Source organism: Corynebacterium riegelii (assembly GCF_016728505.1).
Taxonomy (GTDB): domain Bacteria; phylum Actinomycetota; class Actinomycetes; order Mycobacteriales; family Mycobacteriaceae; genus Corynebacterium; species Corynebacterium riegelii.
Genome location: NZ_CP068159.1, coordinates 1,033,472 through 1,088,916 on the forward strand (window position 1 = coordinate 1,033,472; position 55,445 = coordinate 1,088,916).

Consider the following 55,445-nt stretch of genomic DNA (forward strand, 5'->3'; position numbering starts at 1 on the left):
TCTCTTGCCCGGACAACATCGCCTTTGACTCCCATGGCAACCTGTGGATCTCTACCGACGGCAACGCGTTGGGCTCCAACGATGGCCTCTACGCCATTGGCCTGGAGGGTGAGAACCGTGGCCAGACCAAGTGCTTCCTCACGGTCCCGTACGCAGCTGAGACCTGTGGCCCGATTGTGACGGACCAGCTGGTGCTGGTGAACGTGCAGCACCCGGGTGAGGAAGATGACGCTACCTTTGAAAACCCGGCTTCTCACTGGCCGGATGGTGGCACGTCTGTTCCGCGCCCGGCTGTGGCGCAGGTGTTCCGCCCGGACGGCCAAATGATTGGTATGGAAAAGGCGTAACATCACGGGCCGTAAGGCTCACGGCTAACGTTCAGCAACCCCGCAGGAGATCTAGAGAGGTCCGCTGTGGGGTTTGCGGCTTTTTGCCTTTAAAATTTTGAACTATGTGTGGAATCGTTGGGTATGTCGGCGCTGCGAACAACAGTGAACGCGACGCAAAAACTGTCATTATTGAAGGCCTTCGCAGGCTGGAGTACCGTGGCTACGACTCGGCTGGTGTTGCTGTTGCCGCAGGTGGGCGCATTGAATGCCGCAAGAAGGCTGGCAAGGTTGCTGACTTGGAGGCAGCGATTGCTGCCGCACCCCTTGACGCTTCCCACCTAGGTATTGGGCACACTCGTTGGGCTACGCACGGCGGCCCGACCGACGCGAATGCACACCCGCATGTGGTTGGCAATGGTGCGCTGGCGGTGGTGCACAACGGCATCATCGAGAACTTCGCGCAGCTGAAAGCAGAGCTTGCAGAAAAGGGCTACACCTTTGTCTCTGACACGGACACCGAGGTTGCTGGCACGCTGCTGCTGGAGATCTACAACACCGAGGCAAACGGGGACCTTACGCGTGCGATGCAGCTGACCGCGCAGCGCCTAGAGGGTGCGTTTACCCTGCTGGCTATCCACGCGGATCACCCGGACCGGATTGTGGCTGCGCGTTGGAACTCCCCGCTGGTGATCGGCGTGGGCGAGGGCGAGAACTTCTTGAGCTCTGACGTGTCGGGCTTCATCGAATTCACCCGCGACGCGGTGGAGATGGACAACGGCCAGATTGTCACGCTGACTGCTGATGGTTATGAGATCACTGACTTTGACGGTGCAGTGGCCCAGGGCAAACCGTTCCGCGTGGAATGGGACATCACCGCCGCTGAGAAGGGTGGCTACAACTCCTTTATGGAAAAGGAGATCCACGATCAGCCCGCGGCGATCCGTGACACGCTCTATGGGCGTTTCAATGAGGACGGCCAGCTGACGTTGGATGAGCTGCGCATTGATGAGTCGCTGTTGCGCTCTATTAACAAGATCATCATCGTGGCGTGCGGTACCGCGGCGTATGCCGGGCAGGTGGCGCGCTATGCCATTGAGCACTGGTGCCGCATCCCTACGGAGGTGGAGCTGGCGCATGAGTTCCGCTACCGCGACCCGATTGTGAATGAGCAGACGCTGGTGGTTGCCGTGTCCCAATCGGGTGAGACCATGGACACGCTGATGGCGGTGCGCCACGCCCGTGAACAGGGTGCGAAGGTCATTGCGATCTGTAACACGGTGGGTGCTTCCATTCCGAGGGAGTCGGACGCGGTGCTCTACACCTACGCTGGCCCGGAGATCGCCGTGGCGTCTACCAAGGCGTTTATCTCCCAGATTGTGGCTGCCTACCTGCTTGCGCTGTACCTGGCGCAGGTGCGTGGCAATAAGTACGCCGATGAGATCCGCCAGATCATTGATCATCTGGAGGAGATGCCGGAGAAGCTGCAGAACGTGCTGGACAATGAGGACCAGGTCAAGCAGCTGGGCAAGGAGTTAGCGCAGTCCAAGTCGGTGCTGTTCCTGGGCCGCCACGTGGGCTTCCCCGTGGCGCTGGAGGGTGCGCTGAAGCTGAAAGAGGTTGCGTACCTGCACTCTGAGGGCTTTGCTGCGGGCGAGCTGAAGCACGGTCCGATCGCGCTGGTGGAGGAAGGGCAGCCGGTGTTTATCATCGTGCCGTCCAAGGGGTCGCGTCATAACCTGCACGCCAAGGTGGTCTCCAACATCCAGGAGGTCCGCGCGCGTGGTGCGGTGACCATAGTGATTGCAGAAGATGGTGATGAGGACGTGGTGCAGTTTGCTAACCACGTGATCCGCATCCCTGAGTCGGCTGGGCTGTTGCAGCCGCTTCTGGCTACGGTGCCGCTGCAGATATTCGCGTGTGCTGTGGCGGAAGCTCGCGGTTTGAATGTGGATCAGCCTCGCAACTTGGCCAAGTCTGTGACGGTGGAATAGCAACCCGGTAGCGCTCGAATATTAATGGGGTTATTTGCTAACCTAACTTCGTGAAAAATCGGAGAGTAACCCTCGGCGCTGCTGTGGTGGCAGCGTTTACAGCTTTGACACTCGCGGCGTGCGGCGGTGGCGCTGCCTCTGTTCCTGATACAGACACAGTGGTGCTTGCGCCGAAGGACGTGGTGGCCAAGGTTTCGGCTGCCGCGGACATTGGTTCGCAGGAGGTGGTGGCGCTGACCACCACGCTGACCGGGCCGGTGACCGAGGTGGATGTGCGCATTGGCCAGCCGGTACAGGAGGGCCAGATTGTGGCGCGGGTGGACACGTCTGGTGCGCAGCGTCAGTTGGATGCGCAGCGTGCGCAGCAGATGTCGTCGGACGTCGCAACGCAAAATGAGCTCCAGCGAGCCCAGCAGCAACTCTCCCAACAACAGGACGCGCTGAACCGGGGGCTCAACGGCCGGATCACTCAGGCTGAGGCGGCGCAGCGTGAGGCGCAGCTGCGTTACGACGACACGTTGGCCACCTTCAACCACCAAAAACAGCTCCACGAAGCCGGTTTGACACCGGAGGCCGTGCAGCAGGCAAACGCGGTGGACACCGCGCGCAGGAACGTGACCTTGGCGGGACTGGATTCCGTGCGCGCGAATGCGGCGAACTTCATCGCTGCCTTTACGCAGCAAGTTGATGGGATCAGCCCCGTGGTGGGGATTTTGGAGTCTGACCAGCGCTACACGGGCGCACAGCGCGATCTGGATGCGGCGCAGAAGGCCTACGATGCCTCGCTGCTGGGTGTGAACGCGGACTTGGAAGCGAAGCAGCGTGCGGTGGCTCAGGCGTTTCAGGCGAAAAACGACGCGGACATTGCGCTTGAGGTCACCCGCCTTGCGGTGCAGCAGGAAATCGATGCGAGCGCGGCGACCGTGGACCAGGCGCAGCGCAGTCTGAACGCCTCGCAGGCTGCCGCGGAGGTTGGCCAAAGCCAGCTGCGTGTGGATATTGCCTCCGGTGAGGTGCGTTCCCCAATCAACGGCGTGGTCACCGAGGTGCTTGCGCAGCGCGGCCAGCCGTCCTCGGGACATTTGGCTACGGTTGCGGACCCGAACCGGCTGATCCTGACCGCCAACGTCAACGAGGTTGACTCCGGCAAGGTGCAGGTGGGCAACGAGGTCACCTTCACCACCCCGAGTAGCGGTTTGAAGCAGTACAAGGGCAAGGTTGTAGATGTCTCCTCGGTGGCAGCACCCGCACCCGGCGGGGCAGAGGGCGCTGGCCAGGCGCCCGCGCGCCCGGAGTTCCCCGTGACCATCGAAGTCACCGGCGATACTGAGGGCCTGCGCATCGGCGGCACCGCCAAAGTCCAGATCACCACGGGTACCTCGAAGGCGGCGCTGACTGTGCCGCGTGAAGCCATCATTGATAAGGATGGCACCTACTCCGTACTCGTGCTTCGGCCTATCGACGGCAGCGACACCGAATTCGAAGTCGCCACCGCCGACGTCACGCTTGGCCTTGTCACCGACCTGGAAGCCGAAGTACGTGGCCTTGAAGAAGGCACCCGCGTAATCAAGACGCCGGGGGAGTACCGCGATCGCATTGGCCAGCGCGTAACGGTGGGTCCGGCGCTGGACGCGCCGGAGGAGGCGCCTGCGGAGACTGCGGAGGAGACGCCTGCGGAGACTGCAGTGGAGACTGCGGAGACGTCGGTGGAGGGGGCGCCGGAGGCGTCGGCAAGCGAGAGCCCCAAAGGCGAATAAGTGAACCTGCGTGAAGCGATCCGGCTGGCCGCGACCAGCCTGCGAGCCAACAAACTGCGCTCCGTGCTCACCCTGCTCGGCGTGATCATCGGCATCGCCGCCGTTGTAGCCATCATGAGCTTGGGCAAAGGCATGCAGCAGCAGCTCCAAAGCGATTTTGAGCAGTTTGGTCTTAATGACGTCAACGTCCAAGTCAAAACCCGCCACTCCGAGTCTGACCCCTGGATGTACGAGGACGTCCCCGACGCCTCCCTGATCACACCAGACATGGTGGAGCAACTGCGCGGATTCATCGGGCCGAAAGTGCAAGGTATTGCCCTGGAAGCGGGCGGCGAATCCGCTCGCGTGACGCGCGGGCTGAACGAGGGCACCGCCACCGTGGAATTTGTCAACGCCGATTACATTGAGATCCAACGCCACACGATTACCGCCGGCCGTATCTTTACCGAGGACGACATTGTTGGCGACCGCGCTGTGGCCGTGATCTCGCCCGAGGTAGTAGACACGTACTTCAACGGGGACCCGGCCTCTGCCATCGGTGCGAGCCTGGACCTTGACGTGTCGGGACGCTTCGCATCCTTCCAAGTAGTTGGCGCTTACGGGCGTGCTGAGACCTCCTCGCCGCTGGTAGGCACCTTTGAAGAGGCGTCCATCTACGTGCCATACACCGCACAATCCCGCCTGAGTGCGAACCCGACCCAGGGCTTCCGCATGTTGCAGATTCGCACCCTTTCGCCGGACCTGACTGCGGATGTGACCAGCGACGTCAACACCTGGGCCGAACAGGCCTACGCAGATGATGCGGACTACGTGGCGAAGGTGCTAGACACCAAGTCTGAAATCGACCAAGTGAACCAAACCATGGCCATGATCAGTCTGGTTATCTCCGCCATTGGCGGGATCTCGCTGCTGGTTGGTGGCATCGGTGTGATGAACATCATGCTGGTGTCTGTCACGGAACGCACCCGCGAAATCGGCGTGCGCATGGCGCTGGGGGCGACGCGCCGGGCAGTGCGCACCCAGTTTGTTATTGAGGCGATGATGATCTGCCTGCTCGGCGGTGCCTTGGGCGTGCTGCTTGGTGCGGCGCTTGGCATGGCGGGGACGGCCGCCATGGGGTCGGTGGCGCTGCCGCCGGTGGGCGCGGTTGTGATCGCGCTGCTGTTCTCGCTGGGGATCGGCCTGTTCTTCGGGTGGTACCCGGCGAATCGGGCGGCGCGCATGAAGCCGATTGAGGCGCTGCGCTACGAGTAGGGCGCTGGTTTTGTAGCGAAACTACAGCAGGCCTGCGAGACGGCGCAGCTGGTGGAAGTGGTTGACCGGGCCGTGGCCCTGTCCCACGTTGAGCTCATCGGCATGCGCGATGGCTTCGTGGAGCCAGTCGGATGCCCACGCCAAGGCCTCGGCGGGGGTGGGGTCAATAGCAACGCGGGTGGCAAACGCCGAGGACAGCGAGCAGCCGGTGCCGTGGGTGTTCTTCGTGTTCACGCGGGCGACCTCGGTAACCGTGGCGTCACCGTCTGGCGTGACCAGCGCGTTGGAGGCCATATCCCCAGTGAGGTGGCCGCCCTTAACCACGACGGTGACGTTGGCGTCGGCTGCAAAGCCGCGGCCCTGCTCGATGGCCTCCTCAAACGTCTGGGCAGGCTCCTTGCCCGTGAGCACAGCCAACTCCGGGATGTTCGGGGTGACAAAGCTGGCGTGGTCGCGCACGAATTGGCGTAGTGCTTCCTCGGCGTCCGCAGTAAGCAGGCGGTCGCCTGAGGTTGCCACCATCACGGGGTCTACCACCACGATGTCTACGCGGTTGTCCTTGAGGAAGGAGGAGACGGTGTGGGTCGTTGTGGCGTCGCCAAGCATGCCGATCTTGAGAGCATCAACCGTAACATCATCGAATACCGCGGCAAGCTGCGCGCGGAGGAACTCCTGTGGCGGGGTGTGGATCTCGCGCACGCCCTGGGTGTTCTGTGCGACCAGGGAAGTGACCACGCACATGCCGTAGCCGCCGGCGGCCGCGATGGACTTCAAATCCGCCTGGATGCCGGCGCCGCCAGTGGGGTCGGTGCCGGCGATGGAGAGAACGTTGGGGGTTTTGGTTGTCATGGTTTCCGACGGTACCGGAGGTGTGGATGCTTCGGGGTAGCCTACAAACCATGGTTTCGGTGAGGCCCACGGTCAAAGTGCTTAAGATTCTGTATTCGGGCGACAAACTGCCCGAATACACGGCCGCTGCGTATAACGATGCAAAACGAGCATCTGAACCGGAAGTTAAGATCGAGTATCTTCGTCAAGCCGTAGAGCATGCTCAAGCAGAGGTTACGCTGGTGACCTACATCCAAGCGAGGTTTGACCAGGGTATTTTCGAGCGTCTTCGAAGCGTTGACCACCGAGTTTTTGAGTCACGAGACGCGGAGGGCGCCGCATGGAGGGGCGCGGTAGTTCATGATGGCGGTGATACAGCTTGGCTAGTCCACGCTGATACGCATGATCATTTTCTTGCGCAAGCAAACAAGGTGCTTGGTGCGATGAAGCGGGACGGAACCTTGGGGCCAGCGGCATTAGATCTTCGAATTTTGGGAATGCAGGAGCGGCTGGATCGTGAGCGTGAATATGGCCGCTGTGCGATGGAGTCCACACTGGGTGCACTGAAAGATGCAACGGTTTCCCTCAAGCCGGTGAAACTCCAGGTTGGCGCTTTGTCTGTTGTCGTTGATGTGGAGACAGTCCCTTTTCAGGATTGGGAAGTAGATACCGCTCAAGATGAGGTTGAGATTGTATCTCTCCGTCTCGAAAACTGGCAGAAAAACTACCAAGAGTTACAGGCCTACTTGCGGTCGGTATTTTGTCTTTTTCAGACTGACGAGGAATCGGCTGAAACATTCGCTGATTTGGAGTTTGTGGTCCAGATTGCTCTTTCGCGTGCGGAACTTATTGCCTTGCTTGACATTCCGCAACAAGACCAACCGGTGGCATTGCGTAAGGTGACAGCGCCGCAATACTTGCATTACTCCACCAAGGGGGCGTTGGCGGAGGCCTTTATTACGGGCAAAGCCATCCGTGCAGTGTGTGGAAAGTGGTGGGTTCCAATTGGGGACGAACAAACCCATGCGCACCTCCCCATCTGTCCGGAGTGTGAACGTGGGGAACCGGTAGCGCAGGCTCTGCAGTCGTATCTACGGAAAACTACAGATCGTTGAGGTCGTTGATCTCGGAATCTGAGAAGGGGTGCGCTGCTGGAACCTCTGGGGTCTGAGGGGTGCCGTGCAGTGCATCTGCGAGAATCTCTGCACCAGCTTCTCGGGCCTGCATGAAAGCCGTGAGATCGGACACGCGAATGCGCTTGTGAGAACCAACCATGTGGAACGGCAGGTAACCATCGCGCATGAACTTGAGCAGGTGCGGGCGGCTCATCTTGAGAAGCTTGGCGGCTTCGTTGGGAGATAGTTCTGCATCGTCCGCAAGAACATTGACGGACTGGCCCTCCTCTAGCGCAAGGAGGATTGAGCGCAGCACCAAAGCGAGATTGGACCCAGTGTTTTCCTGGATAAAGTCACGAAGGCGCTCAGCGTCAGCATCGGTAAACTCAGTGCTTTTCAGCTGGCCAAGTACGGCGTTCGACATTGTCCCTCCAGTGCATGCAGTCACGTATCTGTATTAACTGTAACAACTGTAGCAAGTGTAAACCTTGTCGAGCTTGGAGGCAAACGCTACCCAGCGGCAACGGTGATGGTTTTGGCAAACCTGTCGTAGTCATCACGAATGCGCTGCAGTGGTTCCACCACCGCGGTCTGTGAGGCTGCCGCGACTTCCTTTGTCAGCGCTTGCTTGGTCTTGCGTTTCACGCGCGCGCCGATGATGCCGCCAAACACCGTGGTCAATAGCCCGATCAGGATGCCGGTGAGGAGACCTGCGAGGATGAGCAGGGTGGGGATAGGCCAGCCCTCAACCTCTGGGACAAGGTCGCCACCAAGGAGCGGCGTGAGCACACCCGGCACGAACGCCACCACCAGGTACCAAATCACTCCCACCAGCGCGGCGAGCAGGGCAAGCCACTGGAATACGGCGAGCACGTTCCAGCCTTTCGACGGTTGCGCGGGCAGCTTTGTCCGCGCCGCCGCCTGGTCCAGCTCCGAGGGCAGGTTCTGGGAGATCTCCTCCGTGCGGTCCGCGATGGCGCTTGCCCAGGCGTTGGGCACATCGCGCGCGGCGGCCACGGAGTAATCGCGCAGGCCCTTGTTGGCCACGGCTTTGGACGCTGCATCCAACTCCGGCAGGGAGGTGCGGTGCACGCCCACCGTGTCCGACTCTTCACGCAAACCCAGCCGCTTCAACGGGTCCGGCCTGAAGCGGGAAATCCAGCTGGTCAGCAGCCACCCGGTGCGCTGGTGGAGGCGCTTGCGGTAGGCGGCCGCGGTGGTCTCCGCGATGCGCTGGGCGCCTGCGGCCTGCGCCAGGGTTGCGTCCAGAGCTTGCTTCGCTTGCTTATCGACGCCACCGGCAACCTTCGCGGGCACCCACTTCCCAGTCGCCGCCTGAATATCTGCCGTGATGCGCGCAGATTGTGCGTTGTGCGCCTTGGCTACCTTCGCGATCGCCGCTTTGAGATCCTCAATTCCTTCCCCGGTGCGGGCTGCGGTGGTGATGACGGTGGTGTTCGTGAGGCCGTCGGCAAGCAAAAGCTCCTTGTAGGAATTGGCCACGGTTGGGCGATCATTCGGGTGCAGCAGATCGGCCTTGTTCAAAACAGCGAGAGTGACCTCCGCGTGTGCCGCGTGTGGGCGGATGAACTGGTCATGGATCACGCTGTCGGCGTACTTCTCCGGGTCAGAAACCCACACCAGCACATCCACCTGGCCGGCGAGACGCTCCGCGATCGCACGGTTGGAGGCCTCCACCGAGTCAAAATCCGGCAAGTCAAGCAGGATCAACGGGCCCGCGCCAGGGGCGAAATCGCCGTTGCGCTCGCGTCGGTCCTCAACGCCGAGCCAATCGAGCAGCTCCTCGGAATTCTCCGGGTGCCAGATCGCGGCCAGGGGAGAGGACGTGGTGGGGCGGCGCGCGGCGGCCTTGCCCAGGTCCTCACCAACCACGGCGTTGAACAGGCTGGTCTTGCCGGAACCGGTGGCGCCGAAAAAGCCCACCACGGTGTGCTCGGCGGAAAGCGCGCGGCGCTCAGAGCCCGCCTTCGCTACCTGCTTGAGGCGCTGCACCTCATCTGCGGGCAGGTAGGGTGCGGCGATGTCGGCGGCCTCGTTGAGCGCGGTCAGGCGGTCACCGAGCGAGGCTTTACGTTGGAAAATGCCCATTACTCTGCGCTCCCATCGTTGCGAGACTGCGGGCTGAACGTGCCGCGAAGCTGGTCAAACAGCCCGCGGAGTGTGCCGGCCTGGAAGCTTTCGTTGACGTCTTCTGTTGTGGCTGGCAGCGCGGGTGTGTTCGCTTGGGTTGGGGCCGGTGCAAGCGTGCCGGGGAAGCGCTGATCAATAGCAGTGCGAGCTTCTGCTGCGGCGTTGCGGATGGATTCTGCCGAGGCCCCCTCAAACAGCGGGTCCGTCAGCACGTGGTAGCGCTCGCGCTCCGCGCGCAGCAGGTGGTCCAGGCGCTGGTCCAGGTCGCGGCGGGCATCCGCAGCCATCCTGCGCACCGTGTCTTCGCCGAAGATAGTCTCCAGCAGCTTCTGGCCTACCACGGCAGAGCCGCCGGCGATGCCGATCTCCGCGCCGGTCAGCCCTGCCGTGGTGGAAAAGACCACCAACATCAGCGCGACGGTCAACATGTTCAAGCCAAGCGACATCACGCGGGCGCGCTGACGCTTCTCGCCAGCGGTGTTCTGGATGCGCTCCAGAATGCCGGACTGCCACTCGCGGATCAGCTTCGCCGCCTGCTCATTGATGTCCTGGCTTGCGCGCGCAAGCGCCGGGTCAGCGTTCTCCCGCAACTGCGGGGCCATCACGCCGATACGGGACCAGGAGCGGGAAGAGGCGGTATCGGCAGCGTCCACAATCACGGCGTGCAGGCCGGATTCCAGCTCAGTTTCCACTTCGCGCAAGGGGGCAGGCTGGCCGGAGAAGAAGCTACCCACCTTGTCTACGGTCTGGGAGAACCAACGCTCAAAGCCACGGAAGACATCGGAGGTGCCCACCACGTCCTGCCAGCGGTCCATCACCTCGGAGCGGAGCATCTGGCCGTCCGAGGTGGCGTCGATAATATGCCGGTGCGCGTCCTTATATATATCGAAGATGGTTGCATCCAGCTGGTTAGCAAAGTCTTCACGACGCTGCCTTGTCACCACCGCCGCATCCACCTTCGCCAACGCCCCCTCAACAGCGCCCGCGACCGTCTTGCCTGCAACCGCGCGCCGGGCTGCCGTATCTTGTGCAAGCTCGTGCAGGTAGGTGTTCAGCGGGGCGACCAGCTCTGCGGGCAGAAACTCGTCTGTGGCTTGGGTTTCCTGGTTGTTGCCAAGGTCGACCACGAACGGGACCGTGAACACCGTGGCATCTTCAAGCCCCGCCTCAGCCATCATGCGGCGAAGATCCTGCGGCACGGTCTCGGCAGAGGCTTCGTCGAGACGGTTGAGCACCACTACGACCTCGATGCCGCGCGCGGCCGCGTCGTGCAGGAAGTTCCACACCAGCTGATCGGCGTAGCGCGCCGGGGTGGTGACAAAGATCCACAGATCCGCCGCCGCCAGGAGTTGTGTTGCGAGGGCACGGTTGCGGTCATCGATTGAGTCGAAATCCGGGGCGTCTAGAAGCGAAAGGCCCTGCGGAAGGTTCGGGGTTTCCACAATGCGCAACGTGGTGGACTGCTCGTTGCCCGCGCCGTGGGAGCGGGTCAGGCCAGGCAAGACGCGCGGGGAGTTAAACCACTCAGCATCGCCCGGATTCGCCACCAACACCGGCTGGCGTGTGGTCGGGCGGATCACGCCCGGGTTGGAAACGCGCTCACGCAAAAGCGCGTTGACCAGCGTGGACTTGCCGGAGCCGGTGGAGCCGCCGATGACGGCAAGCAACGGGGCATCCAGGTTGGCCAGGCGGGGCAGGATGTAATCGTCAAACTGATTCACCACTGCGTGCGCTTCAGCGGCCGCCTCATCGGGCAGCGTCGTGGCGGCCAGCGCGTTGCGCAGGCGAGTGACCGCATCAATCGGGTCAAGCATGGGGGTATTCACCCGACCCATTGTTGCAGACGGCGGGAAGCCAGTCGTGGGGAACTAGTCTTTGTACTCCGTCTTGGTCAGGTTGAGCCAGCCATAGATGCCGCCCATGATGAGGCCACCGCCGATGAAGTTTCCAACCCAAACGATCGCCCAGTGCCGCAGAACGTTGTCCAGCGTGTAGCCGGGGATGGCGGCTGGGCCGAACTCAAAACCAGTCAGAGAAGTCAGCACGAAGTTGGCAATCGAGTGCTCATAGCTCATGGCTGCGAAAGCCGGGATGATCACGATCACGCCAAGCAGTTTGGCCGTGAAATCCTTCCCCGCCTGGGCTGAGAGCATAAACGCGATGTTGACCACGATGTTGGCCAAAATCGCTTCGATGAAGAGTTTGCCGCTCGGCTTTTCAAGCTTTGACACCATCAGCTGATAGATGAAGCTGTCCGTGGTCACCGCCTCACCGATCGTCGTCGTGGCAATCATGGAGGTAACCAGCACGCCACCGATGAGGTTGAAGAGGGTGACAAAACACACGAGGGCAAAACCCTTGCGCAACGTGTTCTTTTTGTGGACCGCCCCATACGTCATAAACATCATGTCGCCGGTGGCTAGCTCGCCTTGCAGCACCACAATGATGTACAGAGTGGACGCGAAGATTGAGGCGAACGCATAGCGCCCCATGCCGGGCGCGAGCGATTCAATCGTGGTCGCGGTGTTTGCCGCGAACGCCGTCATAATGCCCAGAAACACGCCAGCAAGCATTGCCCTCGTAGCGAAGCGGGCCGGCTCCTGGGTAAACAAATCGAGCTTCTTCTCGATGGACTTCGGTGCTGACACGTGGAAACTCATCGAGGTCAATCTACAAGAGATTCGCGCATAGCGACATTTCTCGGCGGCGCGATTTGGGGAAATAGGGCAGGACGTGGTTGAATACTCCAGTTGTCTGTTGCTGGTCGGATCCGTCCGAGACCCTTCGGCCAGACTGCGTTCTCCTCGTGTGCGAGGGACGAGCGCACGAGGTTCGTCGATAAGCAAGAGGCTCCAAAAAACATTGACCACGTGCGTACAGGACGGAAATCTGGCGCACATTGACCCAGGTCAGGAGACCAATAGTGATTCAGCAAGAATCGCGCCTGAAGGTCGCCGATAACACGGGTGCACGCGAAATCCTGTGCGTCCGCGTACTCGGCGGATCTGTCAAGCGCTTCGCCGGCATCGGCGATACGATCGTCGCCACCGTGAAGGAAGCAGCCCCTGGCGGCAACGTCAAGGAAGGCGAAATTGTGCGCGCCGTAGTCGTGCGTGCAAAGAAGGAAACCCGTCGCCCGGACGGCTCCTACATCTCCTTCGACGAGAACGCAGCAGTTCTGATCAAGAACGACACCGAGCCCCGCGGTACCCGTATCTTCGGCCCAGTGGCACGTGAGCTGCGCGACAAGAAGTTCATGAAGATTGTTTCTCTCGCTCCGGAGGTGATCTAACCCATGAAGATCAAGAAGGGCGATATGGTGCAGGTCATCGCCGGCAAGGACAAGGGTGCACAGGGCAAGGTTATTGAGGCCTACCCGCAGCGCGACAAGGTCCTTGTTGAGGGTGTCAACCGCATCAAGAAGCACGTGGCTAACTCCTACAACGAGCGCGGCGCAGAGTCCGGCGGCGTTGTATCCCAGGAGGCCCCGATTCACATTTCCAACGTGATGCTGCTCGACTCTGACGGCAAGCCGACCCGCGTTGGCTACCGCTTCGACGAGAACGGCGCCAAGGTCCGCGTGGCCAAGTCGAACGGGAAGGACATCTAGCATGAGCGAGAACTACACTCCGCGTCTGAAGACCCGCTACCAGGACGAGATCCGCACCAAGCTGAATGATGAGTTCTCCTACGAGAACGTCATGCAGATCCCGGGCCTGACCAAGATCGTGGTCAACATGGGTGTCGGTGACGCTGCACGTGACTCCAAGGTCATCAACGGCGCACTCGAGGACCTGACCGCAATCACCGGCCAGAAGCCGCAGCTGCGTCGCGCAAAGAAGTCCATCGCGAACTTCAAGCTCCGTGAAGGCATGCCGATCGGCGCAAAGGTCACCCTGCGCGGCGACCGTATGTGGGAGTTCCTGGACCGTCTGCTGACCGTGGCTCTGCCGCGTATTCGTGACTTCCGTGGCCTGAACGACAAGCAGTTCGACGGCAACGGTAACTACACCTTCGGCCTGTCCGAGCAGACCATGTTCTACGAGATCGACATTGACAAGATCGATCGCACCCGCGGCATGGACATCACTGTGGTGACCACCGCAACGAACGACGACGAAGGCCGCGCACTGCTGCGCCACCTCGGCTTCCCGTTCGTGGACAAGGACGGCAAGATGCAGCAGGCATAAGCCTGTCGCATGCTTTCCTTATAGCTTTGAGCCCCTCTGCTGAGGGGCTTTTTGCTTGCCGACGCTCGTGACGTAGTTTACGATCACGGCTAGATTGTTATCCCCGTCACCTTTAGAAGGTTATTTATGTCTTTCTTTTCCCGCAGCGCAATCATCGCGCCAAAGGAGTTTAATCGCTGGCTGATCCCGCCGGCAGCGCTGGCTATCCACCTGTCCATTGGCCAGGTCTACGCCTTCTCCGTGTTTAAGCGCCCAATGATGGAGCACTTCACCGTGGGTGAGGTTGCCGTCGGTTGGATCTTCTCCCTTGCCATTTTGATGCTCGGTATTTCTTCCGCCCTGTTTGGCACGTGGGTTGAGCGAGTCGGACCGCGCGCGTCCATGGCAGTCTCTGGCGCCTTGTGGGTGGTTGGCTTCTTCGTGGCCACCATCGGCATTATGACGGGCCAGCTCTGGCTTGTTTATGTGGGCTACGGATTCATTGGCGGTATCGGCTTGGGCATTGGCTATATCTCCCCGGTGTCCACGCTGATGAAGTGGTTCCCTGACCGCCCGGGCCTGGCAACTGGCCTGGCCATCATGGGCTTCGGCGGCGGCGCGCTGATTGCGTCGCCGGTGTCCAACCGCATGATGGAGTTCTTCGGTGGCGGCGCTGAGGTTGCAAACCGTGCCGCTGGTCTGCAACCGACGTTTTTGACCCTGGCCATTCTCTACCTGGTGGTTATCGCCCTGGGTGCGTACGCGATCCGCCTGCCGCACCCGGACTGGGCCCCGGCTGGCTTCGACCCGTCGAAGGTAAAGAAGTCCCCGCTGAAGACCGCGGGCAACGTCTCTGCTGCTAACGCAATCAAGACCCCGCAGTTCTGGTGCCTGTGGGTGATCCTGTTCTGCAACATCACCGCAGGCATTGGCATCCTGGAAAACGCTGCGCCGATGATCCAGGACTTCTTCCCGGCAATTACCGCAGGCGCTGCAGCTGGCTTCGTGGGTCTGCTTTCCCTGACCAACATGGGTGGCCGCTTCGTGTGGTCCACGCTGTCTGACATCATTGGCCGCAAGAACATCTACATGGTGTACCTGGGCCTGGGCCTGCTGCTCTATCTGGCACTGGCTACGGCAGGCGCAGCCAACCTGGCCATCTTCGTGATTTGTGCGCTGATCATCCTGTCCTTCTACGGCGGTGGCTTTGCAACGATCCCGGCGTACCTGCGCGACCTCTTCGGCGTCTACCAGGTCGGCGCTATCCATGGCCGCCTGCTCACTGCATGGTCCGCAGCGGGTGTGGCTGGCCCGCTGATTGTCAACATGGTTGTGGAGTCCCAGGCGGCACGCGGCAACGAGGGTCCGGAGCTCTACAGGCTGTCCCTGTTCATCATGTGTGGCCTGCTGGCTGTTGGTTTGATTGCAAACCTGCTTGTTCGCCCGGTTGCTGAGCGCTGGATGGAGGATCCGGAAGTGGTGAAGGCTAAGGCTGACGCTGACCGCCAGTCCGTTCTGGATGCGGAGACCGAGGCAGAGCGCGACGGTCACGCTAACGGTTACTCCGGTGGCGTCCATGCAACGGTGTCCATGGTGCTCGCGCTGTTCATCGGTGCGTCCCTGCTTTACGGCCTGTGGGAGACCATTGTGAAGGCGTCTGGCATGTTCATTGGCTAGGTAGCTTCTTCTGAGCGGTCCGCACGTTGGTGTGGGCCGCTTTTTCTTTGCTTTTAGATGTAACGAGAGTGGTCTGATGGGTCTGGTGGGGTTGTGTTTCGGCGCCTAAATGTGAGGTTGGTCACAGTAATTTTGATGGCGACCTGCGGCTTTGATAGTTTTTGGCCGAAAAATGGGGTTTGTGTGTGTGATCCGTCTTTAAGGTACTAAGCACAGTTCTTAACGACGCTTACAACGCACCAGCAAGAGTTCCGGAAAGGGGGCGAACATGGCATCAGAATTGACGCGTTTGGTAGAAACGCTCGGCGCTGCGATGCTGCAGATCCGCGACATGTTCGCCGATCCGGACCAGGTACAGTTTGTGGACGTGCACGAGGACATGGAGCGCCTCGAAGGGTTCATTGCGGCAAAGGGTTTGATTGATGCCTCGTTTGCCGCGATCTGTGAGCGCGATGAGGCCGGGCGTCTGGTTGGCGCAAAGCATGCCACTGCGTATTTGAAGGAGCGCCTCGGCTGCAGCCCGAAGGATGCGTATGACCGGCTCGCTAGGGGACGGGATTTGTTTGGGGAGCCGGTGGTTCCGGAGGGAGATGATCTCTTCGGTGGCGCTGAGGCTGAGGCTGAGGCTGGTGCTGATGCTGGCGCTGATGCTGGTGCTGATGAGGAGGCGCAGCGCCAGGCTCGCGAGGCTGAGCAGGAGCGGCAGCGCCAGGAAGAGCGTGAGCGCGCACGCAAGGCGCAGAAGGAGGCCCGCCGGCGTGCGGAGAAGATCAACGCCGCCAAACAGGAGGCGATTCGCCAGGAGCTCGACGAGCTTGTGAAAGAGGCGCTCGGGGAGCGCCTGCGCCTGCTCAATGACGCGCTGCGTGAGGCCGATTCTCGCGACGTCGTGGACCTGCGTCGCTTGGTCCGCGGGTGGGTTGATCGTGAGAACCGTCGTGCGCGCCGTGGCGGGCTGAACCCCAACGTGGGTATGGAGCACCGCGCAGTCACGTTTGGCCGGCAGCGCTCGGACGGTAACTATGACGTCCGCATGGTCCTGCCTGCAAGCGACATGGCGCTGTTCAAGGCCTACCTGGACCGAGGGTTGGCACCCAACTCGAATCTGCCGGAAGGGGTGGAAGACTACAGGACGCCGACGCAGCGTCGATACGACCAGTTCTCCCGGATGCTCAGGCACGTGGAACACTGCGACAAGCCTGCCACTGACCGTGGTTGCGCCTCAGTTGTGGTGTCGGTGACGCTTGACCAGCTTGCAAACGCTGACGCGCACACCAAGTTCCAAAGCAATACCGGCATCGAGCTTTCAGCCTTCGACCTAGTTCGGCTCGGCATGGGTGGCACCCCGGACTTTGTCCTTACTATCGACGCCGCAACGTCCATCCCCCTAAACCTCTACCGCACCCATCGCACGGCCTCGATCGAGCAACGCATTACCCTGCTCGCAGTCCATGGGGTGTGTGCCTGGGCGGGATGCAATGTGCCGCTGAGCGAAAGCGAAGCGCACCACATCACGTCCTGGATCAGAGGCGGAAACACCGACATAGGCAACCTAGCACCGCTGTGTAGACACCATCACCGGCGCAACAATGACCACCAAGACAACCGTTACAACACCAGTCACGTGGAATCGGAACCTGGAACCGGCAGGGTTGGGTTGCGGCGAGATGCTGGTAGTGCGCTTGAGTTCAACACCTCAGCCGGGGCAGAGCAGGCTGCGGCTACCAAGCTTCGGCGAAAGTACCGTGCCCGAAGCGACGTGAGTGGCAGTGGCAGTGGCAGTGGCAGTGGTGATTCGGGTGACGCTGCAGAACCACCCGGCTCACCAGGATTTAGGGGTGAGGAACAGGACTACGCCAGCTCGCCAGCGTAGAGATTGAAACGGTCACCGCGGGTGAACCCGGCAAGCGCCATGTTTGCCTCGCGCGCGAGTTCGACCGCAAGCGACGAAGCGGCAGAGACCGCCACCAAGGCAGGAAAGCCCGCCATGGCTGCCTTTTGCACGAGTTCGAAGGAGGCGCGTGAGCTCATGACAAGGATGAGGTTGTGGGCCGGGAGGGCGTCGTTAAGCAGCAAGTGCCCAATGACCTTATCGGCGGCGTTGTGGCGGCCGATGTCCTCGCGCACCACGATCAGGTTGCCCTCAAGATCGAAGGCACCTGCCGCATGGATGCCGCCGGTTTTGCGGAACTGCTGCTGGTGCTCAGCCAGGCGATCGGGCAGCGACATGACCAGCTCCGGGTCCAGCTTGATCGGCTGAATCGGTGCGTGCGTGCGGTGCAAAAGCTCCGAAATGGACTGGGTGCCGCACACCCCGCAGGCGCTGGTGGTGGGGGTCAGGCGGATAAAGTCCGGGGTCAGCGGCTTCGCGCTTGGCGCAAGGTCAATGTCGAGCAGGTTGTAGGTGTTCGTGCCCTCCGGGTTTTGTGAGCCGGCGCAGTAGCGTGCCGTGATCAGATCCTCGGCGCGCTTAATCAGGCCCTCCGCGTACAGCCATCCGTGGGCGAGCTCAATGTCGTGGCCGGGGGTGCGCATGGTGGTGTTGATGGTCTCCCCACCTGCGCGAAGCTCTAGCGGTTCCTCGACTGTCACGGTGTCGGCGCGGGTGTCGGTGACAAACCCGCATTCCGGCTTGCGGGTGACCTTGGTAACTGCGAAGCGGCGATTAATCCTGCTCATAGGCTATTTCTTGTAGTTGTCCACCATGGTTTCGACGCGCTCGATGAGGGAGTGAATCTCCTGCGCATCCGCACCCTTGGCGCCGGCCGCCAGGCCGACGATGAACGCCGTAGTCGGTGCCGCGGGGCGGGAAGGCCCGTTGTGAGCCACCGCGGCGGTCAGATCCAAAATGTCGCCGACAAGCTCCTGGACCAGTTGCGGGTTGGCGCCCAGCTCCTCAGCAACGGTGTGCAGCCAAACGTGGGTGGTGTGAAGCGATTCCTTTTCAGCCATGCGACCGACTCTAGACCCGTTTTCTCCCCCCGCAAGCCTCGACCGAGCCGACCAGCGCGAATGCTGGTTATCCACAGGGAAGGCCGGGCGGTATCCACAGGCTGCGCGCTTGGCCCCTTGGCCGTGTGGGGGCCGCCCTATATAACTAAAGCCACTGCGGCGAAACCGCAGCTGACAAAACACATAAAAGAGGGGGTAACCATGCAAAACATTGACAAGATCAAGGACAAGGTGCAGAAGCTGCTGAACCAGGCGGCAGACAGGGAGGGGACGCCGGAGGGGGACTCGTTCTACGCCAAAGCGTTTCGGCTCATGGCCACCTACGGCTTTGATGAGCGCGACTTGACGTCGCCCGATGAAGGGGACGAGGTGATCCACAAAATCTTCGTCATCTCTGGGCCGTACAGTGACATGCAGGCGCGCCTGCTGCTGGCCATCTCGGGGGCGCTGCACTGCGTCGGGTTCATGAGGTCAGTTCCCAACTCCACGCGTGCGGAAAACGTGACTGTCTTTGGTCTCAAGCGCCACATCGAGCGCGTTGGCATGCTCTACAGCCTGTTGGTGCCGGTGATGTTCGCCGGCGCGAAACGGCTCACCTCGCAGGAGGTCCGCGGCTCTGTCGTGGTGCGCCGCCGCTCGTTCATGACCGGCTTTGCAACAAAAATTGGGGAGCGCCTCGCTGAGGCGGAAGATACGGTGGCTGCCAAGGATGGGGGTTATGGGCTTGTGCTTATGGACGACCACCTGGCCGCCGAAGCCGCCCGCGATAGCTATGCCGAGGAGCATGGTTTGGTCTTTGGCAGCGGCCGCCGCACCCGCACTTATGACGCCAACGCTTACTATCGGGGGATGGATGCGGGCGCCTTGACCGACCTTGGGCAAACCCGTGTGCAGTCCCGCCCGGCGCTGCCGTTCTAGTTAGCTTTCAACTACTGCGAACAGCGGCTGGTGGGATTTGGTTTTGGGGGTCGGTGTCGGGTAAGTTGTTCCGACGGACTTATGTCCGGAAAGATTTTTGCACATCCAACTTTGTTGCAGGCCCCCCGCCGAAATGCGGACCGCGTGCAAGGGTGGCGGCGAGCGCCTCACGTTATTGAGCGTGGGGAGCGTCAAGTAGCCCCCGACAGATCACGCGGAAAACGCGATCACGCTTGCGTGGTCAGGTGGGTTAGGGAACCGCAACGAGAAAGGGAACCGGTCTCTTATGACCATGACTGATCCGATCGCGGACATGCTGTCCCGCGTGCGCAACGCCGCACATGCTCAGCATGACACCGTGGCTATGCCGTCCTCCAAGATCAAGGCAAGCATTGCTGAGATCTTGAAGCAGGAAGGCTACATCGAAGACTACAAGGTTGAGGATGAGAAGGTTGGCAAGAAGCTGACCCTTAACCTCAAGTACGGCCCGACCCGTGAGGCTGCCATCGCTGGCCTGCGTCGCGTGTCCAAGCCGGGTCTGCGCGTGTACGCAAAGTCCAACGACCTGCCGCAGGTGCTCGGTGGCCTGGGCGTGGCTATCATCTCCACGTCCCACGGTCTGCTGACTGACCGCCAGGCACAAGAGAAGGGTGTAGGCGGGGAAGTCCTCGCTTACGTCTGGTAAAGGGAGGTTGGAAGACTTATGTCGCGTGTAGGTAAAGAACCCATCGCTATCCCGAACGGCGTTGAGGCGAAGATTGACGGTCAGGCTGTTGAGGTGAAGGGCCCGAAGGGCACCCTGAGCCTGGAGCTGCCGGAGCCGATCACCGCTTCCGTCGAGGACAATCAGATTGTGGTATCCCGTCCGGATGACCACCGCACCAACCGTGCTCTGCACGGTCTGTCCCGCTCCCTGGTGAACAACCTGGTTGTTGGCGTGACCGAGGGCTACAAGATCAACATGGAGATCTTTGGCGTTGGCTACCGTGTGCAGCAGAAGGGTAAGGACCTTGAGTTCTCCCTCGGCTACTCGCACCCGATCCTGATCGAGGCTCCGGAAGGCGTCTCCTTCGCAGTGGACGGCAACACCAAGTTCTCCATCGAGGGCATTGACAAGCAGCAGGTTGGCCAGATCGCGGCGAACATCCGCCGCCTTCGCAAGGATGATCCTTACAAGGGTAAGGGCATCCGCTACGAGGGTGAGCAGGTCCGTCGCAAGGTCGGAAAGACGGGTAAGTAATCATGAGCAATACTGCAGAGAACACCAAGCGCACCCCGGTGGGCAAGGACATCTCGTCCCGCCGCCGCGAGGCCCGCGCACGTCGCCACTACCGCATCCGCAAGACCCTGCGCGGCACCCCGGAGACCCCGCGTCTCGTTGTGCACCGCTCGTCTCGCCACATCCACGTCCAGGTCATCGACGACCTTGCGGGCCACACCCTGGCTTCCGCATCCTCCATCGAGGCGGACGTGCGCAACCTGGAGGGCGACAAGAAGGACAAGGCTGCCAAGGTTGGCCAGCTCATCGCTGAGCGCGCCAAGGCTGCGGGCATCGAGACCATCGTCTTCGACCGTGGCGGCTACAAGTACCACGGCCGCGTTGCGGCTCTGGCTGAAGCAGCTCGTGAAGGTGGTCTGAAGTTCTAATGATCACTGCAATCATCACCATCAACGGAAGGATCGCGTAATGGCCGAACGTGAACGGCGTGACGGCGGGCGCTCCGCCGACAACCAGAACAACAACCGCGGAGAGCGTGGTGGCCGCGGCCGCCGCGATGACCGCCGCAACCAGAACGATGATCGCGACAAGTACATTGAGCGCGTCATCACCATCAACCGTGTGGCTAAGACCGTTAAGGGTGGCCGCAACATGTCCTTCACCGCGCTCGTGGTGGTAGGCGACGGCCAGGGCATGGTCGGCGTCGGCTACGGCAAGGCGAAGGAAGTTCCGGCTGCAATCCAGAAGGGTGCTGAGGAGGCTCGCAAGAACTTCTTCCGCGTCCCGATGATTGGCGGCACCATCCCGCACCCGGTCCAGGCAGAAGAAGCTGCTGGCATCGTGATGCTGCGCCCGGCTGCTCCGGGTACCGGTGTCATCGCCGGTGGCGCTGTCCGCCCGGTGCTGGAGTGCGCTGGTGTCCAGGACATCCTGGCGAAGTCCCTTGGTTCCGACAACGCTCTGAACGTTGTCCAGGCAACCGTTGCAGGCCTGAAGCAGCTCGTGCGCCCTGAAGAGGTTGCAGCGAAGCGCGGCAAGTCTGTCGAGGACGTCGCTCCGGCCCGTATGCTGCGCGCTCGCGCAGGTCAGGAGGCGTAAGAGCAATGGCACTGAGGATTACGTTGCACCACGGCAAGGTGGGCGAGAAGCCGGTTACCCGCAAGAACCTGGAGGCTCTGGGTCTGCGCAAGATCGGCCAGTCTGTTGTTAAGAAGGACAACGCTGCAACCCGCGGCCAGATCCTGAAGGTGCGCCACCTGGTCACCGTCGAAGAAGTAGCAGGGGAGTAGATAGCACATGGCTGACATCATTAAACTCCATGATCTGCGCCCAGCAAAGGGTGCAAACAAGCCGAAGCAGCGCGTCGGCCGTGGTGAAGCTGGCAAGGGCGGCAAGACCGCCGGCCGCGGCACCAAGGGCACCAAGGCACGCAACCAGGTTTCGGCAGCGTTTGAGGGTGGCCAGATGCCGCTTCACATGCGCCTGCCGAAGCTGAAGGGCTTCAAGAACCCGAACCGTGTCGAGTTCCAGGTTGTCAACGTTGCTGACCTGGCTAAGGCATTCCCGGAGGGCGGCCAGATCGCCATTGCAGACATCGTTGCTGCTGGCCTGGTTCGCGCGAAGGAGCCGGTGAAGGTTCTGGGCAACGGCGACATCAACGTCAAGTTGGACGTCACCGCAACCAAGTTCTCCAAGTCTGCGGTTGAGAAGATCGAGGCTGCTGGCGGCTCCGCCACCACCGAAGACTTCCGCCCGCGTTCCGCGGAGAAGAAGGCTGACTAATCCAGCTAGCCTAAAGGCATAGGCCCGGCTGCTGAAGCAATTGCTTTGGCTGGCCGGGCTTTTTGCTTACTTAACCCTATTTAGCTGCAGAAGGGGTGAAGCAGCAAAAACTACGCCACCGCGGCGCGCCGCACACCTCGCGTAAGACCGGGTAGTGCTTGATACACCGCAGTGCGGGCGTGTTCCGTGACACCGGCCAGCACCTGTTCAGCAAACCGAGCCGGGTGGTTGATGGCAAACTGGCGCAGCAGTGCTACGAGGCGCTCATACTCCCGCGCGTTGGGCGCCCCGGCAACAAGGGCTGCGACGTGCGCGATGCAGCGTAGCTCAAATCCAATGTGGTCAGGCGGCAGGTTCCCCAACTTGTTCCCCAACCCGCCAGTGCTCAAAGCAGGTTGGAAGCCAACGGTTGCGTAGAAAGCTTCGACTTGCGACGCCACCCCGTCCAGCACCAAACCGTCCAGCGAAAAGTAGGGCGATTCGTAGGGCTGAGCGAGCGGGGCTCCTGTGCCGATGAACAGATACAGGTGGTCGCGCTGCAGCTGTTCAACCGTATCCGGCTGGGCGGCGGATCGCTCAAGCATCGCTGTAGCCTCACGCGAGTCTGGGTCCTGCAGGGGCCAATCTTTGAGCAGATCCGGGTTGGTCAGTGCGGTGAGCATCTCTGGGGAGGGCTCATCCAGAAACAGTTGGCCAACAATAACTGCAGCAACGCTCAAGCGCCGGAACCGTTCCATGCCACGATCCATATCCGTATCCATTTCCACGCCAGATTCCCACCCTGTCCATCGCGCCGTAGAACATGCATCGTCCTGCCAGCTCAGCGACTACCATAAGCACGTAGGCGAGAATGATCCAGAACAACGCCGATGCGGTAGGGCGACCTCGCGTGCCGCTGAAGGCCAGCAGTAGGCCGACGATGAAGGCGCCGATGAGCAAAAGCGCGATGCGGATCCAGCGCAGGCAATCGTGAACTAATAGGGTCGGGGAGTCTGCGCGCAGATGGGAGGGAACTTAGTAATTAGGGGCCGAGCTGCTAGAGTGGTGGGGTCCAATATGTACGGGTGGGCCTTGGCTTGCGTTTCGGCAGGTGATTCGGCCCATTTGGAATACTGTCCATATTCTCTTGCTGCTAAACGTAGTAGGAGCCAGGAGGCTTTGTGTCCGCAATTGCTCAGGCGTTTAAAGATCCTGATCTGCGTAAAAAGATCTTGATCACGCTTGCCCTGATGTTTCTGTACCGTCTCGGTGCGCAGATCCCCACCCCGGGTGTTGATTACGCGCTGATCAATCAGCGTCTGCAGGACATCTCGCAGGGTGACCAAGCGTCGATGTTCTCCATCATCGGCTTGTTCTCTGGCGGTGCGCTGCTGCAGCTGTCTATCTTCGCCATCGGCATCATGCCGTACATTACGGCGTCCATTATCGTGCAGCTGCTGACCGTGGTTATTCCGAAGTTCGAGGAACTGAAGAAGGAAGGCCAGGCCGGCCAGGCGAAGATGACGCAGTACACGCGCTACCTCACGGTGGCGCTGGCGCTGCTGCAGTCCGCAGGCATCGTGGCGCTTGCGGATCGTGAGCAGCTGCTTGGCAGCGGAATTCCGGTGCTTGTAGAGGACCGTAGCGCTTGGACCCTGATCATGATGATCATCGTCATGACCGCGGGCGCCGTCCTGATCATGTGGCTCGGTGAGATCATCACTGAGAAGGGCGTGGGCAACGGTATGTCGCTGCTCATCTTCGCCGGCATTGCCACCCGCATCCCGATCGAGGGCGTGACCATTTGGGAGCAGTCCGGCCCGCTGACCTTCCTCCTGGTTCTCGGCGCCATGATCCTGCTGGTTGTTGGCATCATCTTCATCGAGCAGGGCCAGCGCCGCATCCCGGTCCAGTACGCAAAACGTATGGTGGGCCGCCGCCAGTACGGCGGGTCTTCGACCTACCTGCCGCTGAAGGTGAACCAGGCCGGCGTTATCCCGGTGATCTTTGCCTCCTCGCTGATGTACGTGCCGGTGCTGCTGACCCAGATTGTCACCATGAACCAGACGGCACAGCCGGATAACTGGTGGATGAACAACGTCATGTCGTGGCTGCAGAACCCCGGTTCCTGGCAGTACATCATCACCTACGTTGTACTGATCATCTTCTTCGCGTACTTCTACGTGTCCATCCAGTATGACCCGGTTGAGCAGGCTGAAAACATGAAGAAGTACGGCGGCTTTATCCCGGGTATCCGCCCGGGCCGTGCAACCGCGCAGTACCTCGGCTTTGTTATGAATCGCCTGCTGTTCGTCGGCGCGATCTACCTTGCGGGCATCGCTGTGCTTCCGAACCTTGCTATGGATGCCGGCGTGGCTGGCTCCGGTTCGGGTGGCATGGCTGGCTTCGGCGGCACCGCAATCCTTATTATGGTGTCCGTGGCATTGACCACGGTTAAGCAAATTGAATCCCAGCTTCTGCAATCTAACTACGAAGGACTTTTGCGATAATGCGTCTCGTTCTCCTCGGCCCTCCCGGTGCTGGCAAGGGCACCCAGGCAGCCATCCTGTCCGAAAAGCTCGGCGTCCCGCACATCTCTACGGGTGATCTGTTCCGCGCCAACATTGGTGAAGGAACCCCGCTGGGTGTTGAGGCCAAGAGCTACATCGACGCCGGCAAGCTTGTGCCGACGGATGTCACCGCGCGCATGGTGGAGGATCGCCTGAATCAGGACGATGCCAAGGACGGCTTCCTGCTCGATGGCTTCCCGCGCACGGTGGAGCAGGCCGACATCCTGACCGACCTGCTGGCTAAGAAGGGCGAGAAGCTCGACGGCGTGCTCAACTTCGTTGTTGATGAGGACGTGGTGGTTGAGCGCATGCTGGCCCGTGGCCGCGCCGACGACAATGAGGAGACCATCCGCACCCGCCTCGGCGTCTACCGTGATGAGACCTCCCCGCTGATTGATCACTACGGCGAGGACATCATCTCCATCGACGCAGTGGGCGATGTGGACGAGATCAACGCCCGCGCTATGCAGGCGCTGGGCAAGTAGCCCGACAGCGTTTTACAAGGCCGGTGGTTTCACCGGCCTTTCGCTTTTTGCTTATCGACGTTTCAACGAACCCCCGGAGAACCCCATGGCATTCAGACGACGCAGCATTGCCGCTAAGACGGCAGAAGAACTTGACGCAATGGAGGCCGCTGGCCGCATTGTAGGTATTGCGCTGCAGGAGGTGCGCGCCGCGGCGAAGCCTGGTGCAACCACGCTTGATCTTGACACCGTTGCCGAAACCGTGATCCGGGATCATGGTGCGATCCCGACGTTTTTGGGCTATCAGGGCTTTCCGGGCTCGATTTGTGCCTCGGTGAATGAGGTTGTGGTGCACGGCATACCGTCGGCAAGCAAGGTGCTCAAAGAGGGGGATTTGGTGTCGGTGGATTGCGGCGCGACCTTCAACGGCTGGGTGGGGGATTCCGCCTGGTCCTTTGGGGTGGGCGAGCTTGCGCCCGAGGTGGATGCGCTGAACCGCGCGACCGAATGGGTACTCGCTGAGGGGATGAAGGCGATGGTGCCGGGCAACCGCCTGACGGATGTCTCGCACGCGCTCGAGGTGGCGACGCGGCGCGCCGAGCAAAAGTTCGGCGTAGAACTGGGCATCCTCGACGGCTACGGCGGCCATGGCATTGGCCGTGAAATGCATGAAGAGCCATTTCTGGCCAACGAGGGTAAGCCGAACCGCGGCCCGCGCATCCAGGAAGGATCGGTGCTGGCAATTGAGCCGATGCTGATCCTTGGTGGGGAAATCGACTCCGATGTGCTCGATGACGATTGGACCGTGGTCACCGCCGACGGCTCGCCCGCAGCGCATTGGGAACACACGGTTGCGGCGACAAAACATGGGCCGCGCATCCTCACTCCGCGTGTTTAACCTATATACTTTTGCGCATGTTTACCTCTACCCGCCACGGCAAGGCGTCTCTGATGAAGGCAACGATGAAGCGTCGCGTAGCCGCGCTCGCCGCAAGCGTTGGCATTGCCGCAACCTTGATCGCGCAGCCCGCAGGCGTTGCCCAGGCGCAGCCCGCGCCGCAGGACTTCTACAGCCAGGTACAGTCCCAGTACTCCTCGCTTGGCTCTAGCAATGACCAGGCGACGCGCGATGCTGCGTGGAACATGCGTAACTCCCTGCGCCAGCAGGCAGATGGGCTTGCAATCTTCGGCGCGCAGGCCCCGGCGCAGGCCAAGAAGCAGATCGACCAGACCGTGGAGAGCCTCTTCCCGGGCCTTATTGCGGAGCGCACCCCGAAGCCGGCACCGGCACCTGCCCCGGCACCCGCTCCGGCACCCGCACCGACGAAGCCAGCGTTTGATTACGGACCCTGCCCGAAGGACGCCAAAGTATGCGTTGACATCTCCGGGCGTCGCTCCTGGCTGCAAAACAACGGCGAGGTTTACTACGGCTCCGTCTACGTCGGCCCAGGACGCGCCGGCCACGAAACGCCGAAGGGCACCTTCTACGTCAATCGCAAGGTTAAGGACGAGATTTCCTACCTGTTCAACAACGCCCCGATGCCGTATGCGGTGTACTTCACCAACCGTGGCCACGCGTTCCACCAGGGCGACCCGAGCATCCTGTCCCACGGTTGCGTGCGCATGTACCAGAAGGATGCACAGAAGTACTTCAACGATCTGCAGATCGGTGACAAGGTCTTCATCTACTAACCTTGGACGCTGTCCTCACCTGGCACATGTTGCGCTTTTCCCAGGTGAGGCACTATAGTGGACGTTTGGCGTGGCAACACGTCATGTAGCAATCCGGTAAATACGTCCAGTACCTGGGAAAACCTAGGTGCGTTAGGAAGTGGAGTGTATGGCAAAAGAAGGCGCAATCGAGGTTGAGGGCCGCATTGTTGAGCCCTTGAAGAATGCAATGTTCCGTGTCGAGTTGGACAACGGGCACGAAGTTCTCGCCCACATCAGTGGCAAGATGCGCCAGCACTACATCCGCATCCTCCCTGAGGACAGGGTCATCGTGGAGCTTTCCCCGTATGACTTGGAACGCGGGCGTATCACCTACCGCTACAAGTAAGCACTTTTCGCCTCCTTATCCAGGGGTGCTTTTCCGTGAAACTCGATGAGTTTGGCGGGAGCTCTCGTTTACCTTCGGCCACGGTGGCTGAAGCCGCGCGAAACCACAACCCACTCTCCGGCACGGTCCGGACAAAGTGTTGCCTGGCGCGGACGGATAGGGAGAAAACCACCGTAACAACCCGAAAGGAACGTGACCCGATATGGCACGTCTTGCAGGTGTTGATCTGCCGCGTAACAAGCGCATGGAGATCGCACTGACCTACATCTACGGCATCGGCCCGGCCCGTGCCAAGGAACTGCTCGAGAAGACGGGCGTTTCTCCTGACCTGCGCACTGACAACCTGAGCGACGATCAGCTTGCAGCACTGCGTGACGCAATTGAGTCCTCCTACACCGTCGAGGGTGACCTGCGTCGTGAGGTGCAGGCGGATATCCGCCGCAAGATTGAGATCGGCTCCTACCAGGGTCTGCGCCACCGCCGTGGCCTCCCGGTTCGCGGCCAGCGCACCAAGACCAATGCGCGTACCCGCAAGGGCCCGAAGAAGACCATCGCAGGAAAGAAGAAGTAAAACATGCCACCGAAGACTCGTGCTGGCGCGCGTCGTGGACGTCGCGTCGTAAAGAAGAACGTGGCCGCTGGCCACGCGTACATCAAGTCCACCTTCAACAACACCATTGTGTCCATCACGGACGAGACTGGTGCTGTCATCTCCTGGGCCTCTTCCGGCCACGTCGGCTTCAAGGGCTCCCGTAAGTCCACGCCGTTCGCTGCGCAGATGGCTGCCGAGAACGCTGCCCGCAAGGCAATGGAGCACGGCATGAAGAAGGTTGACGTTTTTGTTAAGGGTCCGGGCTCCGGCCGCGAGACCGCTATCCGTTCCCTGCAGGCCGCTGGCCTGGAGGTGTCGTCGATCTCCGACGTGACGCCGCAGCCATTCAACGGTTGCCGTCCGGCGAAGCGTCGTCGCGTTTAAGGCTGAAAGGAAAGAGGTAAGAGAACATGGCTCGTTATACCGGCCCTGCTACCCGTAAGTCCCGTCGCCTCCGCGTCGACCTGGTCGGCGGCGACATGTCCTTCGAGCGTCGCCCGTACCCTCCGGGGCAGGCTGGCCGCGCCCGCATCAAGGAATCTGAGTACCTGCTCCAGCTGCAGGAGAAGCAGAAGGCTCGCTTCACCTACGGCGTGATGGAGAAGCAGTTCCGCCGCTACTACGAGGAGGCCAACCGCCTCCCGGGTAAGACCGGTGACAACCTGCTGGTGCTCCTGGAGTCCCGCCTGGACAACGTCATCTACCGTGCTGGTCTGGCTCGCACCCGCCGCCAGGCTCGCCAGCTTGTCTCCCACGGTCACTTCACCGTGAACGGCAAGGCAATTGACGTGCCGTCCTTCAAGGTCACTCAGTACGACATCATCGACGTGCGCGACAAGTCTCGTTCGATGCTGTGGTTCGAAGAGGCCCAGGACAACCTGCTTGACTCCGTCGTTCCGGCCTGGCTGCAGGTCGTCCCGGACACCCTGCGCATCCTCGTGCACCAGCTGCCCGAGCGCGCTCAGATCGACGTTCCGCTGCAGGAGCAGCTCATCGTCGAGCTCTACTCGAAGTAGTCCACTTCTTAGCGTTCATAGCGCTTGTAAAATATCCGTTCCTACCGGCATCAGATAGTGGTTGCCGAATAAGGAGAAGTTCATGCTCATCTCTCAGCGCCCGCAACTGACTGAGGAATACATCGACACCAACCGCTCGAAGTTCATCATTGAGCCGCTCGAGCCTGGTTTCGGTTACACCCTTGGTAACTCCCTGCGCCGCACGCTGCTGTCGTCCATCCCGGGCGCAGCCGTGACCTCCATCAAGATCGACGGTGTGCTCCACGAGTTCACCACGATCAACGGCATCAAGGAGAATGTCTCCGAGATCGTCCTCAACGTGAAAGACATGGTGCTTTCCTCCGACTCTGACGAGCCGGTTGTTATGTACCTGAACGTCGAGGGCCCGGGCACCGTCACCGCTGGCTCCATCGAGCCGCCGGCTGGCGTTGAGATCCACAACCCGGATCTGCACATTGCGTCGCTGAATGAGGGCGCACGCCTTGAGATGGAGCTTGTTGTGGAGCGCGGCCGCGGCTACGTCCCGGCCATGCCCAACTCCGGTGGCGAGGTTGGCCGCATCCCGGTCGACCAGATTTACTCGCCGGTGACCCGTGTTGCCTACAAGGTTGAGGCAACCCGTGTTGAGCAGCGCACCGACTTTGACAAGCTCATCATTGACGTGGAGACGAAGAACTCCATGTCCGCGCGCGATGCTTTGGCTTCCGCAGGTTCCACCCTGGTGGAGCTGTTCGGCCTGGCACGTGAGCTGAACACCATGGCTGAGGGCATCGAGATTGGCCCGTCCCCGCAGGAGACGGAGTTCATCGCTGCCTACAACATGCCGATTGAGGACCTGAACTTCTCCGTGCGTTCCTACAACTGCCTGAAGCGACAGGAGATCTCCACCGTTGGCGAGCTGGCTGAGTACACGGAGTCCGACCTGTTGGACATCCGCAACTTTGGCCAGAAGTCCATCAATGAGGTGAAGATCAAGCTGGCTAGCTTGGGTCTGACGTTGAAGGACGCTCCGGAAGATTTCGATCCGACCCAGATCGAGGGCTATGACGCCGAGACCGGCGACTACGTTGATACCAGCGCGGACGACGCTGAGTAGGCAACAGAGTAGAAAGAACATTCTTTGAGCTAGCGCTCACATAACCGCACACGAGGAGTACGAACATGCCTACCCCTAAGAAGGGTGCCCGTCTCGGAGGGTCCGCCAAGCACCAGAACCACATTCTGGCTAACCTGGCTCAGTCCCTGTTCGAGCACGGTGCTATCAAGACCACTGAGGCTAAGGCGAAGATGCTTCGCCCTTACGCTGAGAAGCTGATCACCAAGGCGAAGCGTGGCACGCTGGCTGACCGCCGCGCTGTTGCTGCTGAGCTGCCGAACAAGGATATCGTTGCACACCTGTTCAACGACCTTGCTCCGCTTTTCGACGGCCGCGAGGGCGGCTACACCCGCACCATCAAGCTGGAGAACCGTGCTGGCGACAATGCGCCGATGGTACACATCTCCCTGGTGACGGAGGAGACCGTCTCTAACGAGGCGTCCCGCACCGCCCGCGCTGCTGCTTCCCGCCTGGCTGAGGCCGAGAAGGCTGAGAAGGCAGAAGCAGAGAAGGCTGAGGCAGAGAAGGCTGAGGCTGCTGAGGAAGCTGCAACCGAAGAGGTTGAGGCAACCGAGGAAGCTGCCGAGGAGGCTGCTGAGGAGCAGAAGTAATCTGCGCCGAGCCTTGAAGGCTTTGAACAACCGGCACCTAGGGTCGAAAGGCCCTGAGTGCCGGTTTTCTTTTGCCAGTTACAGTAGTTGCCATGGCTGAGAAGATCCCCTTCATTCTTGATACTGATACCGCGCAGGATGATTGCGTTGCCATCCTGCTTGGGGCAATGAGTGAGCGCGCTGAGATGCTTGGCATCACCATGGTTGCTGGCAACGTTGGTTTTGAGCGTCAGATTCAGAACGCGCAGCTAACGCTGAACGTGATGGGCAAGCTTGGGCAGATCCCGATCTTTACGGGCTGTTCGCAGCCGATGTTGCGCCCGTGGGCGTCGGCGGAGAACGTGCATGGTGATGGCTCGGGTGGGCTGACCATGGATTTTGATGCGGCAACGGCGGAGGATGAGCACGCAGTGGATGCGCTGTTGCGCCTCACGGCTGAGCGCCCGGGTGAAGTTTCCGTGGTGGCGATTGGCCCGCTGACCAATATTGCTACGGCGATTGTGAAGGATCGTCGCTTTGTTCACAACGTGAAGAGTCTTTACATCATGGGTGGTTCGAACAACGGGCGCGGCAACATTACGCCGTCGGCGGAGTTCAACTTTTATGTGGACCCGGAAGCTGCCCAGATTGTGTTCACTGCTGGCTTTGAGCGCATTGTGGTGTTGCCGTGGGATCCGGTGACGTTGGTGGATGCCACGATTACGCGTGCGGAGTATGACAAGCGTTGTGCGTTTGGCACCCCCATTTCGGACTTTTTCAAGGCTGTATGTGACACCACGTTGGATTTCAACGAGTCGGTGGGTGTGGATGGTTCGACGCACCCGGATTCGGCTACGTTGGCAGCCTTGCTGTACCCGGAGCTGGTTACCAAGAGCTCGCCGTACCGGGTGGATGTGGAGACGGCGTCTGAGCTGACTCGTGGTTTCTCGGCAATGGGCTGGGACAAGTTCGACAACTTCCAGCCGAATGCTGAGGTGATTGAGAAGTTCGATAAGGACGCGTTTTTTGCCATCTTGGATGATCTGCTGCAAACGCAGACCACTCCGGATAAAGAAACGTGGATTGCATAGCTGTGGAGCAGGAGACGCTGCGGATCCGTCTGGATATCGCTTATGACGGCACTGACTTTCACGGGTGGGCCCGCCAGACGGAGGGCACTCGAACGGTGCAGGCCACGATCGAGGATGCGCTGAGTTTGGTTCTGCGCGCCCCGATTACGCTGACGGTGGCGGGGCGCACGGATGCTGGCGTGCACGCAAGCGGCCAGGTGGCGCATGCGGATATTCCGGCGGCGGCGCTTGCGCAGCGCTCGTTGGGGGAGGTGGGGGCGTTGGTGCGTCGATTAGCAAAATTGCTCCCGGATGACATCAGGGTACTTGCGGTGCGCGAGGTGCCCATGCTTTTCGACGCACGCTTTGCCGCCCTGACCCGCTCCTACACGTACCGGGTGACCACGCACCCGGCGGGGGCGTTGCCGACGCGGGTGCGCGACACGGCGGTGTGGGGCAAGCCGATAGATATCCAGCGCGCGCAGGAGGTGGCGGACGTGCTGGTGGGGTTGCATGACTTCGCCGCGTTTTGCAGGCCGCGGGAGCATGCGACGACGATTCGGCACGTGCAGTCCTTTACCTGGCACGATGTGTCTACAGAGGCGGAGCCGGAGCTGTATGAGGCGCGGATCCAGGCGGATGCGTTTTGCTGGAACATGGTGCGCGCCCTGACAGCGACATGTCTGATGGTGGCCGATGGCCGCAAGGATTTGGCGTGGGCGCTTGAGTTGTTGGGCAAGTCGGCGCGTGATCCGCAGGTGCAGCTGGCGCCGGCGAAGGGGCTGACGCTGACTGGGGTGACGTACCCGCGGGAGGAGGATTTGGCCGCGCGGGTGGCGGTAACAAGGGATAAGCGGAGCCTCTAGCTAGAATGCTTGCGTACTTATTTCTCACCCTGCCGGGCTATGAGTTGGAGGAGCCATGACGTCGACTGCCGCCGTGTGGTTCGCGCTCATCTTCTTCATGCTCCCGGGCTTTGTAGTCAACTGGGTTGCTGGCATGCGCGCGCCGGCGGCGATGGCGGCAGCGCTCCCGGTCAGCTTCGGCGTGATCGGCATGTCCGCCTGGATGTGGGGGCTGACCACGGCGCCGTTTAACTTATGGACGTTCACGGTCAGCTGGGTGCTCGCCCTTGCCGCGGCGGCAGCGTGGCGTTATGCGTTTGCGCGTAGGGCACGGCGGCGCGGCGGCGAGGTGAGCTGGCGCCGGGCCCTGTTCCCTGGTGATTGGCGCGCGGGCAGCGTGCTGGCCCCAGCGTGGGTGCTTCCTGGCCTTGGCGTGGCGGTGGGTGCATGGATGAGCATCACCGATAGGTTGGGGTGGTTGCGCCGCCTGCCAAATGGCCTGGACAACATCGTGCAGGGCTGGGACGTGCAGTGGCACGCCAACGCAGTGCGTTTCATCATGGAAACGGGTGTGGCCTCCCCAACGAGGATGGGCGAGCTGCAGAACCTCGAGACCCACGCGGCACTGTTGTACCCCTCTGGCTTCCACGCGGGCGTGGCGCTGTTTGCTGAGGCCGCCGGCTTGGAGCCGATTCCGGCGCTGAACATCAGCCAGATCGTGCTGCCTGGCATTGCGCTGCCGATGAGCATGGCGTGTTTGGTGCTGGCGTTTTTGCGCTCGCGGGGACTGACGGCGCAGATTGCCGCGGGCCTTGCCGCGGCCCTTGTGTACGGCGCACCGCAGATTCTGTGGGTGTCTGATTACGTGGGCATGTGGCCCTACCTGTTTGCCATGACGCTGACCGGCACCGTGGTGTGGCTGTTTCTGCGGGTGCCGTTCCACCATGCGTCGGCGCTGCCGGCGGCGCTGGGTTTCTTAGGCGTGCTGTGCGCGCACCCTTCGGCGGTCACTGTTGTGGTGGTGTGTGTGGCGTTGGCGTGGGTGGCGTCGTTAGTAATCAAGCCCGCGCGCAGCCGGATCAGTGACCTGCTGTGGCTGGGCGCGCCGGCACTGGGTGCCTCGGTGGCGTTCCTGCCGCAGATTTTGGCGGGCTCCACGCAGGCTGAGGAAGTATCGGGCTGGCGTGCAGACGAGGCGTTTAAAGACACCGACGCCTGGGCCTCTGCCTTCTACATGCAGACGCGCCACGTGGATCAGTTCTTCCCCAACTTTGCCCAAGCGGACGCGATTGTGGTGCTGTGGCTCGCCCTGATCGGCGCCGTGGTGATGGTGTTTTGGCGCGGCCAGGTGTGGCCGGTGCTGGTGTATGCGATCAGCCTGTGCGCCGCGGTCAATGCGATTGACCAGTTTGATAACGGCTTCGGCACCGCGCTCAACGTGTTGGGCAATCTGCATTACAACACGCCGCACCGGTTGATTCTTCCGGTGGTGATGTGCGTGGTGGCTGCGGTGGCGGTGGCACTGGCCGCGATGGTGCGGCTGGTAACGCTGGCGCCGCTGGCCGCGCGCTCCCAAAGCACAGCGGCACGGTCGGCAGCAACGGCGGCGTCGGTGGCTGTGGCGTTGGTCCTTGGTGCGGTGGCGGTGCCCGCCGTGCGCGCGGAGACGGTTGCAGGCGCGGAGGATTCTTTCGCCAGCCCACGAAGCGGCGGACGCATGGTCAGCGCCGATGATCTGGCCGCGTTCGATTGGCTTGCCACCCAGCCGAAGGCATTTGAAGGCTACACCATGGGCGACCCCGCCGATGGGCACTCTTGGATGTACGCCTACAACGGAGTGCCCACCATGTCACGGCACTACCTGTGGCCCACGGGTGGGCGCGGCACAGCCTTTGACATCACGTACTGGAACGTGGATGACATCGGTGAGGGCCTGCGTGGCCAACCGCGTGCCACGAACATTGCAGACAAGGCAGTCGAGGCGCTGGACGTGAACTTCTATATGGTTAGCCCGGATCCTTTCTGGCATTTCCAGCGTACAAACCAGGAGGCCAAGCTGGGGCTGTGGGCTTCTGAAGGCATGACCCCGGTGTATCGCAAGGGCAAAGTGGTGATCTTTGCTGTCAACGCGGCGTTTAGCCCGGCGGAGATTACGGCCATGCGTGCTAACGCCCTGAACAACGGCTCCGATGCCGTGCCGCTGCTGGCGCCTGCAGGCGGCACAAGTACCGCAAGCACCACAGGTTTTTAGCCCATCGCTGCACGCCCGCGCGCAGTCCAAGGTAGGATGAGCGCTTACTGCAATTGCGATATTGCAATTGGGGGAAATCGGGGGAGGGGTAAAAACCATGGCAAAACTGTTGCCAACCACCAAAACGCAGGTTTCTGGTCACCGCTTCATGCGCAGGCGCGTTGAACACGGCATCGTTTTTGGTGACGTCCGCATGATCCACGATCCGCTGTCATCCAGGCGCCGCGCCATGGTGTTTGGCATGGTGGCGGTGCTGCTGGTTTCAGGGGTGATGGGGTTGTTTGCGTGGATGCGACCAAACCCAGACCCGGGGGAGGCGCCGATTTTACGCGCCAGCGATGGGTCCCTGTTCGTACAGGTAGATGGGGTCGCACACCCGGTGACCAATCTCGCTTCTGCGCGCCTGATTGCGGGTTCTGCCGCGCAGCCGGCGCGGGTGGGTGAGCAGGCGTTGGGGCAGCTGCGCAAGGGTGTTCCGGTAGGGATCGTGTCCGCGCCGGCGGTGTTCGCGCCGGCGGATTCGGAAGATGAATTTTGGTCCGTGTGCCAGGCCGGTACGGATGTGGTGGTGCGCGCCGATCAAGCGCCTGAGGCCTTGCTGCCCTCGGAGGCGGTGCTGGCGGTGGCGGATAACCGCGAGTGGGTGGTTACCGCGGCGGGCCGCACACAGTTGCCGCCACCGACCACCCCGGAAGGCCGCATCATCCGCCGCGGCCTGGGCGTCAGCGCCACCACGCCGCGATGGTCCCCGCCACCAGCACTTATCACCGTCCTGAAAGAGCTGCCGCCGTACGCGTTGCCGCACCCCTTGCCGCAGATTGTGCGCACCCCGGCCGGCAGCTGGTTGCTTGTCAATGGTGCGGTGCAGCCAATTACTCGCATTCAGGAGCTTTTGCTTATCGACGCCGGCGCGAACACCACCCACATCACCCAACCCCAACTCGCGTCCTACCCGGACCTGGAGCCAGCGTTTGATCTGCGGTTGCCGGAGCAGATCCCGATGTGGGTGGATCCCGCGCGCCGCGCCGTGTGCGTGGATGAAGTTGGCGGCGCCGGTGCCGTTTCCTACGAGGAGGCGCTGCGCGGGGCGGTGCAGCTTTCCGGCACCGCGGTGGCGACACACTTCGCGGGCCTTCACGCGGGATCAGTGGGGGTGGACTCCGGCTTCGGGTTTCACGTGGTCTCTGCGAATGGGCTGCGGCATGCGGCCGCTGAGGCACTGACGTTGGAGACCGTCGGTGTGGCTCGAATGGACACGGTGCCGTGGGGGCTGCTCGCCTTGCTGCCGGAGGGTGAGGCGTTGACGCGGGAGGCCGCGCTGACGGCCACCTACTAGACCGGTACTAGCGCCGGAGTATTAGCGCCGGAGTATTAGCGCCGGAGGCTGCGCGCGATCGTGATTACTCCAGCGAGCAGCAGTGCGCCGGCGATGACGATAAGCCCGCGGCCCGGTGCCAGGGAACGTTCCTGCGCCGCCGGGGTGATGAGCACGGGGGCTTGTTCCTCAAGTGTTTCGGGTGGCAGTTGGGAGATAACGCGCATCGGATCGATCGCGCCGTGACCGGGTTCGGCGGCGGCGAACACTAGCTCGCGCACCTGGTGTGGGCTCAAGTACGGGTAGCGCTGCAGCAGCAAGGCAATCGAGCCGGTCACCCTTGGTGCGGCGAAGCTGGTGCCCACGTACTGGGAGATGCGGTCGCGGCCGGCGACGGTGCCGGTAGCCCAGCCCGCACCGTCGGAGGCAAGCGCGTAGGACACGGTGCCGTCGGCGGAGACGAACGGGCCGGGCACGGTAATGGAGTAGTCCGCAAGCGCGTGGTTGGTGGCCCGAGCGCCTACGGCGATCACGGTTGGGGAGTGGGCGGGGATGACGCTGAAGCCCTGCTCGCAGGCTTCGGTGGTGTTGCCGGCTGCTGCTATGACGACGGCGCCGGAGTGTTCGGCGCGCATCAGGGCGTCGTTAATCGGCGCCATATCTACAAGCTGGGCTACCTCCGGTGGCAGGCACGAGACAACAGAGATGTTGATCACGCGTGCGTGCTCGTCGAGCGCGTTGTGGATGGCGGCGGCGAGGGTTTCCAGGGTGCCTGCGTATTCGGCAAGCTCGGCGTCGCCGGCGCGGTTGCGGTAGTGGGCGGAGGTTTGCCGGATGCTGATGATCTCTGCGTGGGGAGCGATGCCGCGGCTGGTGCCTGCGATGATGCCGGCCACGATGGTGCCGTGGCTGTCGCAGTCCGCAAACGGGTTTGGCGCGCCCGCATCGACAAAGTCGCGGCCGGCAATGAGCTGGTCTAGCTCCGGATGGTGGGCCACACCAGTATCAATGACCGCTACGCGGACGCCGGCGCCGGTGGCGAAGCGGTGCAGCGCATGACGCTCTGGTCCCGGTGCGGGAAGTGGCATGTCTGCCGGTAGGTGGGCGGGCACGGCGCAGGCGTAATCCTGGGCGGCGGCAACGGGTGCAAACGCTGGCACAGACAGTGCCAGAGCTGCCAGCGCCGCGGCAAGGGCACCCGCACGAACACAACGTCGAGCGCGCATCCTTAGAGCCCCCGGATCAGTCCGAAGAGGCCGGTGAGCTGCACCGCAAGCGGGATCACTGCCATGATGGCGGCGGCCTCGGCGCGTTCGAACCACACCACCGTGGTCGGCTCCAGTGTGGGTAGGTGTGGCGCCCACAGTGGGGTGGTGCTGATGCCAAGCAGAAGCAGTACCGCCAGCACGATCAGCACGGGGTGTGGGTCCTGAGCCACGATGACAGCGCCAAACAATGCGCACAGTGCGGCCAGGGTGGTCAGCGTTAACGCCACTCGGGACGCCGGGTAGTGGTGGCGGGTGGCGTGCAGCCCCATAGCGCCCGCGGCGGTCAACGCAAACGCCGAGACCCATCCAACGCGGCCGTCCGCATGCCAGCTGATCACAGCAAAAGCGGGGATGGTGCAGATGGCAACGGCAATCGCCATGGCGTCCGCAATCGCGATCGCGTTGGCGCTGCGAGCGTCCACATCCAGCTGGTAGCCGTCAGAGCCGGTGAATTCCTCGCCGGCCGTGGGGATGCGCGGGATTTGCAAGCCTGCTGCGCGGCTGGCCACGCCGGGGATAGCCATGACGGTGACTAGTCCCGCGAGTACGGCCAAAGCAGCCGGGGCGTCCCGGTCGGGCAGCCACGCACCCAAGGCGGCGACGCTGACCAACACCGCAGCGGTGCAGTAGGCGGCGGCAAGCGCCGGCCCAACGAGGCGCACCACGGCACCCGCCGCCATGGTGGTCAGTGCGGCAAACGCCCCGCTCATCGCTGCCACCGCCAGATCTCCTGGCCCCATCCAGGTGGCGCGCGGTCCAGCAACAAACGCACCTACCGCAAGCGCGGTGATCGCAGGCACGAAGCCGTACAACACACGTGAGCGCGACACTGCCGCCACTACCAACACCACCATCGCGCATGCCGCCAAGGCGACGGGCAGCGAAGCAAAGCGGCTGGCAATCCCGGCAATGCCCACCGCGCCGACAACGCCTGCGAGCACATCTAACCCGCGCGCCTCGCCAGTACCTTCGGCGGCAGCGCTCAGTGACTCGGCGGCGTCGCGAACCACAGGGGCGGAGGGCGGTTCGATGGGGTGGAAGGTGATCACGGAGCCGTCGAAAAGCCGAAGCTTATGCAGTGGTGTGTGCATGTCCAGCGGGGCACCTGCGACGGTAGTGGCCTCCCACGGGCGGTGCACCTGCGGAATGTCGATCATGCGCGCAAGCTCCGGCAGCACCTCTGCCAGCGTGGATGCGGTAGGCAGTGTGACATCGATGTCGCGGTGAGTTGACGCTACCGAAACCCGCACCGTGACACGCACAACGTGGTGCGCCGATGTAGCAACCATGGTTCTATCCCCCCAAAGTAAGTGTTTGCGCGGACCCCCTTTTTTAAGCCGCGCAGCTGGCCATCAGTATGCACCAGCGCACAAGCTGTGTCTAGCAAAATTCTTAAAAAACATGCGTGCAGGCCGCACATTGGGTTTATACTTCCACCAACGCCTGCAGGTTTGGGGGTCCGGTTCTGGGGGAATCGGCGCCTGTTGGCACTGTGACAAAGGGGGAAACAGGCAGAATGCTTGGCCGCGACCGCAACCCAGTTCTTGCACCCACCCACGGTGTGCTGATGCCGGAGCAGCAGCCACCACCGATGCCGCAGGGAGCGCTCAACGCTGAGGCCGTGCCTGCGGCCCAGAAAGATCAGCCGCTGCCGCTGATCCGGGTGCTCATCCCGGTGGTGATGGTGGTGGCAATCGCTGCCGTGATGGGGCTGATGGTGGCCTCGGGGCGCCAGATGAGCCCGATGATGCTGGTCTTTCCTTTAATGATGTTGATTGGCATGGTCGCCATGTTCAACCCCACCGAGGGCAAAGGCGACATCGATGAGACCCGGCGCGTCTACCTGCGTCACTTAGATGCACTGGTGGGTCGCGCCCGCACTAACGCCGTGAAGCAGCGCGAACACTCCACGTTCGTACACCCCGCGCCGGGCGAGTTGGCTACGGGAGTTGCCTCGGAGCGGGTGTGGGAACGGGGCGACACGCACCCACAGGCCCTCCAGGTCCGGCTGGGCACGGGCGCGACGGCGTTGGCCACCCCGGTGGAGGTGGATGATCCGGGCTCGCCGGAAGATCTGGACCCGGTGTGCGCGGTGAGTCTGCGGCGCACGGTGGCTGCGGTCAGCGCGGTGCACCAGATGCCGATTGTGGTGCAGCTGGCGGCGTTTCCGGCAGTCACGTTGGCGGGTCCGCGCGCGGCGGAGGTGGCGGCCTCCATTGTGTGCCAGCTGGCGTTTTTCCACGGCCCGGAGCTGGTGGGCATTGACGCCTCGCGTGCGCCGTTTGCCTGGTCAAAGTGGTTACCGCACGCCCGCAGGCCTGAGCAGGCGCAGTGGCGCATTTCGCTTGTCGACGCCACGCTAACCCCCACCAGCGCCCTCCACACAGGCTCCGCCGCGGCCGCAGCCATGGCAGCGCACGAGAGCGACTGCGTGATCACCATCCACCCGGACCCGCACTACGTTGTGGACGAAGACGCTCTGCACCTGGTGTGCACGGACACGATCACGGCGCACACAGCAACCGGTGCGGAGCCGCTTGGCGTGCCGGATGACTTCCGTGATGTGGAAGCGCAGCACCTTGCCCGCTTGCTCGCGTTTTATCGTCGCCCGGAGGAATCCGCAGGCTCCGGTGGGGCGGACGTGTTGTCCATGTTGGGGTTGGACAGGCTGGATTCGGCGGACATGGAGTCCATGTGGCCGGGCCGCGAGGGCACGCGCCAGCGCCTGACAGTGCCGATCGGTGCGACCCCGGACGGCCAGGCAGTGTTTCTGGATTTGAAGGAGGCCGCCCACGGTGGATCCGGGCCGCATGGTCTGTGCATTGGGGCAACAGGCAGTGGAAAGTCGGAATTGTTGCGGACCCTCGTTGTTGCCCTCGCTGCCACCCACTCGCCGGATGAGCTGAACCTGGTCCTGGTGGACTTTAAGGGTGGCGCGACCTTCCTTGGCTGTGAGGGCTTGCCGCACACCAGCGCCGTGATCACCAACTTGGAGGATGAGGCGGTGCTGGTGGAGCGTATGTATGACGCGCTGTCGGGTGAGATGCATCGCCGCCAAGAGCTGCTGCGCAAGGCTGGCAACTTTGCCAACATCACGGACTACACCGCGGAGCGGCTCGCGGGTACAGCCCGCGGCGCCAACTTGGAGCCGCTCCCGGCGCTGGTTGTGGTTGTCGATGAGTTCTCGGAGCTTTTGACCCAACACCCGCACTTTGCGGATCTGTTTGTGGCTATCGGCAGGTTGGGGCGCTCGCTTGGGGTGCATTTGCTGTTGGCCTCGCAGCGCCTGGAAGAGGGCAAGCTGCGCGGGCTGGATAGCCACCTGTCGTACCGCATCGGCTTGAAGACGTTTTCTGCCGCCGAGTCGCGCCAGGTGCTCGGTGTGCCGGACGCCTACGAGCTGCCTGGCGAGCCCGGTTCGGGATACCTCAAGGCCGGTGCGCCTCAGCTGACGCGTTTTCGCGCGGCCTACGTCTCAGGGCCGGTCACCCGCAGCGTGGTCACGCAGGCGCCGGTAGGGCCGGTCGTGGTGAGGCCGTTCCACGCCTGGGATGCCGAGCAGGAGGCGCTGGATAACCCACCAAAGCCGGAGACGGTCACGGAGACTGACACCTCTACAACGGTGGTGGATGCGGTGGTGGAAACCACCCGCAGGTTCGCCGAGGAGGCGGGCATGCGGGCACACCAGGTGTGGTTGCCGCCCTTGCCGGCGCAGTTGGAGCTTTCCGCGCTGCGTCCCGGTGAACACAACTTCGGCGCGCTACAGGTGCCGATGGGCCTGGTGGATGAGCCCTATCACCAGCGCCAGGACACCTTGCTGCTGGATTTAAGTGCTTCGGGTGGGCACGTGGCGTTGGCGGGTGCGCCGCAGACCGGCAAGTCGGAAGCGCTCAAAACCCTGGCGGCGTCGCTTGCGCTGACGCACACCACGGACCAGGTGGCGATCTACGCTATCGATGCTGGCAGCGGCGGGTTGTCAGACCTAGAGGTGCTGCCGCACGTTGCGGGCACCGCCACGCGTGGTGATGAGGAGAAGGTGCGCCGCATCGTCGATGAGTTGCTCGGCGTGATCGATGCTGAGGCCGAGCACCAGCAACAACCGACCCGCCACACGGTCCTGCTCGTGGACGGCTGGCACACCCTCCTTGCCACCGACTCCAAACTCGAAGACCTGCGCGATCCGCTCACCCGCATCGCCTCTGAAGGCCCGGCCGCCGGCATCCACCTGGTGCTGACAACCCAGCGCTGGAGCGCGGTCCGCTCCGGCGTCCGCGACCTAGTGGCCACCCGCTGGGAGATGAAACTCACCGAGCCGATGGACTCGCTGATTGACCGCAAGGTCCAAACCACCCTGCCAAACCGCCCCGGCATCGGCGTTACTCCAGCGGGTAAAGTCATGCTGATCGCCCGCACCACCGCGGAAGACCTCGCCCACATCGCCCAGGTCACCGCCACACAGCCGCGCGTGCCAAAGCTCAAGGTGCTTCCCACCCACGTCAATGGGCTTGTGCTTATCGACGCCCCGCCGTCGCCCCCAACCACCCCAATCCCACTCGGCGTTGGCGGCCCACGCCTGGAACCGGTGTGGTGCGCCTCCGGCCACGTGGTTGCAGCCGGCGGGGCAGGGTGCGGAAAATCCACGTTCATCGCCACCACCATCCGCGCCATCGAGGCACTGCCGCGCGAAGAGGCGCGGATGGTGATCCTGGACCCGCGCCGGGCACACCTGGGGCGCGCCAGCGACGACATGATCGCCGCTTATGGGGCGTCTTCAACCTCTATCGATGACGCGGTCAAGGCGCTGTGCCACACGTTGGCCTCGCGTCTACCGGGTGCGGATATTTCGCCCTCTGAGCTAGCAGCACGCTCCTGGTGGCAGGGCCCAGAGTTGTACCTGGTGATCGATGACTTAGACCTAGTCAACGACGCGGTGCTGCGGGACCTCGCCGAGTACATCCCGCACGCCCGCGACATCGGCTTGCACGTGATTTGTGCCAGGAAGCTAAGCGGGATCTCGCGCGCACTGTTCGGCGGGTTTTTGGGCGCGGTTAAAGACATCCACCCGGACGCGCTGGTCATGGACGGCACGCGCGATGAGGGCAGCGTCTTCGGGGTTCGTCCCGGCCCGCTTGCGCCGGGGCGCGCAACGCTTGTGCAACTGGGATCAACAGTCGGCGCCATCCAGGTTGCCGCACCATATGAAGAGGGGGAGGACCTATGAATCAGCTCAGCCAGCAGCAGCCAAAACTGCGCATCACGGTAACGGACGGATCGACCGTGTTTACCGGGGCGGCGAACCTGCACCGTTTCGACGCACCGTCGGAACACGAAATTGTCGCCTACGCCAAAAACGTCCTTGGTCCGTTTCCGGAAGGCGCGCCCGTGCACATCACCGCGTCCGCTGAGCGCTTAGCGCGCCTGGAGGCGGCGTTTGCGGACTATGACGTGGCGTTGACCTTGGAGGAGTTGGTGGGGGTTAGCGTGGACGTCGATAAGCAAGAGCCCAAAGAGCCCCACGAGCCCTTTGGGGTGGAAGAGGACTGGGAGCAAAACTGGCTGGTAGATGAGCCGGAAGAGCCGCTTGCAGAGCGCAGCCAGTGGCCGCTGTACTTGCTGGGTGCGGCGCTGGCGGCAGTCGTAGTGCTGGTGGGGTTCGGTGCGGTGTGGGCAATGCGTGCCTGGAACTCCCCGCCGGCAAGCGCCCAGGCGGAGCCGGTGCCGGCTACAACCGTGGTGACCACGAGCGAGGTGACCACGACGGAGCCTGCCCAGCCTGTTGAGCCACAAACAGTTGTGCTGGAACAAGACGGGCTGCGAGTGGAGTTGCCCGCCGGCTTTACCCTCGCTGAGGATGAGGACACGTGGCGCGCCACCGGTCTGGATCCAGATTTTCGCCTGCACATGGCAGTCGAGCAGCTGTACAACCTGCCCGCGCACACCATGGCTGAGCAGGTCTTGCGTGACATCGAAGCGGACCCGGAAACACAGCTTGTGGATACGGATGGACACTCGCTGACCTACCTCGAATTTCCCGGCGACGGATCCGAGGTGCTGTGGAAGACCTGGCCGCACGACAACTACCAAATCTTCGTGGCCTGCCACACCCGCACCGCGCCGACCACCGTGCAGCAAGCAACGTGCCGCATGGCATTCGACTCCGCCGAATTCTCACCGCCCGCAGCGGGCTAAAACCAGGCCAAAACAGGGCGAGTTCCAAAAAATTTTTACACAGTTTCAGCAGGTCACGGGATTTCCAAAAAGTTTTTTGCAAAACGATGGAACCTGAAGGCCGTTTAGCCAGTCCAAATAAGTGAACAGTTCATCGCATACCGGCTGTTCTCACCTAACACCTACAAGGGGGAAACCACCATGAGCCAATTCAAGACCGAAGCCGACGTCATGCGCTCCACCGCGGACCACGCGGACAACGTCAACGCAGATGTCAACCGTGAAATCGACCGCATCCAGGATGTGGCGCAGTCCGTCCGCAGCTCCTGGGAGGGCCGCGCGCAGCAGAGCTTCGACCAGTTGATGGTTCGTTACGACGATGCCCAGCGCCGGTTGACGGAGGCACTCAGCGACATCTCCAACAACATCCGTGACAACGCAAAGAACTTCGAGAACACGGACGTGACCACCACCGACAACATCGACCGCATCGCCGCCACCCCGGGTCTGGCGCTGTAAACGAGCAGAGCAAACGAGTAGAGAAGGACTTTCAACATGCAGATCAAGTACAACTTCGCCCAGATCTCCAACACCGCGCAGGACATCCGTTCCTCCGCACAGCGCATCAATGGCCAGCTGGGGGACCTCAAAGACATCATCAAGCCGATGACGGACACCTGGGAGGGTGAGGCCCGCGATGCATACTACGCGCACCAGGCCAAGTGGGACCAGGCCGCTGAGGACCTCAACCGCATCCTCAACCAGATCGCTGAGACTGTGGATGAGGGCAACAACCAGATGATGGCCGTCAACAACGCAGCAGCCAACAGCTGGGGCTAAACACTAACTACAGACTTCCCCTTGGTACACGGGTGATGGGGGCCGTGGACGCAAGGGGAACGGGGGAAGGGGGATACAACAGAATATGGGGGAGGCGGCGCCTCGCACACTAGCCATAACGTTCATGAACTCCGGTTCGGCTGGTGGGCGGGGCGCTGCTCTTTTAGATTCTTTGGGGTTTTGGTGGATGAACCTCGGATGACGTAAGGTTATCCACCTGTGTGTCGTGCAGGCACCCATGTGTGGGTGTTGTGCGTGGTTGTCGTCGGGTCTCCACCGGCCGCCGTCGATAAGCAAGATGCACATGTTTGAACAGATTTGGCCGGCAGCCATCTAGACAGACTTTAAGGAGTCATGCATGTCTACTTACCACCCGAAGAGCGGTGACATTACCCGTAAGTGGTACGTCATCGACGCTACCGACGTGGTGCTGGGCAAGCTCGCTTCCACCGTTGCAGACATTCTGCGCGGGAAGCACAAGCCGCAGTACGCACCGAACGTTGACACCGGTGACCACGTCATTGTGATCAACGCTGACAAGATCCACATCTCGTCCAACAAGCGCGATCGTGAGATGCGCTACCGCCACTCCGGCTACCCGGGTGGTCTGAAGTCCATGACCCTCGGCCGCGCACTGGACGAGCGTCCGGACCGCGTGATCGAGGAAGCTGTGAAGGGCATGATGCCGCACAACAAGCTTTCCCGTCAGTCCATCAAGAAGCTTCACGTCTTCGTCGGCGAAGAGCACCCGTACGCTGCTCAGAAGCCGGAAACCTACGAGTTTAAGCAGGTGGCACAGTAATGACCGAGCAGAACAACTACACCGAGGAAACCGCAGCTGAGGCGCTCGACACCGACATCGACGCTGCTACCGCTGCAACCGAGGAGTTCAACTACACCATCGCCGACGCTATCGCTCCTGAGCAGGACGAGGCAGCCGAGGCAGTTGAGCCGGTGCAGCTGCACGAAGGCCCGATCCAGACCGTTGGTCGCCGTAAGCGTGCAATCGCTCGCGTCACCGTGGTCGAGGGCGAAGGCAAGATCACCGTTAACGGCCGCGAGTTTGAGGACTACTTCCCGAACAAGCTGCACCAGCAGGACATCCTGCAGCCGCTGACGCTGCTGGAGCGCGAGGGCCAGTTCGACATCAAGGCCAACATCTCCGGTGGTGGCCCGACCGGCCAGTCCGGTGCTCTGCGCCTGGCTATCGCCCGCGCACTGAACATCTACAACCCGGCTGAGCGCACCACCCTGAAGAAGGCTGGCCTGCTCACCCGTGACGCTCGTGCAGTGGAGCGCAAGAAGGCTGGTCTGCACAAGGCACGTCGCGCACCGCAGTACTCCAAGCGTTAATCGCTGGCACTTACTGCAGTACGTACAAAACGCCGCAACCCGTTTCCTGGGTGGCGGCGTTTTTGCTTTGCCTATACTTACCCTGCCTGCCTAGGCACTTTTGGCGTGGTTGGCAATGATCCAGCCTGTCACCAAACCTTGGCCGATGGTTGCGCCGGCACCTGGGTAGACGGTGCCGAAGACGTTCGCGGCCGTGTTGCCCTGGGCGTAGAGGCCGGGTACGGGGGAGCCGTCGTTACGCAGCACGGTTCCCTCCGCATTAGTGGAAAGGCCGCCGCAAGTACCCAGGTCCGACAGCACCATACGTGCCGCATACAGCTTGCCGCTGAGCGGACGCAGGTTGTTGTTTGGAAGGTTTGTCGGGTCGCCGTAGTAGTTGTCATACAACGAATCGCCGCGCCAGAACTGAGCGTCCACACCCGCCTGTGCGTCCGCGTTGAAGGACTGCATTTGCTGCACAAAATCATCGACGGGCAGCCCAACCTTGGTGGCGAGCTCCTCCGGGGTTTCTGCCTCAACAATCACACCAGCGTCGTACCACTCCTGCGGGAACGGCATCCGCGGGAAGATCTCCGAGGCAAACAGGTAGGAATCCTTATACGCCTTATCAAAAATCAGCCAGAGATCGTTGGCGCGGCCCTCCTCGCGCAGCGCCAAGGTGCGCTGGCCGAAGGTCATGTAATCAGTGGACTCGTTAATAAAACGCGTGCCGTGCTCATCCACCATGAAGGAGCCCGGCAGGGAACGCTCTGCAAGCATGATCTTCGGCCCACCGTCGGCCTCTACTGGGGCGAGCGACGGGAACCACCACGCCTGATCCATGAAGCTGGTCTCCGCATCGGCCTGGTCTACGGCGATGGAGATCAGGTCACCGAAGTTGGCGTCATTTCCTAGCGTCATGTCCTTTCTCAGCGTGGGGGACTGGAACCGTTGACGCCAATCCATGTTGTGCTCAAACCCGCCGCCGGCCAAGACCACGCCCTTGCGTGCGCGGATGGTCACGTTCTTGCCGTCTTGGGAGGCGGTCACGCCGGTGACGCGGCCTGCGTCGTCCTGCAGCAGCCCAGTCATTGGGGTGCGCGTCCAGATCGGGATGTTGCGCTTCACGCAGCCGTGGAACAAACCACCCGCTGTGGCCTGGCCGGTTGCTACATATTCGCGGCCGATGGCCAAGCCCCCGATGCCTTGGATGGTGCGCCACGCGGCTTGCGGCAGGGCCTTTACGGGCAGCTTGGTAATCAGGTTGAGGTACTTATAGTTCGCGCCGGTTGCCGGCATGGGGAAGGGGGCTTCGATGGCTGGCGGGTGGAAGCGGCCCCGCTCATCTCCAAGCTTTCGCAGATCAAACGGCTTCGCTTCGCAGGTGCGTCCAATGGCGGCACCACCAGGGCGCTCAGGGTGGTAGTCGGAGTAGCCTTTTGCCCAAAACAGGTTGAGCTCAGTCAGCTCGTCCAACTTCTTGATTGCGGCCGGGCCCGCCTTGATAACGGCTTCCCAACGCTCACGCGGGGCATCATCACCAACCAAGTCATCGACGTATTCCAGGCCGCGTTCCACGGTGTCGTCGAAACCGTCGCGCTGCAGCACGTGGTTTCCGGGGGCCCAAAATGCGCCACCGGACATGGAGGTGGAACCGCCGACGTACTCGCTTTTTTCAATGACAAGTACATCCAAGCCCAGATCGTCGGCGTAGAGCGCGGTAGCTAATCCGGTACCGGAGCCGACGACTAGGACATCAACTTCAATATCGCGTGCGGTGGGACCTGAGGGAACACTCATGGATCTCTCCTTCGCTGTGTGTGAGTTGTTACCTTGACCCGCCATGCTACGGAAAAGAAGCAACGTGGATGCCGGCTGCTGTGAAGCGACACATTCGAATGATGGGGCTGAGGCAGAAGGGGGCGTGCATAATGAAACGCATGACTCGACTCTTTGGAACTGATGGTGTCCGCGGCCTGGCTAATGAAGCGCTGACGGCCTCGATGGCACTGAAACTGGGGGCAGCGGCCGCAACCGTACTGACCAAGGACCGTCGCTCCGAGAGCCGTCGGCCGACTGCGCTGATTGGCCGCGACCCGCGCGTATCCGGTGAGATGCTGGCTGCGGCGATGGCGGCTGGCATGGCCTCGAAGGGTGTGGATGTGCTGCGCGTTGGCGTTATCCCTACCCCGGGCCTGGCATTTCTTACCGACGACTACGGCGCCGACATCGGTGTTATGATCTCCGCCTCGCACAACCCGATGCCGGACAACGGCATCAAGTTTTTCTCTGACGGCGGCAAGAAGCTGCCGGATGATGTGGAAGACGAGATTGAGGCTGCGATGGCGCAGCTGGATGAGACGGGACCGACCGGCACCGGCATCGGCCGCGTTATTGAGGAGGCGCCGGATGCACAGGAGCGCTACTTGGCGCACCTGAAAGAGGCGGTCTCTGCTGACCTGTCCGGCATCAAGGTTGTAGTGGATTGCGCCAACGGTGCGGCCTCCCAGGTGGCACCGAAGGCCTATGCTGCTGCGGGTGCTGAGGTGGTTGCCATCTTTAACAAGCCGAACGCTTTCAACATTAACGACGGCTCCGGCTCCACCCACATGGAGCAGATCCAGGAGGCCGTGGTGGAGCACGGCGCCGACATCGGCCTTGCCCACGATGGTGACGCGGACCGCTGCCTTGCTGTGGACGCCGAGGGCAACATTGTGGACGGTGACCAGATCATGGCGATCCTGGCCACCGGCATGAAGGAACGCAACGCGCTGCACGACAACACGCTGGTAGCCACGGTCATGAGCAACCTTGGCCTGAAGCTGGCTATGGCGGAGCAGGGTATTGAGCTCAAAGAAACCGCGGTGGGGGATCGCTACGTGCTCGAAGAGCTCGGCCGTGGCGACTACTCGCTCGGTGGCGAGCAGTCCGGTCACCTGGTGATCCCGGCACATGCCACGACTGGCGACGGCACACTGACCGGCCTGAGCCTCATGGCCCGCATGGCGGAAAGCGGCAAGACCTTGGCGCAGCTGGCAAGCGTGATGAAGGTGCTGCCGCAGGTGCTGATCAACGTACCGGTGTCCAACAAGGGCAAAATCATGGATGCAGTCGAGGTCCAGGAAGCTATCCGCGAGGCTGAGGCGGAGCTGGGTTCCTCCGGCCGAGTGCTGCTTCGCCCGTCCGGCACCGAAGAGCTCTTCCGCGTCATGGTGGAAGCAGCCGACGAGGAGCAGGCGCGCAAGGTCGCAGGCGCGCTGGCAGCGGTAGTCGCAGCTGTGTAGCGCAGCTCATCCTGGGGGCGAAGGCCTCATTTTTAGTCAGGTGTAGGTCCGCTCGGATCCCTGTATTACCCGTGTAGAAAAATTTTTCTGCCGGGCAGGGAACCAGCGGGCCTTTTTCGCAGTCTGAATATGAGGAAGGATTTTTCAATACCAGGATTGGGGGTTTACGCATGGAGGCACACTGGGGCCCGGAGCTTGATACAGACGAGCTGCGCTCACGCTTCAGCGCGGCGATGGCAACGTATGAAGAGACCGCGGCGCAACTGAACCGGGAAAAGGTAGACGTGCGCGCCGTTGATTTCGGCGAGGGGTTTGCTGCCCAGGGGGCGCGGATTGTGAGCGCACTGGAAACCCTCCACGGCATAACGCTGTCCTACCTTGATAACCGCAGGGGCACGTGGAACAGCATCTTGGCGTTGGTAGATGACGTAGAAAACCAGGATGGTTCTGGTGCCGCCGCGTTTGGCGGGGTGAGTGGGCTGTGAGTACGGCAACACATGGCAGCGTGCTGCTCACGCTTGGCCGAGAGATCAAAAACGTGGTGAGGTTGTTGGACAACTCGCCACAGGTGCGTGCTGATCAGCGTGCGCACGCAGCGTCATTGGCAGCGGATCTGATGCTGCTGCTGAACAAATCCGAGGGACAAGATTTGCGCACGTTTCTTGCCGCGGCAGATGCATTGCGCGGCATTGGGTTGGCGCTAGCACCGCAGGCGGGCCTGTTGCCAGAGCCTGGGTTTGCCAGGCGCTGGTTTGAAAACGAAGGCATCGCGGAGCGCGAGCGTACTGATGTGAAGTTGGAGAAGGAGCACTTTGCTCGTCGAGACGAGGTGGCTACCCGCATTGAGCAGTGCTGCTCCTGCATCGAAACGGTGCAGGAGTCCACGAAGGTTGGTGTGGAGCTGCTTCTCCAGCCACCTGCTGAGATGCTAAAGACGCTGCTGAGGGCGGGGTTTAGCAATCTCGTTCCGGCTGCCGCGGATTTGGTGATCAATGCAATGCGCGGCTCGGTTGAAACCTTGCAAGACTGCAACAACACGGTAGAAATCGCCCTGGATGAAATTGCGAACAATATCTGTACCGCCGCAGAGACTCAGCCTCAGGCACCGGTGCAGTATGGCAATTGTGCGTGCCCGCCTTCTGTGCCTGTGCTCAAGCCGGAACCCCAAGCAGACCCCTGCCCACAGCCGGCGCCTCAAGCAGATCCCTGCCCGACTTCGGCACCAGCGCCTGGACCGGCACCAGCGCCACAACCAGCTCCGGTGCCTGCACCACCACCGGCGCCGGAGGGCGGTGTCGCTGACGTAGCCAAGCAGGTGATCCCTACCTTGGAGAGGCTGACCCAGGTTGTGCCTGCTTCCGTGAATATGCCGGTGAATGTGCCAGTGAACCTGCAGTTTGATTTCACACTCAATGGCGGGATCAATACCAACGTGAATCTGGGGCAGGGGCTGGAAACCGTTGCTAGCTCTTTGACAAACACGGTGGGGTGCGACGTCACTTCCCAGTTCCAGCCGCAGCCTGCACCCGAGTGTGCACCGGCCAAGGTTGCTTGCGGCCCGCTTGGTCAGATGGGTGTCGCTGCGGTGCTGGGATGCATTGAGTTCTTCGCTGAAACACTGACCGAATCGGCGCACTGCGTCTGTGGTGAGCAGTGCTGCACGCCACCAGCACCTGAACCAACCCCTGAACCAACCCCGCCGCCTACCCCCGCTCCGGAGCCGACTCCTACGCCACCACCGGCGCCACCACCTGCGCCAACTCCGCAGCCGCCGGTGGGTGATGGGGTAATTACGCCTCCTCCACATCTAGCAGATGTGCCGGAACCGACACCTCCTCAGGAAAAACTTGGAATGATGAACACACAGGCTGCTTCACACAGCTCGGACACGGGGGGTCCACAAGAAACTTCGGCCCCTAAACCGGCACCGAATCAGCCGCACGTGCCAAACACGGACGAAAATTGGGGGAGCAAAAAGGTGGGTGAGTGGTAATGGATTTCGCCGAGTTTGCTGAAAAGTATCAGCGTCGTACTGCGAAACGGTTGCAGGACTTTGAGGCGGCGATCAAGGCCGCACAGCGCACAATGGAGGTCACTGCGCAGCAACATGCAATTGCACGCGAGCTGTATCCGCAGCGCCCTGTGTATATCCCGCGGGGGGATTACACCTTGCCGCGCAAACTGTATGAGAAACAAAGACGGGGCCAGGTGCGTTCGGTGCTACGGCGGGAAGGTCCCGGCACTGAGTCCGAAAAGCCAGACAGCTAAAGCCGGCTAGGTGTACTTCCTCGGAGGTTCGGGAGAGCCGGGTGAAAGAGGTCTGCAGCAGCGGTTAATGCTGGCGGCGGCCGTCCAGGGCGAATTCGACGAGGCTGGACCCGGGTACGGCCACCTTTTTCTCGACCGCCGTACACCAGCTGGTGGTGTCGGTGACAGGAACGTTGTTCTTACCAGCGATGGTGATGGCGTCGATAATGGCCGCCAGTGCCTGGTTGCGGGGCTGGGACTGGGTTTCCATGTGGCCGTCGAAATATTCATTGGCTTGGCTTGCGCTGCGCTTGCCCGGTCGCGCTCGGCTTGCTCTGGGCTTTTGCAATGTCTGCTAGTGGACGGCGGGATACTCCTAGCAGACAATGAAAACCGCCCTCCATTTCCCCAGGTGAAATGTGCAGACTTTCGGCCATTTTTGCGTTGTATGCTAGGAGCCCGTCCGCCCTCCTAGCAGATAAACGTTATGTCAAGTAGAAAGCGAGCAGAAGACAAGCAGAAGCCGACACAAGCAGGAGCAAGCAGAAGGCAATCAAAGGACAAGCAGAAGCCTGCGCGACGCCGGCTCAAGCCAGCTAGAACACAAGCCAGCTAGAACACAAGCCAGCTAGAACAGGGAGAACTTGCTGTCGTCGCGGGCGATGCCTGCGGCCTCAGCAAGGTCTTCACCGATGAGGGAGTCCACGTTCTTGCCGGTGGCTTCCGCATCCGAAAACGCGGCGTATTTCTTCTCGCCGGCAAGCTTGTGCAGCAAAAAGCCGGTGAGCAGTGCGCGGGTGGTTTCCTGGTTCTTCTTGTCATTAGAGCCAAGGCCCAGCAGGCGGATGCCCAGGCCGTCTTCGGAAAAGCCCTGCTGGGATGCTTTCTTTACCGTCCGGTAGGACACTTGGCCGGCCCAGTTGTAGGCAAGCTTGGCGGGGTTGCCGGGGTTGAACAGGGAGTTGGCGTCCTCGCCTGGGCCCACGATCATGCCGGGTACGTACACGCGGCGTGCCGCCTCGATTGCAGACGGTGCCACGTTTGCCGGGTAGAGGGGGGCCACTGCGCGAACCTTGTCGTTGCCAACTGCTGCGAGCACTGCTGCACCGCCGCCCATGCCGTGGCCGGCAAGCCCCAACTTGCCGGGGGAGACGGTGATCTCGCCGTCTCCCATGCGCACACCACCGAGGATCTGCAGTGTGGTTTCCAAATCTGCGGCAAAGCCAGCGTGATCAGGGCTCAAATCAGTTTCAGTATCAGGTGCCGCCACCACGATGCCCCAGCTGGCAAGGTGGCGAAGCGTCTCGGTGTACGCACCGATGTCGCGGCGCCAGTCGTGACCGAACGCTACCGCCGGCAGGTCCTTGCCTTTGGCAGGCGCGTAGACCTTGCCGGGCAGGCCGGTGTGGCCCAGGTCGCCCTCCATCACACGGTGTGGGCCGCGCTTGGACAGTTCTGAAAGTTGCTTCAAGTTCGCAGACACACGGGCAACTCTACTTGATTTGGCATATGTTTCTGCCGGAAAGCCGCGTAGGGTGGCATGGATGCTAGGCGCCTTATCACTTGCTTTTATTGACTCGGTCAACCTGCTGCTGATTGCAGTCATCGTGGCCGTGGGCATTGTGGCGCCTCGGGAAAACCGCAGATATGCCAAGGTCACAGGTCTGCTGATCGCGGGTGATTGGCTGGGGGTTGCATCGCTTGCGGCGCTGATGCTGCTGATTTTCGACGGCCTCGGTGACACCGTCCAACGCTTCGTCGAGGGCCCAGTGTTCGGCATTTTGCTGATTGTCACCGGCGTTGTCACTGGTCTTTTGGCGCTTCGGGGCGGGGATAACGCCGGTCTTGTGCAGAAGGTGATGGGGCCGTTGGCGGTGCCGTCGATAAGCACAGTGCTCACGGGTGTGGTGCTGGGGCTGGTGCAGTCGGCGACCTCGGTGCCGTTTTATGGCGGGCTGGCGCTGCTGTCGGCCGCTGGCATCGAGCCGGTGCAGCGCTACGCGGCGATTCCGCTGTACGCCACGGTTGCACTGTCGCTGCCCACGCTGTGTGCCCTGCTGGTGGGGTGGGTGCGCGCGAAGCCGAACTCTGCTGCCGGGCGCGCGTTTGCGTGGGCGCGCGCGAACCCAAAAACCGTGTCGCTGGCCGCAACGTGGGCGGTGTCGGTGATGCTGATCGCGCTCGGCGCGCTGCACCTGCTGTAATGAACGCATGAGTTTGACTGCTCGCATTGATCTTGACGCGATCGCGCACAACACCCGCTTGCTGAAACGCCAGGCAGGCGACGCGAATCTGGTGTGCATTGTCAAAGCAGACGCCTACAACCACGGGGTTGTGCGCTGCGTGCCGGTGATGGAAGCCAACGGTGCGGACGCCTTCGGGGTGGCCACGCTCGCCGAGGCCCGAGAGGTCCGCGCCCTCACCCGCCTGCCGGTGATGTGCTGGCTGTGGGACCCGAGCGACGACATCCCGGAAGGCATCGAGCTCGCTGCCCCCACGATGGAGCATTTGCTCAGGCTTATCGACGCCCCGTTTACCCCCACCACGTACCTCAAAGTGGAAACCGGCATGCATCGCTCCGGCTTTGATGAAAGCGCGTGGGATGAGGTCTTCGCCCTGGCGGCTGAGGCGGAGCAGGCCGGGCGCATCCGCGTCAAGGGGCTGATGAGCCACCTGGCCTATGCGGATAACCCGCAAGATCCCTACACCGATACGCAGGCGGAGCAGTTTCGTGCCGCAATCAACCGTGGGCGCGCAGCGGGTCTGGAGCTTTCCTGCAACCACCTGGCCAACACGGCGGCGACGTGGACGCGACCGGACCTGCACTTTGACCAGGTCCGCCCCGGGGTCAGCCTGTACGGCATAGATCCGATCGTTGGTGCAGGTACGGGTCAGGGTGCGAGTGCAGATAAGGGACTGCGTCCGGCGATGTCGTGGGTGGCGGACATTTTGGCGGTCAAGCGCATTGGCAAGGGCGACCCGGTCAGCTACGGGTTGACGTGGCACGCCCCGCGCGACGGTTTTACCGCTGTGGTTCCCGCTGGCTATGCCGATGGTGTGTCGCGTGCATGGCAGCCGCACCTGCAGATCACGGTGCGTGGCAAGCGTTACCCGGTGGTGGGGCGCGTGTGCATGGATCAGATGGTGATCTGGTTAGACGCCAACGAGGATGAGGTCACGGCTGGTGATGAGGCCGTGATCTTCGGCCCCGGCGGGATGAGCGCCACCGAGCTTGCCGGCCGCATTGGCACCATTGACTATGAGGTGTTGTGCTCACCGAAGGGCCGCACCCGCCGCGAGTACCGCTGACTGAACACTGTTGAAAGGCACTGTTGAAAGGCACTGTTGAAAGGAAATCCATGAAAGCATCATTTCCTGCCGAGGGCAGCCGCGTGTGTGAGGACGCAGCTGCAACGCAGGCGTTGGGCCGCGAACTGGGGGCCGCGCTGGAGGCCGGCGATGTGGTGATTTTGGACGGCCCACTGGGCGCCGGCAAAACCACCCTCACCCAGGGGATTGCTGCTGGCATGCAGGTTAAGGGCAGGGTGACAAGTCCGACGTTTGTGATTGCCCGCGAACATCGCTCCACCGTGGGCGGGCCCAACCTGGTGCACGTGGACGCCTACCGGTTGGTTGGTGAGGGCGGCAGCGGGGATCCGCTGGGGGAGCTGGATGCCCTGGATTTGGATACGGATTTGGACGGCGCGGTGGTTGTCGCCGAATGGGGCGGAGGGCTGGTGGAGCAGATCGCGTCGAAATACCTGCTTATCAAGCTGGATCGGGAAACGCTGTTTAAGCAAGACCCGGAATCTGAAGGCCGTGTGATCACCTGGTTCACTGCCTGTGGCGGCGGGTTGTAGGCTGGGGCGCATGCTGAATCTCTCCAACACGCAGCGCAATTGGGTTGTCCTTGCTGTCGCAGCCTGGATTGTTGCCCTTATCGGCCTGATTTTTATCCCGCAGTCTCGCCCTGAGGCGGCGGAGGTGAAGATCGCTCCGACCAACTCGTTGACCACCTCCCTTGAGGGGGCGCGACCCAACAGCGGTGCTGTTGTGGCAAACCTGGTCAACCCGGCCTTGGTCTATGACACCAATACGTACGCCGCTTACACCATCTTGTGCCCGAATGAGCCGCCAGAGTTGATCGACGCCAAGCTGGAGGCGTTTGAGCTTGATCCGACCCTGGATCTGAACGGCCGTTACGGCTACGTGTTGCTTTTGCCACACGATGTGGAGGCCCAGGTGGGACTGGACCAGGTTGCGTTGAATGACATTAATATCTGCAGCACCCCGCACACTGAGACCTACCCGATGGAC

General features: G+C 61.9%; 57 protein-coding genes and 1 pseudogene (2 of these 58 running past the window's edge). 45 read left to right on the top strand and 13 right to left on the bottom strand.

The genetic code is table 11. The annotated features are described in order from the left end of the window. The 4 genes from I6I71_RS04790 to I6I71_RS04805 form a co-directional block, all read left to right on the top strand. Positions 1-347 carry the end of a PhoX family protein gene (locus I6I71_RS04790; RefSeq protein ID WP_201822656.1) on the top strand. It extends 1,744 nt beyond the left edge of the window, so the window shows 347 of its 2,091 coding nt (coding positions 1,745-2,091); its start codon lies off the left edge, out of view; it ends in the stop codon at positions 345-347. 104 nt (positions 348-451) lie between these two features. Further along, a complete protein-coding gene (glmS, locus tag I6I71_RS04795) occupies positions 452-2,320 on the top strand; it encodes a glutamine--fructose-6-phosphate transaminase (isomerizing) (protein ID WP_201822658.1) in 1,869 nt (622 codons plus the stop codon). A 50-nt stretch (positions 2,321-2,370) separates the two neighbouring features. Next, on the top strand, positions 2,371-4,077 hold the full coding sequence (locus I6I71_RS04800) for an HlyD family efflux transporter periplasmic adaptor subunit (protein ID WP_201822660.1): 1,707 nt from the start codon (positions 2,371-2,373) through the stop codon (positions 4,075-4,077). Further along, positions 4,078-5,331 (top strand): ABC transporter permease, encoded by a 1,254-nt coding sequence (locus tag I6I71_RS04805; protein WP_201822662.1) that lies wholly within the window; start codon positions 4,078-4,080, stop codon positions 5,329-5,331. A gap of 36 nt (positions 5,332-5,367) precedes the next feature. Here the strand turns inward: I6I71_RS04805 and thiD are convergent. Beyond that, positions 5,368-6,180 (bottom strand): annotated as a pseudogene (thiD, locus tag I6I71_RS04810) (bifunctional hydroxymethylpyrimidine kinase/phosphomethylpyrimidine kinase); the annotation flags it as partial. Positions 6,181-6,230: 50 nt separating this feature from the next. On the opposite strand from thiD, the gene I6I71_RS04815 reads away from it, so the two are divergent. Beyond that, positions 6,231-7,274, top strand: a complete 1,044-nt coding sequence (locus I6I71_RS04815; protein WP_180950512.1) for a DUF3039 domain-containing protein — start codon at positions 6,231-6,233, stop codon at positions 7,272-7,274. On the opposite strand, the gene I6I71_RS04820 is transcribed toward I6I71_RS04815, so the two are convergent. The 4 genes from I6I71_RS04820 to I6I71_RS04835 all read right to left on the bottom strand — a co-directional run bounded on the left by I6I71_RS04820 (position 7,261) and on the right by I6I71_RS04835 (position 12,085). After that, a complete protein-coding gene (locus tag I6I71_RS04820) occupies positions 7,261-7,698 on the bottom strand; it encodes an excisionase family DNA-binding protein (RefSeq protein ID WP_052205381.1) in 438 nt (145 codons plus the stop codon). The genes I6I71_RS04815 and I6I71_RS04820 overlap by 14 nt on opposite strands. Before the next feature lie 86 nt (positions 7,699-7,784). Continuing rightward, positions 7,785-9,383 carry a GTPase gene (locus I6I71_RS04825; RefSeq protein ID WP_236587397.1) on the bottom strand — a complete coding sequence of 533 codons (1,599 nt, stop codon included), beginning with the start codon at positions 9,381-9,383 and terminating at the stop codon, positions 7,785-7,787. Beyond that, complete coding sequence (locus I6I71_RS04830; RefSeq protein WP_414017446.1) at positions 9,383-11,260, bottom strand: GTPase; 1,878 nt, start codon at positions 11,258-11,260, stop codon at positions 9,383-9,385. The genes I6I71_RS04825 and I6I71_RS04830 overlap by 1 nt, the downstream gene beginning before the upstream one ends. A gap of 33 nt (positions 11,261-11,293) precedes the next feature. After that, complete coding sequence (locus I6I71_RS04835) at positions 11,294-12,085, bottom strand: formate/nitrite transporter family protein (protein WP_201822666.1); 792 nt, start codon at positions 12,083-12,085, stop codon at positions 11,294-11,296. Positions 12,086-12,348: 263 nt separating this feature from the next. On the opposite strand from I6I71_RS04835, the gene rplN reads away from it, so the two are divergent. The 5 genes from rplN to I6I71_RS04860 all read left to right on the top strand — a co-directional run bounded on the left by rplN (position 12,349) and on the right by I6I71_RS04860 (position 17,144). Beyond that, positions 12,349-12,717, top strand: a complete 369-nt coding sequence (gene rplN / locus I6I71_RS04840) for a 50S ribosomal protein L14 (protein WP_070463991.1) — start codon at positions 12,349-12,351, stop codon at positions 12,715-12,717. A 3-nt stretch (positions 12,718-12,720) separates the two neighbouring features. Beyond that, complete coding sequence (gene rplX / locus I6I71_RS04845) at positions 12,721-13,035, top strand: 50S ribosomal protein L24 (protein WP_070463993.1); 315 nt, start codon at positions 12,721-12,723, stop codon at positions 13,033-13,035. A gap of 1 nt (position 13,036) precedes the next feature. Next, positions 13,037-13,615, top strand: coding sequence for a 50S ribosomal protein L5 (gene rplE / locus I6I71_RS04850; RefSeq protein WP_101733836.1), 579 nt, complete (start codon positions 13,037-13,039; stop codon positions 13,613-13,615). Positions 13,616-13,741: 126 nt separating this feature from the next. Then, positions 13,742-15,271, top strand: a complete 1,530-nt coding sequence (locus tag I6I71_RS04855) for an L-lactate MFS transporter (protein ID WP_201822668.1) — start codon at positions 13,742-13,744, stop codon at positions 15,269-15,271. Positions 15,272-15,539: 268 nt separating this feature from the next. Further along, the gene (locus I6I71_RS04860) at positions 15,540-17,144 is read left to right on the top strand and encodes an HNH endonuclease signature motif containing protein (RefSeq protein ID WP_201822670.1); all 1,605 of its coding nucleotides are present in this window, start codon (positions 15,540-15,542) and stop codon (positions 17,142-17,144) included. On the opposite strand, the gene fdhD is transcribed toward I6I71_RS04860, so the two are convergent. Next, positions 17,123-17,950: a formate dehydrogenase accessory sulfurtransferase FdhD gene (gene fdhD, locus I6I71_RS04865; RefSeq protein WP_201822672.1), complete on the bottom strand. Its 828-nt coding sequence runs from the start codon at positions 17,948-17,950 to the stop codon at positions 17,123-17,125. The two genes, I6I71_RS04860 and fdhD, sit on opposite strands and share 22 nt — an antisense overlap. A 3-nt stretch (positions 17,951-17,953) precedes the next feature. Continuing rightward, entirely contained in the window at positions 17,954-18,223 is a 270-nt protein-coding gene (locus I6I71_RS04870; protein WP_201822674.1) for a DUF6457 domain-containing protein, read from the bottom strand. Positions 18,224-18,424: 201 nt separating this feature from the next. On the opposite strand from I6I71_RS04870, the gene I6I71_RS04875 reads away from it, so the two are divergent. The 7 genes from I6I71_RS04875 (at position 18,425) to rplO (ending at position 22,142) form a co-directional block, all read left to right on the top strand. After that, complete coding sequence (locus I6I71_RS04875) at positions 18,425-19,141, top strand: DUF2786 domain-containing protein (RefSeq protein ID WP_052205371.1); 717 nt, start codon at positions 18,425-18,427, stop codon at positions 19,139-19,141. Positions 19,142-19,427: 286 nt separating this feature from the next. Further along, positions 19,428-19,826: a 30S ribosomal protein S8 gene (rpsH, locus tag I6I71_RS04880; RefSeq protein WP_052205370.1), complete on the top strand. Its 399-nt coding sequence runs from the start codon at positions 19,428-19,430 to the stop codon at positions 19,824-19,826. 18 nt (positions 19,827-19,844) lie between these two features. Further along, a complete protein-coding gene (rplF, locus tag I6I71_RS04885; RefSeq protein WP_052205369.1) occupies positions 19,845-20,381 on the top strand; it encodes a 50S ribosomal protein L6 in 537 nt (178 codons plus the stop codon). A gap of 2 nt (positions 20,382-20,383) precedes the next feature. After that, entirely contained in the window at positions 20,384-20,788 is a 405-nt protein-coding gene (gene rplR, locus I6I71_RS04890; RefSeq protein ID WP_052205368.1) for a 50S ribosomal protein L18, read from the top strand. Positions 20,789-20,828: 40 nt separating this feature from the next. Then, positions 20,829-21,458: a 30S ribosomal protein S5 gene (gene rpsE, locus I6I71_RS04895; RefSeq protein ID WP_052205367.1), complete on the top strand. Its 630-nt coding sequence runs from the start codon at positions 20,829-20,831 to the stop codon at positions 21,456-21,458. Positions 21,459-21,463: 5 nt separating this feature from the next. Continuing rightward, positions 21,464-21,649 carry a 50S ribosomal protein L30 gene (gene rpmD, locus I6I71_RS04900; RefSeq protein ID WP_201822676.1) on the top strand — a complete coding sequence of 62 codons (186 nt, stop codon included), beginning with the start codon at positions 21,464-21,466 and terminating at the stop codon, positions 21,647-21,649. Positions 21,650-21,656: 7 nt separating this feature from the next. After that, the gene (rplO, locus tag I6I71_RS04905; protein WP_052205366.1) at positions 21,657-22,142 is read left to right on the top strand and encodes a 50S ribosomal protein L15; all 486 of its coding nucleotides are present in this window, start codon (positions 21,657-21,659) and stop codon (positions 22,140-22,142) included. 110 nt (positions 22,143-22,252) lie between these two features. On the opposite strand, the gene I6I71_RS04910 is transcribed toward rplO, so the two are convergent. Further along, entirely contained in the window at positions 22,253-22,879 is a 627-nt protein-coding gene (locus tag I6I71_RS04910) for a TorD/DmsD family molecular chaperone (RefSeq protein ID WP_180950513.1), read from the bottom strand. Positions 22,880-23,302: 423 nt separating this feature from the next. Here I6I71_RS04910 and secY point away from each other — a divergent pair, with 423 nt between their 5' ends. The 14 genes from secY to eccB all read left to right on the top strand — a co-directional run bounded on the left by secY (position 23,303) and on the right by eccB (position 36,010). Continuing rightward, complete coding sequence (gene secY / locus I6I71_RS04915; protein ID WP_201822678.1) at positions 23,303-24,631, top strand: preprotein translocase subunit SecY; 1,329 nt, start codon at positions 23,303-23,305, stop codon at positions 24,629-24,631. Next, a complete protein-coding gene (locus I6I71_RS04920; protein WP_101733843.1) occupies positions 24,631-25,176 on the top strand; it encodes an adenylate kinase in 546 nt (181 codons plus the stop codon). The genes secY and I6I71_RS04920 overlap by 1 nt, the downstream gene beginning before the upstream one ends. Before the next feature lie 85 nt (positions 25,177-25,261). Next, a complete protein-coding gene (gene map, locus I6I71_RS04925; RefSeq protein WP_201822680.1) occupies positions 25,262-26,053 on the top strand; it encodes a type I methionyl aminopeptidase in 792 nt (263 codons plus the stop codon). Positions 26,054-26,070: 17 nt separating this feature from the next. Then, entirely contained in the window at positions 26,071-26,847 is a 777-nt protein-coding gene (locus I6I71_RS04930; protein ID WP_201822682.1) for a L,D-transpeptidase, read from the top strand. Positions 26,848-26,995: 148 nt separating this feature from the next. Further along, positions 26,996-27,214: a translation initiation factor IF-1 gene (infA, locus tag I6I71_RS04935; protein WP_052205357.1), complete on the top strand. Its 219-nt coding sequence runs from the start codon at positions 26,996-26,998 to the stop codon at positions 27,212-27,214. Between the two features lie 202 nt (positions 27,215-27,416). Next, positions 27,417-27,785: a 30S ribosomal protein S13 gene (gene rpsM / locus I6I71_RS04940; RefSeq protein ID WP_052205356.1), complete on the top strand. Its 369-nt coding sequence runs from the start codon at positions 27,417-27,419 to the stop codon at positions 27,783-27,785. 3 nt (positions 27,786-27,788) lie between these two features. Continuing rightward, a complete protein-coding gene (rpsK, locus tag I6I71_RS04945; protein WP_052205355.1) occupies positions 27,789-28,190 on the top strand; it encodes a 30S ribosomal protein S11 in 402 nt (133 codons plus the stop codon). Positions 28,191-28,216: 26 nt separating this feature from the next. Next, positions 28,217-28,822: a 30S ribosomal protein S4 gene (rpsD, locus tag I6I71_RS04950; protein ID WP_052205354.1), complete on the top strand. Its 606-nt coding sequence runs from the start codon at positions 28,217-28,219 to the stop codon at positions 28,820-28,822. Between the two features lie 82 nt (positions 28,823-28,904). Further along, positions 28,905-29,918 carry a DNA-directed RNA polymerase subunit alpha gene (locus tag I6I71_RS04955; protein WP_052205353.1) on the top strand — a complete coding sequence of 338 codons (1,014 nt, stop codon included), beginning with the start codon at positions 28,905-28,907 and terminating at the stop codon, positions 29,916-29,918. Positions 29,919-29,983: 65 nt separating this feature from the next. Beyond that, complete coding sequence (gene rplQ, locus I6I71_RS04960) at positions 29,984-30,529, top strand: 50S ribosomal protein L17 (RefSeq protein ID WP_201822684.1); 546 nt, start codon at positions 29,984-29,986, stop codon at positions 30,527-30,529. 92 nt (positions 30,530-30,621) lie between these two features. Beyond that, the gene (locus I6I71_RS04965; RefSeq protein ID WP_201822686.1) at positions 30,622-31,599 is read left to right on the top strand and encodes a nucleoside hydrolase; all 978 of its coding nucleotides are present in this window, start codon (positions 30,622-30,624) and stop codon (positions 31,597-31,599) included. Continuing rightward, the gene (truA, locus tag I6I71_RS04970) at positions 31,587-32,444 is read left to right on the top strand and encodes a tRNA pseudouridine(38-40) synthase TruA (protein WP_236587398.1); all 858 of its coding nucleotides are present in this window, start codon (positions 31,587-31,589) and stop codon (positions 32,442-32,444) included. Before I6I71_RS04965 ends, truA begins: the two co-directional genes overlap by 13 nt. A 55-nt stretch (positions 32,445-32,499) precedes the next feature. Continuing rightward, positions 32,500-34,674, top strand: coding sequence for a DUF6541 family protein (locus I6I71_RS04975; protein ID WP_201822687.1), 2,175 nt, complete (start codon positions 32,500-32,502; stop codon positions 34,672-34,674). A 97-nt stretch (positions 34,675-34,771) separates the two neighbouring features. After that, positions 34,772-36,010, top strand: a complete 1,239-nt coding sequence (gene eccB / locus I6I71_RS04980) for a type VII secretion protein EccB (RefSeq protein ID WP_201822688.1) — start codon at positions 34,772-34,774, stop codon at positions 36,008-36,010. 35 nt (positions 36,011-36,045) lie between these two features. Here the strand turns inward: eccB and I6I71_RS04985 are convergent, their stop codons facing one another. Then, on the bottom strand, positions 36,046-37,215 hold the full coding sequence (locus I6I71_RS04985; protein WP_201822689.1) for a S8 family serine peptidase: 1,170 nt from the start codon (positions 37,213-37,215) through the stop codon (positions 36,046-36,048). A 2-nt stretch (positions 37,216-37,217) separates the two neighbouring features. Continuing rightward, positions 37,218-38,546, bottom strand: coding sequence for a type VII secretion integral membrane protein EccD (eccD, locus tag I6I71_RS04990; protein ID WP_201822690.1), 1,329 nt, complete (start codon positions 38,544-38,546; stop codon positions 37,218-37,220). A 227-nt stretch (positions 38,547-38,773) separates the two neighbouring features. Here eccD and eccCa point away from each other — a divergent pair, with 227 nt between their 5' ends. The 6 genes from eccCa (at position 38,774) to rpsI (ending at position 45,618) form a co-directional block, all read left to right on the top strand. Then, on the top strand, positions 38,774-42,478 hold the full coding sequence (gene eccCa / locus I6I71_RS04995) for a type VII secretion protein EccCa (protein WP_201822691.1): 3,705 nt from the start codon (positions 38,774-38,776) through the stop codon (positions 42,476-42,478). After that, on the top strand, positions 42,475-43,446 hold the full coding sequence (locus I6I71_RS05000) for a type VII secretion-associated protein (RefSeq protein WP_201822692.1): 972 nt from the start codon (positions 42,475-42,477) through the stop codon (positions 43,444-43,446). The genes eccCa and I6I71_RS05000 overlap by 4 nt, the downstream gene beginning before the upstream one ends. Before the next feature lie 180 nt (positions 43,447-43,626). Beyond that, entirely contained in the window at positions 43,627-43,944 is a 318-nt protein-coding gene (locus I6I71_RS05005) for a WXG100 family type VII secretion target (RefSeq protein ID WP_052205345.1), read from the top strand. 36 nt (positions 43,945-43,980) lie between these two features. Continuing rightward, a complete protein-coding gene (locus I6I71_RS05010; RefSeq protein WP_052205344.1) occupies positions 43,981-44,265 on the top strand; it encodes a WXG100 family type VII secretion target in 285 nt (94 codons plus the stop codon). 358 nt (positions 44,266-44,623) lie between these two features. After that, positions 44,624-45,067 carry a 50S ribosomal protein L13 gene (gene rplM / locus I6I71_RS05015; protein WP_052205343.1) on the top strand — a complete coding sequence of 148 codons (444 nt, stop codon included), beginning with the start codon at positions 44,624-44,626 and terminating at the stop codon, positions 45,065-45,067. Beyond that, complete coding sequence (gene rpsI, locus I6I71_RS05020; protein ID WP_070493751.1) at positions 45,067-45,618, top strand: 30S ribosomal protein S9; 552 nt, start codon at positions 45,067-45,069, stop codon at positions 45,616-45,618. The genes rplM and rpsI overlap by 1 nt, the downstream gene beginning before the upstream one ends. Before the next feature lie 90 nt (positions 45,619-45,708). Here the strand turns inward: rpsI and I6I71_RS05025 are convergent, their stop codons facing one another. Continuing rightward, positions 45,709-47,397, bottom strand: coding sequence for an FAD-dependent oxidoreductase (locus I6I71_RS05025; protein WP_201822694.1), 1,689 nt, complete (start codon positions 47,395-47,397; stop codon positions 45,709-45,711). Between the two features lie 140 nt (positions 47,398-47,537). On the opposite strand from I6I71_RS05025, the gene glmM reads away from it, so the two are divergent. The 4 genes from glmM to I6I71_RS05045 all read left to right on the top strand — a co-directional run bounded on the left by glmM (position 47,538) and on the right by I6I71_RS05045 (position 51,149). Then, positions 47,538-48,881, top strand: coding sequence for a phosphoglucosamine mutase (gene glmM, locus I6I71_RS05030; RefSeq protein WP_201823397.1), 1,344 nt, complete (start codon positions 47,538-47,540; stop codon positions 48,879-48,881). 170 nt (positions 48,882-49,051) lie between these two features. Next, on the top strand, positions 49,052-49,366 hold the full coding sequence (locus I6I71_RS05035; RefSeq protein ID WP_201822696.1) for a hypothetical protein: 315 nt from the start codon (positions 49,052-49,054) through the stop codon (positions 49,364-49,366). Next, the gene (locus I6I71_RS05040) at positions 49,363-50,874 is read left to right on the top strand and encodes a superantigen-like protein SSL4 (protein ID WP_201823744.1); all 1,512 of its coding nucleotides are present in this window, start codon (positions 49,363-49,365) and stop codon (positions 50,872-50,874) included. Before I6I71_RS05035 ends, I6I71_RS05040 begins: the two co-directional genes overlap by 4 nt. Continuing rightward, positions 50,874-51,149 carry a hypothetical protein gene (locus I6I71_RS05045; protein ID WP_201822698.1) on the top strand — a complete coding sequence of 92 codons (276 nt, stop codon included), beginning with the start codon at positions 50,874-50,876 and terminating at the stop codon, positions 51,147-51,149. Before I6I71_RS05040 ends, I6I71_RS05045 begins: the two co-directional genes overlap by 1 nt. 64 nt (positions 51,150-51,213) lie before the next feature. Here the strand turns inward: I6I71_RS05045 and I6I71_RS05050 are convergent, their stop codons facing one another. Beyond that, positions 51,214-51,477, bottom strand: a complete 264-nt coding sequence (locus tag I6I71_RS05050; RefSeq protein WP_201822700.1) for a hypothetical protein — start codon at positions 51,475-51,477, stop codon at positions 51,214-51,216. Between the two features lie 279 nt (positions 51,478-51,756). Further along, positions 51,757-52,611, bottom strand: a complete 855-nt coding sequence (locus tag I6I71_RS05055; RefSeq protein WP_201822708.1) for a poly(ethylene terephthalate) hydrolase family protein — start codon at positions 52,609-52,611, stop codon at positions 51,757-51,759. A gap of 61 nt (positions 52,612-52,672) precedes the next feature. Here I6I71_RS05055 and I6I71_RS05060 point away from each other — a divergent pair, with 61 nt between their 5' ends. The 4 genes in view from I6I71_RS05060 to I6I71_RS05075 are tightly spaced (at most 50 nt apart) and all read left to right on the top strand, a layout consistent with a single transcriptional unit that may run on beyond the window. After that, entirely contained in the window at positions 52,673-53,332 is a 660-nt protein-coding gene (locus I6I71_RS05060) for a hypothetical protein (RefSeq protein ID WP_052205335.1), read from the top strand. A gap of 7 nt (positions 53,333-53,339) precedes the next feature. Next, positions 53,340-54,437: an alanine racemase gene (gene alr / locus I6I71_RS05065; protein WP_201822710.1), complete on the top strand. Its 1,098-nt coding sequence runs from the start codon at positions 53,340-53,342 to the stop codon at positions 54,435-54,437. Between the two features lie 50 nt (positions 54,438-54,487). Next, positions 54,488-54,988: a tRNA (adenosine(37)-N6)-threonylcarbamoyltransferase complex ATPase subunit type 1 TsaE gene (gene tsaE / locus I6I71_RS05070; protein ID WP_201822718.1), complete on the top strand. Its 501-nt coding sequence runs from the start codon at positions 54,488-54,490 to the stop codon at positions 54,986-54,988. 10 nt (positions 54,989-54,998) lie between these two features. Next, positions 54,999-55,445: the 5' portion of a hypothetical protein gene (locus I6I71_RS05075; RefSeq protein WP_201822720.1), read on the top strand. The gene runs 57 nt beyond the window's last position; the window shows 447 of its 504 coding nt (coding positions 1-447); its start codon is at positions 54,999-55,001; its stop codon lies beyond the right edge, outside the window.

What these genes read in the sequence shown, in the direction of transcription:
- I6I71_RS05005 (WP_052205345.1), top strand. Translation starts at nt 43,627, where the DNA reads ATGAGCCAATTCAAGACCGAAGCCGACGTCATGCGCTCCACCGCGGAC.
- I6I71_RS04860 (WP_201822670.1), top strand. Translation starts at nt 15,540, where the DNA reads ATGGCATCAGAATTGACGCGTTTGGTAGAAACGCTCGGCGCTGCGATG.
- I6I71_RS04835 (WP_201822666.1), bottom strand. Translation starts at nt 12,085, where the DNA reads ATGAGTTTCCACGTGTCAGCACCGAAGTCCATCGAGAAGAAGCTCGAT.
- rpsD (WP_052205354.1), top strand. Translation starts at nt 28,217, where the DNA reads ATGGCTCGTTATACCGGCCCTGCTACCCGTAAGTCCCGTCGCCTCCGC.
- glmM (WP_201823397.1), top strand. Translation starts at nt 47,538, where the DNA reads ATGACTCGACTCTTTGGAACTGATGGTGTCCGCGGCCTGGCTAATGAA.
- I6I71_RS05025 (WP_201822694.1), bottom strand. Translation starts at nt 47,397, where the DNA reads ATGAGTGTTCCCTCAGGTCCCACCGCACGCGATATTGAAGTTGATGTC.
- eccCa (WP_201822691.1), top strand. Translation starts at nt 38,774, where the DNA reads ATGCTTGGCCGCGACCGCAACCCAGTTCTTGCACCCACCCACGGTGTG.
- map (WP_201822680.1), top strand. Translation starts at nt 25,262, where the DNA reads ATGGCATTCAGACGACGCAGCATTGCCGCTAAGACGGCAGAAGAACTT.
- rpsE (WP_052205367.1), top strand. Translation starts at nt 20,829, where the DNA reads ATGGCCGAACGTGAACGGCGTGACGGCGGGCGCTCCGCCGACAACCAG.
- I6I71_RS04910 (WP_180950513.1), bottom strand. Translation starts at nt 22,879, where the DNA reads ATGGAACGGTTCCGGCGCTTGAGCGTTGCTGCAGTTATTGTTGGCCAA.
- rplX (WP_070463993.1), top strand. Translation starts at nt 12,721, where the DNA reads ATGAAGATCAAGAAGGGCGATATGGTGCAGGTCATCGCCGGCAAGGAC.
- I6I71_RS04930 (WP_201822682.1), top strand. Translation starts at nt 26,071, where the DNA reads ATGTTTACCTCTACCCGCCACGGCAAGGCGTCTCTGATGAAGGCAACG.
- rpsH (WP_052205370.1), top strand. Translation starts at nt 19,428, where the DNA reads ATGACCATGACTGATCCGATCGCGGACATGCTGTCCCGCGTGCGCAAC.
- I6I71_RS04820 (WP_052205381.1), bottom strand. Translation starts at nt 7,698, where the DNA reads ATGTCGAACGCCGTACTTGGCCAGCTGAAAAGCACTGAGTTTACCGAT.
- rplM (WP_052205343.1), top strand. Translation starts at nt 44,624, where the DNA reads ATGTCTACTTACCACCCGAAGAGCGGTGACATTACCCGTAAGTGGTAC.
- I6I71_RS04920 (WP_101733843.1), top strand. Translation starts at nt 24,631, where the DNA reads ATGCGTCTCGTTCTCCTCGGCCCTCCCGGTGCTGGCAAGGGCACCCAG.
- glmS (WP_201822658.1), top strand. Translation starts at nt 452, where the DNA reads ATGTGTGGAATCGTTGGGTATGTCGGCGCTGCGAACAACAGTGAACGC.
- rpsI (WP_070493751.1), top strand. Translation starts at nt 45,067, where the DNA reads ATGACCGAGCAGAACAACTACACCGAGGAAACCGCAGCTGAGGCGCTC.
- I6I71_RS05010 (WP_052205344.1), top strand. Translation starts at nt 43,981, where the DNA reads ATGCAGATCAAGTACAACTTCGCCCAGATCTCCAACACCGCGCAGGAC.
- I6I71_RS04830 (WP_414017446.1), bottom strand. Translation starts at nt 11,260, where the DNA reads ATGGGTCGGGTGAATACCCCCATGCTTGACCCGATTGATGCGGTCACT.
- I6I71_RS04955 (WP_052205353.1), top strand. Translation starts at nt 28,905, where the DNA reads ATGCTCATCTCTCAGCGCCCGCAACTGACTGAGGAATACATCGACACC.
- eccB (WP_201822688.1), top strand. Translation starts at nt 34,772, where the DNA reads ATGGCAAAACTGTTGCCAACCACCAAAACGCAGGTTTCTGGTCACCGC.
- eccD (WP_201822690.1), bottom strand. Translation starts at nt 38,546, where the DNA reads ATGGTTGCTACATCGGCGCACCACGTTGTGCGTGTCACGGTGCGGGTT.
- rpsM (WP_052205356.1), top strand. Translation starts at nt 27,417, where the DNA reads ATGGCACGTCTTGCAGGTGTTGATCTGCCGCGTAACAAGCGCATGGAG.
- I6I71_RS04825 (WP_236587397.1), bottom strand. Translation starts at nt 9,383, where the DNA reads ATGGGCATTTTCCAACGTAAAGCCTCGCTCGGTGACCGCCTGACCGCG.
- rpsK (WP_052205355.1), top strand. Translation starts at nt 27,789, where the DNA reads ATGCCACCGAAGACTCGTGCTGGCGCGCGTCGTGGACGTCGCGTCGTA.
- rplQ (WP_201822684.1), top strand. Translation starts at nt 29,984, where the DNA reads ATGCCTACCCCTAAGAAGGGTGCCCGTCTCGGAGGGTCCGCCAAGCAC.
- I6I71_RS04855 (WP_201822668.1), top strand. Translation starts at nt 13,742, where the DNA reads ATGTCTTTCTTTTCCCGCAGCGCAATCATCGCGCCAAAGGAGTTTAAT.
- I6I71_RS05035 (WP_201822696.1), top strand. Translation starts at nt 49,052, where the DNA reads ATGGAGGCACACTGGGGCCCGGAGCTTGATACAGACGAGCTGCGCTCA.
- I6I71_RS05045 (WP_201822698.1), top strand. Translation starts at nt 50,874, where the DNA reads ATGGATTTCGCCGAGTTTGCTGAAAAGTATCAGCGTCGTACTGCGAAA.
- I6I71_RS04815 (WP_180950512.1), top strand. Translation starts at nt 6,231, where the DNA reads ATGGTTTCGGTGAGGCCCACGGTCAAAGTGCTTAAGATTCTGTATTCG.
- tsaE (WP_201822718.1), top strand. Translation starts at nt 54,488, where the DNA reads ATGAAAGCATCATTTCCTGCCGAGGGCAGCCGCGTGTGTGAGGACGCA.
- I6I71_RS05000 (WP_201822692.1), top strand. Translation starts at nt 42,475, where the DNA reads ATGAATCAGCTCAGCCAGCAGCAGCCAAAACTGCGCATCACGGTAACG.
- I6I71_RS04870 (WP_201822674.1), bottom strand. Translation starts at nt 18,223, where the DNA reads ATGGCTGAAAAGGAATCGCTTCACACCACCCACGTTTGGCTGCACACC.
- rplF (WP_052205369.1), top strand. Translation starts at nt 19,845, where the DNA reads ATGTCGCGTGTAGGTAAAGAACCCATCGCTATCCCGAACGGCGTTGAG.
- rpmD (WP_201822676.1), top strand. Translation starts at nt 21,464, where the DNA reads ATGGCACTGAGGATTACGTTGCACCACGGCAAGGTGGGCGAGAAGCCG.
- I6I71_RS04985 (WP_201822689.1), bottom strand. Translation starts at nt 37,215, where the DNA reads ATGCGCGCTCGACGTTGTGTTCGTGCGGGTGCCCTTGCCGCGGCGCTG.
- I6I71_RS05060 (WP_052205335.1), top strand. Translation starts at nt 52,673, where the DNA reads ATGCTAGGCGCCTTATCACTTGCTTTTATTGACTCGGTCAACCTGCTG.
- I6I71_RS04965 (WP_201822686.1), top strand. Translation starts at nt 30,622, where the DNA reads ATGGCTGAGAAGATCCCCTTCATTCTTGATACTGATACCGCGCAGGAT.
- I6I71_RS04875 (WP_052205371.1), top strand. Translation starts at nt 18,425, where the DNA reads ATGCAAAACATTGACAAGATCAAGGACAAGGTGCAGAAGCTGCTGAAC.
- fdhD (WP_201822672.1), bottom strand. Translation starts at nt 17,950, where the DNA reads ATGAGCAGGATTAATCGCCGCTTCGCAGTTACCAAGGTCACCCGCAAG.
- I6I71_RS04975 (WP_201822687.1), top strand. Translation starts at nt 32,500, where the DNA reads ATGACGTCGACTGCCGCCGTGTGGTTCGCGCTCATCTTCTTCATGCTC.
- rplO (WP_052205366.1), top strand. Translation starts at nt 21,657, where the DNA reads ATGGCTGACATCATTAAACTCCATGATCTGCGCCCAGCAAAGGGTGCA.
- rplR (WP_052205368.1), top strand. Translation starts at nt 20,384, where the DNA reads ATGAGCAATACTGCAGAGAACACCAAGCGCACCCCGGTGGGCAAGGAC.
- alr (WP_201822710.1), top strand. Translation starts at nt 53,340, where the DNA reads ATGAGTTTGACTGCTCGCATTGATCTTGACGCGATCGCGCACAACACC.
- rplE (WP_101733836.1), top strand. Translation starts at nt 13,037, where the DNA reads ATGAGCGAGAACTACACTCCGCGTCTGAAGACCCGCTACCAGGACGAG.
- infA (WP_052205357.1), top strand. Translation starts at nt 26,996, where the DNA reads ATGGCAAAAGAAGGCGCAATCGAGGTTGAGGGCCGCATTGTTGAGCCC.